At 42.1% G+C, this 44227-nt stretch carries 35 protein-coding genes, 1 pseudogene and 1 riboswitch; of the genes and pseudogenes, 22 read left to right on the top strand and 14 right to left on the bottom strand.

Going from position 1 to position 44227, the window contains the following annotated elements; translation table 11 throughout:
* Positions 1–105: 105 nt before the first annotated feature.
* A pseudogene (locus H6G18_RS20845) lies at positions 106–774 on the top strand (response regulator); the annotation flags it as partial.
* A gap of 64 nt (positions 775–838) precedes the next feature.
* On the opposite strand, the gene H6G18_RS20840 reads toward H6G18_RS20845, so the two are convergent.
* From H6G18_RS20840 to H6G18_RS20825, 4 genes are all read right to left on the bottom strand, one after another.
* Positions 839–2128 (bottom strand): protein kinase domain-containing protein, encoded by a 1290-nt coding sequence (locus H6G18_RS20840; RefSeq protein WP_190409011.1) that lies wholly within the window; start codon positions 2126–2128, stop codon positions 839–841.
* A 203-nt stretch (positions 2129–2331) separates the two neighbouring features.
* Positions 2332–4275 (bottom strand): serine/threonine phosphatase, encoded by a 1944-nt coding sequence (locus H6G18_RS20835; protein ID WP_190409010.1) that lies wholly within the window; start codon positions 4273–4275, stop codon positions 2332–2334.
* Between the two features lie 295 nt (positions 4276–4570).
* A complete protein-coding gene (locus tag H6G18_RS20830; RefSeq protein ID WP_190409009.1) occupies positions 4571–5962 on the bottom strand; it encodes a PAS domain-containing sensor histidine kinase in 1392 nt (463 codons plus the stop codon).
* A gap of 167 nt (positions 5963–6129) precedes the next feature.
* Entirely contained in the window at positions 6130–6744 is a 615-nt protein-coding gene (locus H6G18_RS20825; protein ID WP_190409008.1) for a pseudouridine synthase, read from the bottom strand.
* A gap of 97 nt (positions 6745–6841) precedes the next feature.
* On the opposite strand from H6G18_RS20825, the gene H6G18_RS20820 reads away from it, so the two are divergent.
* The 5 genes from H6G18_RS20820 to H6G18_RS20800 all read left to right on the top strand — a co-directional run bounded on the left by H6G18_RS20820 (position 6842) and on the right by H6G18_RS20800 (position 12005).
* A complete protein-coding gene (locus tag H6G18_RS20820) occupies positions 6842–7588 on the top strand; it encodes a Uma2 family endonuclease (protein ID WP_190409007.1) in 747 nt (248 codons plus the stop codon).
* Positions 7589–7769: 181 nt separating this feature from the next.
* Positions 7770–8477 carry a hypothetical protein gene (locus H6G18_RS20815; protein WP_190409006.1) on the top strand — a complete coding sequence of 236 codons (708 nt, stop codon included), beginning with the start codon at positions 7770–7772 and terminating at the stop codon, positions 8475–8477.
* The gene (locus H6G18_RS20810) at positions 8477–8950 is read left to right on the top strand and encodes a DUF2726 domain-containing protein (RefSeq protein ID WP_190409005.1); all 474 of its coding nucleotides are present in this window, start codon (positions 8477–8479) and stop codon (positions 8948–8950) included. The genes H6G18_RS20815 and H6G18_RS20810 overlap by 1 nt, the downstream gene beginning before the upstream one ends.
* Positions 8951–9147: 197 nt before the next feature.
* Positions 9148–9244: riboswitch (TPP riboswitch) on the top strand.
* Between the two features lie 7 nt (positions 9245–9251).
* Positions 9252–10625, top strand: a complete 1374-nt coding sequence (gene thiC, locus H6G18_RS20805; RefSeq protein WP_190409004.1) for a phosphomethylpyrimidine synthase — start codon at positions 9252–9254, stop codon at positions 10623–10625.
* A 102-nt stretch (positions 10626–10727) separates the two neighbouring features.
* A complete protein-coding gene (locus H6G18_RS20800; protein WP_190409003.1) occupies positions 10728–12005 on the top strand; it encodes an ABC transporter substrate-binding protein in 1278 nt (425 codons plus the stop codon).
* Between the two features lie 336 nt (positions 12006–12341).
* Here the strand turns inward: H6G18_RS20800 and H6G18_RS20795 are convergent, their stop codons facing one another.
* The gene (locus H6G18_RS20795) at positions 12342–12890 is read right to left on the bottom strand and encodes a 1,2-dihydroxy-3-keto-5-methylthiopentene dioxygenase (protein ID WP_190409002.1); all 549 of its coding nucleotides are present in this window, start codon (positions 12888–12890) and stop codon (positions 12342–12344) included.
* A 252-nt stretch (positions 12891–13142) separates the two neighbouring features.
* Between H6G18_RS20795 and H6G18_RS20790 the strand changes: the two genes are divergently transcribed.
* Positions 13143–14582 carry a deoxyribodipyrimidine photo-lyase, 8-HDF type gene (locus H6G18_RS20790; RefSeq protein WP_190409001.1) on the top strand — a complete coding sequence of 480 codons (1440 nt, stop codon included), beginning with the start codon at positions 13143–13145 and terminating at the stop codon, positions 14580–14582.
* A 20-nt stretch (positions 14583–14602) separates the two neighbouring features.
* Here the strand turns inward: H6G18_RS20790 and H6G18_RS20785 are convergent, their stop codons facing one another.
* Both H6G18_RS20785 and H6G18_RS20780 read right to left on the bottom strand, forming a co-directional pair.
* Positions 14603–14812: a hypothetical protein gene (locus tag H6G18_RS20785; protein ID WP_190409000.1), complete on the bottom strand. Its 210-nt coding sequence runs from the start codon at positions 14810–14812 to the stop codon at positions 14603–14605.
* A gap of 24 nt (positions 14813–14836) precedes the next feature.
* Positions 14837–15502, bottom strand: a complete 666-nt coding sequence (locus tag H6G18_RS20780) for a phosphoribosyltransferase (protein ID WP_190408999.1) — start codon at positions 15500–15502, stop codon at positions 14837–14839.
* A gap of 598 nt (positions 15503–16100) precedes the next feature.
* On the opposite strand from H6G18_RS20780, the gene H6G18_RS20775 reads away from it, so the two are divergent.
* The 5 genes from H6G18_RS20775 to H6G18_RS20755 all read left to right on the top strand — a co-directional run bounded on the left by H6G18_RS20775 (position 16101) and on the right by H6G18_RS20755 (position 25594).
* Positions 16101–18266, top strand: a complete 2166-nt coding sequence (locus H6G18_RS20775) for a two-partner secretion domain-containing protein (RefSeq protein WP_190408998.1) — start codon at positions 16101–16103, stop codon at positions 18264–18266.
* Positions 18259–20895 (top strand): CHAT domain-containing protein, encoded by a 2637-nt coding sequence (locus H6G18_RS20770; protein ID WP_190409013.1) that lies wholly within the window; start codon positions 18259–18261, stop codon positions 20893–20895. The genes H6G18_RS20775 and H6G18_RS20770 overlap by 8 nt, the downstream gene beginning before the upstream one ends.
* Positions 20896–21182: 287 nt before the next feature.
* Positions 21183–22151, top strand: a complete 969-nt coding sequence (locus H6G18_RS20765; protein WP_190408997.1) for a DUF1822 family protein — start codon at positions 21183–21185, stop codon at positions 22149–22151.
* Between the two features lie 143 nt (positions 22152–22294).
* Positions 22295–24673: a CHASE2 domain-containing protein gene (locus tag H6G18_RS20760; protein WP_190408996.1), complete on the top strand. Its 2379-nt coding sequence runs from the start codon at positions 22295–22297 to the stop codon at positions 24671–24673.
* A gap of 102 nt (positions 24674–24775) precedes the next feature.
* A complete protein-coding gene (locus tag H6G18_RS20755) occupies positions 24776–25594 on the top strand; it encodes a DUF928 domain-containing protein (RefSeq protein ID WP_190408995.1) in 819 nt (272 codons plus the stop codon).
* 104 nt (positions 25595–25698) lie between these two features.
* Here H6G18_RS20755 and hpsU read toward each other — a convergent pair whose 3' ends face one another.
* From hpsU to H6G18_RS20735, 4 genes are all read right to left on the bottom strand, one after another.
* On the bottom strand, positions 25699–26262 hold the full coding sequence (hpsU, locus tag H6G18_RS20750) for a hormogonium polysaccharide biosynthesis acetyltransferase HpsU (protein WP_190408994.1): 564 nt from the start codon (positions 26260–26262) through the stop codon (positions 25699–25701).
* A 212-nt stretch (positions 26263–26474) separates the two neighbouring features.
* Positions 26475–27416: a glycosyltransferase family 2 protein gene (locus H6G18_RS20745; protein WP_190408993.1), complete on the bottom strand. Its 942-nt coding sequence runs from the start codon at positions 27414–27416 to the stop codon at positions 26475–26477.
* 20 nt (positions 27417–27436) lie between these two features.
* On the bottom strand, positions 27437–28378 hold the full coding sequence (locus H6G18_RS20740) for a glycosyltransferase (RefSeq protein WP_190408992.1): 942 nt from the start codon (positions 28376–28378) through the stop codon (positions 27437–27439).
* 183 nt (positions 28379–28561) lie between these two features.
* Positions 28562–29356 (bottom strand): hypothetical protein, encoded by a 795-nt coding sequence (locus H6G18_RS20735; RefSeq protein WP_190408991.1) that lies wholly within the window; start codon positions 29354–29356, stop codon positions 28562–28564.
* Positions 29357–29536: 180 nt separating this feature from the next.
* Here H6G18_RS20735 and cobU point away from each other — a divergent pair, with 180 nt between their 5' ends.
* The gene (gene cobU, locus H6G18_RS20730) at positions 29537–30091 is read left to right on the top strand and encodes a bifunctional adenosylcobinamide kinase/adenosylcobinamide-phosphate guanylyltransferase (protein ID WP_190408990.1); all 555 of its coding nucleotides are present in this window, start codon (positions 29537–29539) and stop codon (positions 30089–30091) included.
* Positions 30092–30219: 128 nt separating this feature from the next.
* On the top strand, positions 30220–30648 hold the full coding sequence (locus H6G18_RS20725) for a hypothetical protein (protein ID WP_190408989.1): 429 nt from the start codon (positions 30220–30222) through the stop codon (positions 30646–30648).
* Between the two features lie 14 nt (positions 30649–30662).
* Here H6G18_RS20725 and H6G18_RS20720 read toward each other — a convergent pair whose 3' ends face one another.
* Positions 30663–31064 carry a thiol-disulfide oxidoreductase DCC family protein gene (locus H6G18_RS20720; RefSeq protein WP_190408988.1) on the bottom strand — a complete coding sequence of 134 codons (402 nt, stop codon included), beginning with the start codon at positions 31062–31064 and terminating at the stop codon, positions 30663–30665.
* Positions 31065–31264: 200 nt separating this feature from the next.
* Here H6G18_RS20720 and H6G18_RS20715 point away from each other — a divergent pair, with 200 nt between their 5' ends.
* The 8 genes from H6G18_RS20715 (at position 31265) to H6G18_RS20680 (ending at position 40995) form a co-directional block, all read left to right on the top strand.
* Positions 31265–32176: an AraC family transcriptional regulator gene (locus H6G18_RS20715; RefSeq protein ID WP_190408987.1), complete on the top strand. Its 912-nt coding sequence runs from the start codon at positions 31265–31267 to the stop codon at positions 32174–32176.
* Between the two features lie 85 nt (positions 32177–32261).
* On the top strand, positions 32262–33314 hold the full coding sequence (locus H6G18_RS20710; protein WP_190408986.1) for an aldo/keto reductase: 1053 nt from the start codon (positions 32262–32264) through the stop codon (positions 33312–33314).
* A gap of 167 nt (positions 33315–33481) precedes the next feature.
* Positions 33482–34048 carry a DNA starvation/stationary phase protection protein Dps gene (dps, locus tag H6G18_RS20705; RefSeq protein ID WP_190408985.1) on the top strand — a complete coding sequence of 189 codons (567 nt, stop codon included), beginning with the start codon at positions 33482–33484 and terminating at the stop codon, positions 34046–34048.
* Between the two features lie 234 nt (positions 34049–34282).
* Positions 34283–34999 (top strand): pirin family protein, encoded by a 717-nt coding sequence (locus H6G18_RS20700; RefSeq protein WP_190408984.1) that lies wholly within the window; start codon positions 34283–34285, stop codon positions 34997–34999.
* 299 nt (positions 35000–35298) lie between these two features.
* A complete protein-coding gene (locus tag H6G18_RS20695) occupies positions 35299–35853 on the top strand; it encodes a cytochrome C (protein ID WP_190408983.1) in 555 nt (184 codons plus the stop codon).
* 342 nt (positions 35854–36195) lie between these two features.
* A complete protein-coding gene (gene secA, locus H6G18_RS20690; protein WP_190408982.1) occupies positions 36196–38988 on the top strand; it encodes a preprotein translocase subunit SecA in 2793 nt (930 codons plus the stop codon).
* Positions 38989–39115: 127 nt separating this feature from the next.
* Positions 39116–39736, top strand: coding sequence for a Uma2 family endonuclease (locus H6G18_RS20685; RefSeq protein ID WP_190408981.1), 621 nt, complete (start codon positions 39116–39118; stop codon positions 39734–39736).
* Between the two features lie 92 nt (positions 39737–39828).
* Positions 39829–40995, top strand: a complete 1167-nt coding sequence (locus H6G18_RS20680) for a pyridoxal phosphate-dependent aminotransferase (protein ID WP_190408980.1) — start codon at positions 39829–39831, stop codon at positions 40993–40995.
* A 275-nt stretch (positions 40996–41270) separates the two neighbouring features.
* On the opposite strand, the gene H6G18_RS20675 is transcribed toward H6G18_RS20680, so the two are convergent.
* Together H6G18_RS20675 and H6G18_RS20670 are read right to left on the bottom strand one after the other, a co-directional pair.
* The gene (locus H6G18_RS20675; protein WP_242040423.1) at positions 41271–42440 is read right to left on the bottom strand and encodes a tetratricopeptide repeat protein; all 1170 of its coding nucleotides are present in this window, start codon (positions 42438–42440) and stop codon (positions 41271–41273) included.
* Positions 42441–42667: 227 nt separating this feature from the next.
* Positions 42668–44044, bottom strand: a complete 1377-nt coding sequence (locus H6G18_RS20670; RefSeq protein ID WP_190409012.1) for a lipid-A-disaccharide synthase-related protein — start codon at positions 44042–44044, stop codon at positions 42668–42670.
* Positions 44045–44227 lie beyond the last annotated feature (183 nt).

Raw genomic sequence — 44227 nt, 5'->3', positions numbered from 1 at the left:
TCTTAGGTAGACTACTCATATTTTCTACAACTACTCAACCTGATCTAGATTAAAATCTAGTCCAGATTACTCAAAAGCTCTTTAGATTTTCTTTACGAATCACCTCTAAGAGCGGCTTTGCAGGCCAACACTGGATTAAAAGTAATTGGTGAAGCTGCTAATGCCACTCAAGGACTCAAACTCTTAGAAACGGCAAAGCCTGATGTAGCGGTGGTAGATATTGGCTTGCCTGATATGGATGGAATTGAACTCACTCGCAAGTTTAGACGTTATCAAACAGAGAGTGGGCAAACCCACACCAAGATTCTCATTCTGACAATGGATCATACCGAAGATGCCGTACTGGCTGCCTTTGCCGCCGGAGCAGACTCTTACTACATGAAAGAAACCAGTATTAGTAGGCTCACAGAAGCAATTCAAGCAACTTTCGGTGGTAACTCATGGATTGATCCAGCGATCGCCAACGTAGTATTACAGAAGATGCGCCAAGGCATCCCCGGAGAGAATCAAACATCAGATAAGCCAAAAACTGTCAAAATTGAGGCTCTACCTTCAGAATACGAACAAGTTTTAGAAACCTACCCACTCACACAACGGGAATTAGAAATTTTAGAGTTGATTGTGGCTGGTTGTAGTAACGGGCAAATTGCCGAAAAACTCTATATTACTGTTGGTACAGTCAAAACCCACGTTCGTAACATCCTGAATAAACTCTGTGCCGATGACCGTACCCAAGCGGCTGTTAGGGCTTTGCGTTCTGGCTTAGTAGCGTAAGCATAGAGAACAGTGAAGAACCCCGATTTCCTCAAGAAACCGGGGGTTTGGGAGTTTAGTGATTTTAGCAACAAGCAGCCAATGCCATAGCTAATTCCTGAGCAGACTGGAAGCGATCGCGTGGCAAAGGTTCGGTAGTACGCTCAATGACATCTCTTAATTTAGGGGTAACAGTCGGGATTTTACTCACATCAAAGCGGAAAGCACGCCCTTTTTGGCGGTAAAACTTGAAAGGATTTTCACCGGTGAGGAGAAAAATTAGCGTGGGGCCGATTGCATATAAATCAGATTGGGTTAAAGGCTGTCCCCGTTCTTGTTCTGGAGCGCAATAACCCTCTGCACCAATGCGTGTCCCTGGTGTAGTACCAATTTCCTTAACCGCGCCAAAATCTAGCACCGCTACTTGATTATTCGCCGTCCGCACCATCAAATTAGCCGGTTTAATATCACGGTGAATGAGTGGCGGTTCTTGATTGTGGAGATAATCTAGAATATCGCAAGTTTGAATCATCCAGGCGATCGCTTGGCTGGGTATAACTGGGCCTGTGGCATAGATACGTTTCTCCAAATCTTGCCCATGCACTAATTCCATCGCCAAATATTTTTTCCCACCTTCTACAAAAAAATCGTAATACTTAGGAATACCTGGATGGTCAAGGCCTTTGAGAGTATAGGCTTCCCGTTCAAATAATTCTTGGGCCTTAGCAATTCTCGCCATATCAGCATTCATTTGCTTCAACACCAACAACTTTGGATGCCCAGCAATCACCCCACTCGCATCCCAAGCCAGATAGGTAGTCCCCATTCCCCCCTGTCCCAAAGTCCGCAACACTTGGTAATAGCGAATTGTTTGAATCACCGAAAGCGGTTGCCCGCAATGGATGCAAAATAGATTCTGGGGAGAATTACCTTCATGGGTGCAAGTGAAAGTCAAACTACTAGAATTGTGAGAAAATTCTGGATTATTGTTTTCTGCCAAACTGCCAACCCCAGGCAATAGACTATCTCCCCCCGAAACTGACTGCCATTCCGGTGGTATAACATCCTGAACTTGGAATTGCAAAATTGGCCCCCCCTGTGCCAGTTGTAGGAGGGCATTATTTGGCAGCGAATCCTGAATCACCAAAACCCCATTCAGAAAAGTCCCATTTGTCCCCTTACTAATCACCTGCCAAGAACCATTTCCAGCCGAACTGACCTGTCGAATTTCCAGATGATGACGGGAAACCAAACTATCAGTCAAAACAACATGATTATCCGCCGCGCGACCAATCCGAATCACGGAGGAATTTTCAAAGCACCACTGCTTCAGTGGTGTTTTTTGTTGCGGTTCTAGCAGCGTCAGAGTAACCACAATACAACCTGTGTAAGAGTTAGGGACTGGAAAATTTTAGATTTTAGATTTTAGATTTTAGATTCTGAATAGAACAATCTAAAATTTAAAATACTTGCTGCGCTGCGTCTGCTACGCTAACGCAAATCCAAAATTCAAGGGGAGTAGGTAGGGGAGATAAAAAGGACATCTATTTTGTCCATCCTCTTCATCCTCAGTTTTAATTAAGAATTACTATCCCCCATATTCGGGCGCACTTTTGCCCGCACAAGTATAGCAGTAATGTTGTCATGACCATTGTGTTGGTTGCCCAAATCAATTAATTCTGTTACTCCCTGTTCTAAATTAACGCCAGAACTCAATAAAGGCAGTAGGTGAGTTTGCCAATTAGTTTCTAGTAAATCGTTATCTGATAGCCCATCGGAAACGAGAACCAGCAGGCTATCTTCGTTGATATCAAAAAACTCCACATCGGGATTAATTGCTGTTTCATCACGAGGGCCCAAAGCTTGGGTTAATTGATAAGCATCTGGACGGGCATAAGCGATACTTGCTTCCACACCTCTATCTATTTCTCGTTGACCAACTTCATGATCTATTGTCACTTGTTCCAGTCCCCGCTTGCGAGTCACACGGTAGAGGCGGCTATCACCCACATGGGCGACGGCTGCTTCATTACCTTGAATCAATAACATGACCAAGGTAGTACCCATGCGTCCTACTCCAGAACGGGCATCTTGTTGATTTTTCTCGTAAATCGCCTGATTAGCGAGATACACGGCTTCACGAATACTATCTTCCGTTGGCAATTGATTATTAGTCCAGTATTGCTGAAAGTATTGGCGCAAAGTAACAACTGCTAACTCACTAGCCACCTCACCGCCGGCGTGTCCGCCCATACCATCACAAAGAATATACAATCCACGAGCTTGTAGAGTGCGGTTTCTCGGAAATTCTACTTTTTCAGTTTTAGTTTCAATCCCAAAGTAGTCCTCATTGTGATGGCGTTGACGACCAACATCAGTGCGACCAGCATCTTCTAAACTGCTTAACTGCACTGACAACACCACCGTTGGCATATCATCACCCTTGCCAGAGGTATCTTCTAACTCATCTACTTGTAAGACTGTTGGTGTATTCGTTTGTTCTTTTTCCATTGGCTCAATAATTGGGGTTGTAGTTGCTTCTAGTTCCGTGGCGACTTCTTGTAAACACGATCGCAACTGAGCGATCGTTTGAATCTTACCTTGCTCCAAATCTCCTAAAATTTGGATGACTGAACCAAATTGAGTCCGTTGAGATTCTCTAAATAGCGCTTGCCAAACTTCTCCCAAAGCTCGAACATCTGAAGGTTGGACTAAGAGAGGTAATGTTACATCGTCTTCCTGTGCTGTTGTAGCATTAACCTCTAATGGTGAGTAGTCAATCGCCAATTCACTTTTGGGTGGTATTACATACAACCTTTGTAAGCTAATTGTCTGGTCTTCGTCTAAGCATAAATTCCCCAAATCCCACAAACTATAGTGACATTTCAATGGTTCTAGCAATACCCACAGTTGGGTCATTTGATAAAACCAATGTAAAATTTGTAAGGAATCAGTAGTTTCCTTTTGCCACAAATTAAGTAAAGACTGCCAATGAGAACGGTCTTCAATAAGTAATACCTGAATATCACCGTCCTGCCAAGCATCATGAATCTGGGGAATTTCTGGGTGATTTTGGGATTGTAAGACCATGTAAGCCTTAGCTAAACTGGGAATACCTTTGGCTTCCACGGAGGGAGTCGCCAGCCCTTGTTGCTGATTAGCTAATATCGCTTCAATTGGTGATACTTGATATGGTTGACAGTCCAAAACCCTGACTATAACTTGATCATTTCCGGTTGATAGCACTTCCAATACCTGATAGCGCTGTTCCTTGTCTACATAAGAACCAATCAAGACAAATGATGTAGATAGCTCCTTCTTCTCCTCTCCATCCTCACCAATTCCTATAATTGCTAGCCACACTGTGCCGATTTCCGCACCACAGTTATGACAATGTTGAGCATTTACAGGTACTTCAGTACTGCATTGAGGACAAAACTTGTGGGACAAAGAAGCACCACATTTTTGACAAAACTTGTTAGCATGAGGGTTTTCAAATTCACACTGAGGGCAAATCAGCATAGTGGAAGTTCCTTAATTCCCGTTCTGAGGTGCTTCTAGCCACTAATATCCAAAGTGCCACAATTGGCCGCCCATGCCTACAGTAGACATACAAAAAATTGTGGTTTCATCAGTGAATTTTCGTGGCAGTATTAATTGTGACGCATATTAGCTAAAGATTGCAGATATCGGCAAGGTAGTTTTGGGAATATATATATTAATCAAACTTGATTCCTGTATCCTTCACGGGAGGCTTAGTGTTCAATTCAAAATCTAAAATCTAAAATCCAAAATTCCCTACTCCTCACTCCCACCTTCACCCAATTATTTTGGGTTGGTGAAGTACTAGTTGGATACTAAAACAGGTACGATTTGACCCGCTTTCTACTTTTATTGTTCCTCCTAATTGTTGGATTAGTTTTTGTACCAGTGCCAATCCTAAACCTGTACCGCCTTGTTTCCAAGGATCATTGCTGGGAATGCGATAAAATTTATCAAAAATACGCGGTAATTCAGATTTAGGGATTTCTACACCAGAATTAATCACTTGGAATACAATCTTTTGAGATTCTAGTTGGGCTGCAATGGTAATTTCTCCATCTGGAGGGCTAAATTTACAAGCGTTAGTTAGCAGTTCTATTAAAATACGTTCTAAGCTGCTGGGATTGCACACTAATGGTGGAAGAGAAGGAGTGACGCTGATGTGTAATTTTTGCTTACAGATATAGAAATTGCGGCTTTTAAATTGCTCTACTACACGCCACAACCATGACGGTAATTGAATTGTTTCTAACACCCAAGGTTTAGCATTGGTATTGAGGCGCTGTAATTCTAGAAAGTTATTAATAAGATTTATTTCGCGATCGCACTCATTTTCTAAAATATTAAAATAGCAAGCTACTTTTGAAGGTTCGGCTATTGGCTGTGTTGTTTCCCAGAGCAAGTTCTGCTCCCGATGCAAAGCAATTCCCAACATCTGAATTGCCATTTTCATATTAGTTAGCGGTGTTCGCAGTTCGTGGGAAACCGTGCTAAGAAATTCGTCTTTTAAGTGACTGAGGCTTTCTCGTTCTGCTAGCTGGGTTTTTGCTGCTTCCTCGCTGACTTCTAAGTCTGCTAGGTTATTGACTAGGTGATGAAAATCTTCCTCGCTTTTTTCAACTTGGTCTAATGCAGTTATTCCCTCACACATCATAATAATCATCGGTTTTTTGACAGGATACTGTTCCCCATCAGGTATTAGTCGCAGTATAACTTTGACCGATTTCATCCCATTTGCCGGATAATTTAACTGAAAATGGCCATAGTTAACAGCATTTGGCGATGTAGTTTTTAACAAACTCCTCAAAGTATCAGACAGCCTTTCTTGGTCTGATTGAGCAAATAATTGCGAAATGGGTTGTTGTCGCAATTGTTCTGGCGTGTACCCAAGAAATGCGGCTCCGAACCGATTGACAGATAAAATTAACCCCGTGGTATCCAAACTAAAATATATACTTGGTGTATTTTCGTACAACATTCGATACCACCGCAGTTCTTCTTCAGCACGATGGAGAGTTTCTGCTGTACTAAGTTCTAGGTGAGGGGTTGATTCGGGCGTAAGTTCTAAGTACACAGGGGTTTTGAGTACAATATTTTGTGGTGTGTGAGTTTGATGCCAGAGCGATGGCGTTCCGCCCATCGTAGATGATCGCTGATTCAGGCTCATAAGACTTAAACTTACGCTCAAGGGCTGAAGTTAAAAGGGAACAACAAAAAACAGTACTATACTGCTTTTCAATTATTTTTTTGTCAAATACAGGCCAATAAAAAGTGTTGTTCTTTTTGTTCAACTTCAGATTATTTGTAGCTCATTCCCGTAACTGTTTACAAAGTTTAATGAGAGAATTTGCGTATTCCCCGACGCCGAGACGAATCAAGCAACAATATAAGTTCCGAGGAAGTTAGGTCACGCCACTCACCTAAAGACAAACCATCCAACCGTAAAAGACCTATACTCACCCTAACCAACCGCAAAGTCGGAAACCCCACAGCCGCAGTCATCCGGCGGACTTGACGATTTTTCCCCTCAGTCAAAGTCATTTCTAACCAAGCAGTGGGAACATTTTTGCGAAATCTGATAGGCGGATGGCGATCGCTCACAGGCGGATATTCTGGTAATAAGCTGACCTTTGCTGGTCGCGTGCGATAATCTTGAATCTCCACCCCCGTTTGTAGCTTGTTGATAGCCTCTTGATCGGGTATGCGTTCTACCTGTACCCAGTAAGTCCGCTCATGACCAAAACGCGGATCAGAAAGCCGATGCTGCAACCCACCATTGTTGGTTAATAAAAGTAACCCTTCACTATCCCAATCCAACCTCCCCACAGGATAAACATCAGGTACATCAATATAATCTTTGAGAGTTATATGCTTCGGTGATTCCTGAGTAAACTGACTCAGGACACCATAGGGTTTATGAAAAATAATATAGCGATCGTCATTAGTCATTGGTCATTAGTTAACGATTCTGGTTCTTATCCTTATCTTCCCACTCCCCCATTCTCAGCCTAAAATATAGTTGAGTCTTTAACAGCGCCAAAGTTCTATGACCCTAGCCAAACTCTCTGAACTAGGCATTACTCATCTTCCCGACCATACTGAGTTACCAGAGTCAGACGGTACTTTCGTGAAAAATTTTCAAGAACATCCTCAAAGTATCCTTCTGACAGACTCCATTACCAGTGTGTTGCAGCAACTACATCCTGATGGTCAATATTCCATTGGGCAAGATTGCGGTATCTATTGGCGTTTAACTGAACCCCCAGAAAAAGGTGCTGAAGCACCAGATTGGTTTTATGTGCCGAACGTACCACCAATGTTAAATGGGAAATTTCGGCGTTCCTATGTGTTATGGCAAGAGTACGTTGCACCATTAATTGTTTTAGAATTTGTCTCCGGTGATGGCTCAGAAGAACGAGACAAAACGCCTCTGACTGGTAAATTTTGGGTGTATGAGCAAGCGATTCGAGTACCGTTTTATGGGATTTACGAAGCAAATAAAGCCAGTTTAGAAGTGTATCACTTAGTAGACGGTCACTATGAACTATTACCAGCCAATGAACGGAGACATTATTATATTGCCTCGATGGGCGTTGAATTAGGCATTTGGCAAGGACAATATAATAATATGACAGCCCCTTGGTTACGCTGGTGGGATGCACAGGGGAATCTGTTACTGAGTAATGAAGAGCGATCGCAAATGCTAGCACTACAATTAGAACAAGAACAGCAAAAAGCCGATCGCTTGGCAGAACGGTTACGTCAGTTAGGCATTGATCCTGATCAATTGTAGAAAGAAAGAAGGTGATCGCTTTCAGCATGAATATAAATTTGGTTTCCCAAGGCTATAAGTCATTGGGAAATTTCATGTTTCAGTATAAATCTAAAAATCTTAGCCAAGGCTATTGGAAATTTTGGAAATTAGAGTTACACTATTTCCATAAATATTAGCCAAGATTTTTAGGATTTTGCCTATGTCAAAAATAATATACGATGTCATCCAAAGATTTGAAGTAGAAGACGGCGTTCCCCGCTTACTCTCAACTAATATCCAAGTGATTCAAGGCGGCGAAGATTTGATGTCTTTAGCAACCACCACACTTAAGAAACTAGGTTTTTACGACCAATTTGATGAGAATCGAACATCTCAATATATAGGATATAAACTTAAGAATCCTCAAATAGGTACTAAACGCTATCAACTTGTTTTAGCCCAACGTAAGGAAGGTTTATGTATTTCTCTTCCTCAAAATATATTCCTGCCAGATGTTTTGGTGCTTACTTGTATAACCGAAAATGGCTTGACATATACTGAAGATGATTACCATGAAGACTATATAACAAATATTTTAGGTAAATATTGGATTTTACCAAGTAAAGAAGATTTATTTTTACAATCAATGCAATCTATTTATCCAAATGTTTTAGAAGGTGAAGTTAGAGGCAGTTTTGTATTGAATTCATATTATATATATACCGACTCTGAGGATGAAGAAGCTAGAGAAATGGTATCAATGTCACCTGAAGAATTTAAAATTGAGCATTTGGGTGATAGCTGTAGTTATTTAGCTATTCATGAAGATAAACTATTTCCTTACACATGGCAGGTATGTATTAATTCAATAGAAAAACTACAAGAGTTTCTTGATTATTTTGTCAAAAAAATAATGGAGCAATGGTAATGTCTGTAAAAGTTAAAAGACTTGTTAATCATTACGAAGAAAGAATGTTAGAGTTTTTGCAAACTTGCATAGAGGATAATTATAAAATTCATACGCAAGTTAGCTTATCTCAATTCTGCGAGCTGAATGGCTATCTTGATTCAGAACTGAAAAGGTTTTTCTTTAGCTCTAACGTAGATGCACTCATCACCACGAATAGCTATAAACCTTGCTTAGTTGTGGAATTTCAGTCTTCATATCATGATTTTGCCGACGCAAAAGAGCGTGATCATAAAAAAGCAACTTTGTTATCGCTTGCGGGCGTACCATTTCTTTACTCACGAATTCAAGATTTTGGATTATTAAGTCTTTACTCTCCACATGAAGAAGTAGTATTTAATCTATTCACAGGTGAAAAACGCGACAACGCCAAAAACTTAATCAGAAAGTATTGCGAACTATCTACTTTTGCCCAAATTCAGCTTACACATTAGTAAAGCTCAGATTTTTTTGCTTACTCCTTTGCGTCTCTGCGCCTACTCTACGAGTTTCGCTTGCGGTATGCGTGACCTAAAAAAAGATTTATATGCAAAGTGTAATGCCGAAATTGCAACCCACCAATCCTAAACCACTTCACATTCTCAGGAATTGTTAACCCCTCTGCCTCAAACATAAACAAGGTGGTAAACTACATCCATGCTAGGGGTGCTTGCACTAACAGGCTGAGATTACACCCTTAACACCTGAGACTGGGTAATACCAGCGAAGGGAAGCTGTTTATTGAGGGAATTTCATATGCGGACAGAATGGGTTGCTAAACGACGTGGGCAAGGTAATGTAACTCAAATGCACTATGCACGTCAGGGTGTCATTACCGAAGAAATGCAGTATGTCGCCCAACGGGAAAATCTGCCGGCTGACCTCATTCGTGAGGAAGTAGCACGGGGAAGAATGATTATCCCAGCTAATATTAATCACACTAATTTAGAGCCAATGGCTATTGGCATTGCCTCTAAATGTAAAGTAAATGCTAATATCGGTGCTTCACCTAACTCTTCTAATCTTCAGGAAGAAGTTGATAAGCTGAACTTGGCCGTGAAGTACGGTGCGGATACTGTCATGGACTTATCCACAGGTGGCGGGAACTTAGATGAAATTCGTACCGCCATCATCAATGCTTCTCCCGTTCCCATCGGTACAGTACCAGTCTACCAAGCCTTGGAAAGCGTCCACGGCACAATAGAAAACCTGACCCCAGAGGATTTTCTGCACATCATCGAAAAACACGCCCAGCAAGGGGTCGATTATCAAACCATCCACGCCGGGATTTTAATAGAACATTTACCTTTAGTTAGAAGCCGCATCACTGGTATTGTTTCCCGTGGTGGTGGTATTTTAGCGCGGTGGATGCTGCATCACCACAAACAAAACCCACTTTATACCCACTTCCGCGACATCATTGAAATTTTCAAGAGATATGATGTTTCTTTCAGTTTAGGGGATTCCCTCCGTCCTGGCTGTACTCATGATGCTTCTGATGATGCCCAGTTAGCCGAACTCAAAACCCTCGGACAACTCACCCGCAAAGCTTGGGAACATGATGTACAGGTGATGGTAGAAGGCCCTGGACACGTCCCAATGGATCAAATTGAGTTCAATGTCAAAAAACAGATGGAAGAGTGTTCTGAAGCACCCTTCTATGTTTTGGGGCCATTGGTAACAGACATCGCCCCTGGTTATGACCACATCACTTCCGCCATCGGCGCTGCAATGGCTGGTTGGTACGGTACAGCTATGCTGTGCTACGTCACACCAAAAGAACACTTGGGATTACCCAACGCTGAAGATGTCCGCAATGGGTTGATTGCTTATAAGATAGCAGCCCATGCAGCCGATATTGCCAGACATCGTCCAGGCGCAAGAGATAGAGACGATGAACTTTCTAAAGCTCGTTATAACTTCGACTGGAACCGTCAGTTTGAATTATCACTAGACCCAGAAAGAGCTAAGGAATACCACGACGAAACTTTACCAGCCGATATTTACAAAACTGCTGAGTTCTGTTCTATGTGTGGGCCTAAGTTCTGTCCTATGCAAACCAAAGTTGATGCTGATGCACTTACTGAACTAGAGAAATTCTTGGCTAAGGAAAAGGTAACACAAGGTTAATTAATAACGAGTAGTTCTCAGACTGGAAGTCCAGAGCTATACTAACAAAGCCCACAAATGTGGGCTATTTTTTTGATTTATGGAACTATCTAAATAATTAATATGACAGCTTCTTTTTTATCTACTTGGCGGCGTTTATATTTAGTAATTGTTCTGAGTTTATGCCTGATATTTTTATCTGGTTGTCAAGACATAGCCAAGCAAAATGACGGAGTAATTCATCTGAGTTTATGGCAAACAATCAACCCTCCTGCTAATCGGGATGTATTTGAAAAACTAGTAGACAAATTTAATCAAGCTCATCCTGATATCCAAGTGGAATCTATCTTCATCGGTCAACCCCAGTTGCCGAAAATCTTAACAGCAGTTGTGGGCAATGCGTCACCAGATATTCTGTCATTCGACCCACAAACAACAGGTCAGTTCGCAGAATTAGGAGCAATTCGACCTTTAGAAGAATGGTTGGAAAAATTACCGTTGAAGTCAGAAGTCATTCCCAACTTATTTGAAGAATTAAGCTTAAACGGTCATCTTTGGTCAGTTCCTCTATACACTGCAAATCTTGGTATTTTTTACCGACCAAAACTTTTTCAAGCTGCGGGAATTACAGAAACGCCTAAGACTTGGGAAGAGTTAAGACAAGTTGCTCAAAAGTTGACTATTGACCGTAATGGTGATAATCGACCAGAACAGTATGGAATGTTATTACCTTTAGGAAAACAGGAATGGACTGTCTTTAGTTGGTTTCCTTTTTTATTAAGTTCTGGGGGCGAGATAATAACAAATAATAAACCAAATTTAACGAATCAGGGGGCTATTAACGCTTTGCAATTCTGGCAAGACTTGATCAAAGATGGTTCAGTAATCCTGTCTCCACCAGAACGTGGTTATGAAGAGGACGCTTTTATTGCGGGTCGAGTTGCTATGCAAATTACAGGACCTTGGACTTATATCATGAAGTCCAACGTTGATTATCAGGTGTTCCCCATACCTGCAAATGTTGGGCCAGCGACGGTAACAGCTACGGGAGTTCTTTATGTGATGAAGACCACACCCGCCAGAGAGCAAGCCGCACTCAAGTTTTTGGAGTATGTTTTGAGTGAAGAATTCCAAAAAGAATGGAGTATAGGCACGGGTTTTTTGCCAGTTAATCTTAAGGCTGCTCAAAGTGAAGCTTTTCAGGAATTTATCCGCGAAAAACCTGCCTTAAAACTATTTGTAGAGCAGATGTCTGTGGCAGGAACTCGGCCGATTATTGCTGGATATAGTCGTCTATCTGACAGTCTTGGTCGAGCGATTGAAGCCACATTGTTGGGTGAGTCTCCCCAAAAAGCTCTCAAAACCGCACAAGAGCGTTTAGAACTAATTTGGAATAATTAGATTTAGAGACTATTTATTAAGTAAATCTTAAGTAGGGGAGGCAAAAAGCGGTGTAGATGTTCTTCCCGCTTTATTGCCGTTGTGTTAAGGCGTTAGCCTAACGCACCGTATTATTTAGCGGTGCGTTAGGCGCTTAAGTTATTCTTGGAGTGAGACATCATCTCCAAATGTGCGCCTAACACACCCTACTGTAATTTTATTTTTACTTTATAAATAACCTCTTAAGCGTTAATGCGGCTGGTTCAAATAATCTCTCAATCGTTACCAATTAGAAAAATGATGGTGACAGATGGACACGGAAAACCCATAGACACCAAGCGGTTTTCAATCCAAAATCTAAAATCCAAAATCCAAAATGTTACGGGTTCCTGTATAGTTGGGAACCCAGCCATCTGCTGCTGTAAAATATCGTACTGCTTTGAAATTTAACGATGCAGTGAGACTGCACCAATGTTCTACCCCGGCTGGAATATGCAGATAATCTTGGGATTGGACTAAAAGCTGTACTTGGCTACCATCAGGTTTGACAAAACCAAAAATCATTTCACCTGCTAAAACATACAGGGGTTCGGGAGCATTATGAGTATGATACTGGCTGTAGGTAGCAATTAAAGTTTGGATGTTAGGCGAACCTGGATGCACATTCAGCAAATCACACCAAAGATAGCCATTTTCCTGTTGGATAAATTCAAAAACACTGTTGTGCAAATCCACAACGTGGCGCTTTTCACTATCTGTTAAAACATCCTGACCTAAGAGATGAGGAAACAGTAATGATGTACCTGGGTCATAGTGCTTTAAATAAATTCCAAGCGGGGTAATTTCACGGGCTATCTCATCTAAATTGCTTTCAATTGTGCCGTCGTCAAGTAACAAGGTCGCCATGACAGAATAATTAATTAAGTATGAAGAAGAGTATACTTAACTTTAACTCATCTTAATTCAACAAGCCACTATTTCCGATAGATATACTGGAGTTTGTGAAGTTAAAAATTCCAGAATCACTCGTTACTTAGTGAAAACACTACATTTGTCAAAGTTTTTCATCCTTATTTTTCATGAAATTTGTCAGCAGAATGATGTTCAATAGTACTACTAGAGTCTAATCTAGTACAAGAGAACTATGATAAATATCAAATGTCTGACTTAATTTTATTTTGGCATCGCCGCGATTTACGTATTGCTGATAATCTGGGACTGGCTGCGGCCAGACAGCAAAGCCCTAAAGTTGTGGGTGTATTTTGCCTTGATACTAATATTCTGCGACGAGATGATGTTGCCCCTGTTAGAGTCACTTACATGATTGGCAGTTTGCAAGCTTTGCAAGAGCGATATATGCAAGCAGGAAGCCAACTATTAATACTGCATGGAGATCCAGTACAAGCCATACCTAATTTAGCAGAGGCGTTGAATGCTCAAGCTGTGTTTTGGAATTGGGATGTAGAACCATATTCTCAGACACGCGATCGCGCCATTATTGATACCCTTAAAGATAAAGGCATCCAATTTCTAACTCATAACTGGGATCAAATACTCCATTCCCCAGAGGAAATTCGTACAGGTAATAACACCCCTTACACTGTGTACAGCCCTTTTTGGAAAAATTGGAGTAGCAAACCCAAAGCTAAACCAGTAGAAACCTTGCAAAACGTCCAAGGGCTGACAGAATCCGAACAAGAAATTGCTCAAAAAACTGGTGTAAAAGCCTTACCCAGTGCGAAAGATTTAGGATTTGTCTGGGATACAGACTTGATAATTGCACCAGGGGAAGCCTTCGCCCAAGCAAAGCTAGAAGAGTTTACAGCTAAGGCCATCACCGAATACCAAGAGTCCCGTAATTTCCCCGCCATTGATGGTACATCACAACTGAGTGCAGCATTAAAATTTGGCGTTATTGGCATTCGCACTGTTTGGCAAGCCACTTTAGAAGCGTCAGAAAATAGCCGCAGCGAAGAAGCATCCGCAGGTATTCGCACATGGCAACAAGAATTAGCCTGGCGGGAATTTTATCAACACGCTATGTATAATTTCCCCGAATTAGCCGATGGTGCTTACCGCGAAGCTTTTAAGAATTTCCCTTGGGAAACTAACGAAGAACATTTTCAGGCTTGGTGTGCAGGAAAAACTGGTTATCCCATCGTTGACGCCGCCATGCGTCAGATGAATGAAAGCGGCTGGATGCACAACCGTTGTCGGATGATTGTTGCCAGTTTCCTCACCAAAGATTTGTTAATTAATCCTCAATTGGGAGAAAAATACTTTATGCAGAAGCTAATTGATGGGGATTTATCCGCCAACAATGGCGGCTGGCAATGGAGTGCTTCTAGCGGTATGGATCCTAAACCAGTGAGGATTTTTAACCCGGCCAGCCAATCTCAAAAATTTGACCCAGACGCAGAATATATTCGTCAATGGGTACCTGAATTAAGGTCAATAGATACAGAATATTTAGTAACTGGTAAGATTACGCCATTAGAACGCCGTGCTGTTGGTTATCCTGATCCAATTGTGGATCATCAAAAGCAGCAACAGCAATTTAAACAACGCTATCAGCAACAAAAAGCTACAAATAAATAGGTCGGCGTAAATAATTATTGTTAACTTTTTTGCTGTAATTCTGGTTCAGTTTGAGGGTGAGATTTTTCTATGTGCTGGATTAAGCTTTCCGCCATCTCTACAGAGATTAAAATTAGTTGCTGTTCCATGTGTCCATAGCCACCCTCTTGACTAATTTGGGGGTAAATGTGGGGGTTGGATAGCATAGCAGCTAACAGTTGGGATGCAGTTTGTTTTAATTCACTATTCATAGTGGTTTTCCCAAACAAATGTGTCTATTTCCCGAACAATAATGGTTGATGGTGATTATTAGCTTTGTTCAATAACTCGCGGACTTCATCATCCGTAGTTTGTGGAAACTTCTCATACCACAAACCAACGCTATAAAATGGGGTAGGTGTATTTGCACAGATAATTTTTTCAACCTTACTTTGCATCTCTTCGCAGGTTTCAGGTGCAGCAACTGGCACAGCGATGACAACTTCTTTAGGTTGCTGTTGCTTTACAGACATAACGGCAGCCCACATGGTTGCACCAGTTGCTAAACCATCATCAACCAAAATCACAGTCTGTCCTTTTAAATCGGGAAAAGGGCGATCGCCTCGATACATATTTTCCCGTCTTTTCAATTCCCTCTCTTGTTGGACTGCAACTCTGGCAATTACTTCATCAGGGATTTGAAATTGATTGACAATACTTTGATTAAGTATACGTACACCACCAGAAGCGATCGCCCCCATTGCCAATTCTTCATTGTCGGGTACTCCCAGTTTACGCACTACCAATACATCCAAGGGGGCATTTAAGGCTTTAGCCACTTCAAAACCTACAGGAACACCACCTCTAGGTAAGGCTAACACCAAAATATTGGGGCGATTAGCGTAATCTGCTAACTTTTTAGCCAAAACCTGGCCTGCTGCTGTCCGATCTTTGAATAACATGGTTTTACACTCCTGGTAGTTTCCTCAAACTCAATTTTTGGCGTTGCTGAATTATGGGATGATTTTTGTTTCGCGTATACCGCAAGGGGAACCCACAGGGTAAGCGCGAAAAATCAATAGTTTGCTTTGCTTAAAAATCTCAATTCATCCCGCATTTATGCCATGTCCAATTTTTAAGTATTCGCTCCCATCTTTCCTTGGCTGTCTGCATCAAACAACGGATCAAATATCGTGTTGTATATTACCTCCAGTTAGGTTTCTACTACTGTGATTGCCAGCTAGACTGAGCTGATTGTAAAAACTCTAAACTTAAATATCCTCTGACTAACGAAGCGACTCTGGGTTCTCTTTATCTGCCTAATGGGTGAGTTATAACAATTAAAAATTAAAAATTCAGATTTATTGGACAAAGCACGTAAACGAAAAAAGCGAGAGAGCGTAATAAAAAAATGAAGTAGAAAAATTACATTAGCTTTATTTTTTGCTGAATTCAAAATAGATAAAAACATCCAAATATTCCGAAAATAAATCCTGATTTTTTCCCATAAAAAAGGCTATTACTTTTAATATTGTTACTGAACCAAGGAATAATGCTTTGATGAAATCGGCATTTTTACTATGGAATTTTATTATTTTATTTTGGTTGTTTAGTCTGAATCCGATAAAAGCGGAAATTATTCCAGATGATACACTTCCTACTAACTCCACTGTTAGACCTGTTGGAAACATTAGAGTAATTGAGGGAGGTACTCAAAGGGGAGCGAATTTATTTCATAGTTTTCGAGAATTTTCTTTTTCTGTCTTAACTAGCAACTCTACAGGAAACACCGCCGTTTTTAACCATAATTTGGCAGTTCAGAACATTATTACCAGAATAACAGGCGGCTCACCCTCTTATATTGATGGCATGATTGCAGCTATAACGGGAAGCAGAGCTAATCTGTTTTTTATCAATCCCCAAGGCATAATTTTAGGGGCCAACGCTAGTTTAAATATTGGGGGTTCATTTGTAGCAACTACAGCAAATAGTCTCAGATTTGCTGATGGCACAGAATTTAGTGCAACAGCCCATAATAATATTCCCTCATTAACAGTCAGTGTTCCTGTAGGGCTGCAATTTGGCAATACTCCAGGGAATATTGAGCAACCAATTTCTGATTATTTACCTGTTGGGTTACAAGTCGAAAATGGTCAAACATTAGCACTGATTGGCGGCAATTTATTGCTAGAAAGTAGTATTTTAGAAGCACCAGGGGGCAGGATTGAGTTAGGTAGTGTAGCTGGAGATGGTTTTGTCAACCTCAGTGAAATTGACCAAGGGTATAGTTTAGGGTATTCAGGTGTAGAAAATTTTGGAGATATCAAACTTGCTGCTGGTACTTTAGTGAATCCTGGTAGTTTACCCATACAAGATAGTGGTGGTGCTATTCAGATCCAAGGCAGAAATATAATTATTGACGATTCGTTAGTTTTTGCGGTTAATTTCGGTTCAAACACAGGCGATCGCTTGATTATTAATGCTACTGAATCTTTGAAATTAGATGGTTTTTCTAATATCTTAACTGTTGCTCAAGATGAAGGTAATGCTGGAGATATTTGGATCAGAGCCAAAGATTTTATAGAACTAGGAGAAGAATCATTTATTGGCTCACAAGTCTGTTCATTAGGGGGAAATTGTGAAAATGTTACAGGTAATGGTGGGCATATAACCATTGAGACTAGACGACTTTTGCTGAGAGATGGTGGAGGTATCGAAGCTTCTACATTTGGTGCAGGAAATACGGGAAATATCTTAGTGAAAGCTACAGATTCTATAGACTTGATAGGAGAAAGTTCCGATGGCGATATCCCCAGTGGAATTTTCGCTCAAGTTGCTAGGGATGCTACAGAAAATGCAGGTAACACTGGCACAATTACCTTGGAAACCAAACGTTTAAATATTCAAGGTGGCGCACAGATATCTAATACTGCTAGGTATGGAGGTCATGGTGGTAATGTGATTATTAATGCTTCAGAAAGTATTCAGGTGAGTGGTGCTTCTCAATTTGCTACAACCTCACCCTTGGATATTTTTCGTAGTGGCATTTTTGTTTCTACTCAACTAGAAACTACCACCAGCGACAGCACCTTAAACATCAATACCGGACTGCTGACTGTAGAAAATGGGGCGAGAATTACAGGAGATAACTTAAATATTGTAGCCGATCGCCTAATTGTCCAAGATGGTGCAAAGGTTACTCTCAATAGAGCATCGGGGAATTTGTCCATAACCGAGCGATCGCTCACATTAGATAATCAAGAGCAAGCACCACTAGAACAAATTTTAGATCCAACTAACCCCAATCAGCTTGACTCAGAGCGTTTGCCAACCAATGACATCATTACTTTCTCACAAACCAACCCATCTTTTAACACGCCTGAGGTAGACTCTAGTCGGAGATTTGCCCAGCTTCCCACCAATCCACTTGATACATCCAGGCAAATTACCCCAATTTGTAGTTCAGATAGTAAAAAGCAACCTGTTCTGAAGGCAAGTTTAAGAGAAGAACTGCAAACCAAAAACTCTGCTAATCTCAGTCATTTGTTAACAATCAGTAATTTTACCCCCATTAATGTTGTAGAAGATCCTGATTCCCATAAAATTGTGGAAGCACAGGGATGGGTTATCGATACCAATGGCAATATTACCTTAGTTGCTCAAACTCCTACTGTTAATGATCGGCATCCCTGGTTGTCGTCCACCATCTGCCACATTCATGAATAAAATTACTAGGGTCTGTTGTCCTGACTTTGTTATAAACGGAATGCGGAAGATCAAAGGTAAGCTAGTCAAGTTCTTACGTTTGTCTTTGTGCTTCTTGTTGGCTTTGCTTTGCACAGTTAATTCCCCTGTTCTAGCTAGAGTAGCAACCCCAACCAACACCTCACAAGTCACTTCCACAATCTCTTTAGTAGAACAAGGTAAAGCCTTATACGATGCAGGCAGGTTTGCCGAAGCAGTGCAGATATTACAACAGGCAGCGCAAGAATACAGACAAAAGGGTGACAATCTGAAACTCGCGGCCACTTTGAGCAACTTGTCTTTAGCTTATCAACAACTAGGGGAGTGGAATCAAGCACAGCAGGCAATTACAGACAGCTTAAATTTACTTGCAGGAAAAGAGCAGAACCTACAAGTATTAGCTCAATCATTGGATATTCAAGGTCGTCTGCAACTAGCAATGGGTAAACCAGAGGCGGCCTTAAATACTTGGCAGCGCACAGCCGAGATTTATCAACAAACCAAAAATTTTAGTGGCGAAGTGCGATCGCAGATTAATCAAGCCCAAGCATGGCGCACACAAGGCTTTTATCGTCGGGCTGTGAAAATTTTGGCAGAAATTGGGAAAAAATTACAATCACAACCAGACTCCTTAGAAAAAGCGGTAGGATTGCGATCGCTTGGTGATGCTTTGATGGTAGCCGGAAATTTAACCGAGTCCCACACTACCTTAGAGCAAAGTCTCGCCGTCGCCCAGCGCTTACAAATACCGACGGAAATCGCCGCTAGTTTTTTTAGTTTGGGAAATAATGCCCGTGCCAAACTGCAAACATCAGCAGCAATTAATTACTATCAACAAACAGTAGCAACATCCCCATCACCCTTAACAAAAATTCAAGCCCAAATCAACCACCTCAGTTTGCTGCTAGATAACCAACAATTAACCGAAGCTCAAACTCTAATCCCAGCAATTCAAGCCCAAATCAACCAACTCCCCCCTAGTCGTGCGGCTATCTACGCCCAGATTAACTTTGCTCAAAGTCTGATGAAAGTGCTGAGTCACAATTTCCCATCAACACTAAGCACTCAGGACTTAGCAAAGTTACTGGCAAAAACCATTCAACAAGCCCGCAGTCTAGATGACACAAGGGTAGAAGCCTATGCAATATTGAGTTTGGGGAATTTGTATGAACAAAACCACCAATGGACAGAAGCAAAAAATCTCACCCAACAAGCATTAATTTTAGCCCAGGCTAGTAATGCACCAGACATTATCTATCGCTTGGAGTGGCAATTGGGGAGATTGTTATGGGCAGAAAAAGATATTTCTGGTGCGATCGCCGCTTATGATGCAGCAGTAGAAACCTTAAAATCTCTGCGAAGTGACTTAGTAGCCGTCAATCAAGACGTGCAGTTTAACTTCCGCGACACTGTAGAACCCATCTATCGGCAATCAGTAGAGTTGCTGTTAGCATCCCAACCAGAAAAAGTTAGTGAAAAAACTCTCGATAAAGCCCGCCAACGGATTGAAGCATTACAACTGGCAGAATTAGATAATTTCTTTCAGGAAGCTTGTCTGCAAGGTCAAACTGTGTTGCTTGATCAAGTGGTAGACCAAGATAACCCCACGGCGGCGATTCTTTACCCGATTATTTTGCCACAACAAATCCAAGTAATCGTGAAGATTCCCAACAAACCTTTGCAGCGTTATAGCACCAATGTTGAGCAAACAGAAGTCAACAAAGTTCTTAGTGAACTACGAAACAATTTAGTCAGTCCCACAGCTAGTAAAGCCATCAAATCTCAGTCACAACAAATTTATAACTGGCTAATCAAACCTATCGAATCAGAACTGGCAGCCAGTGGAGTAAAAACTTTAGTGTTTGTCCCAGATGGGATGTTAAGGAACTTACCACTAGGTACACTATATGATGGACAGCAATACTTAATAGAAAAATATGCGATCGCCCTCAGCGTCGGTCTGCAACTCCTTGACCCCAAACCACTACAAAGAGGTCAATTAAAAGCATTAACGGCTGGATTAAGTGAACCTCCGCCAAATTACCCCAACTTTTCACCATTGCCTGGTATTAAGTCGGAAGTGAATTTGATTGCTAGCGCTGGAGTTTCCATAACTAGTTTGCTAGACCAGCAATTTACCCGCGAAGCACTAGAAAAAGAAGTGAACAGCGTCTCATTTAACGTAGTGCATTTAGCAACGCATGGTCAGTTTAGTTCTCGTGCCGAAAACACCTTTATTCTGGCCGCCGACGGGCCGATAAACGTTACCCAATTCGATACCTTGCTTCGTGGTCGAGAGCAAATTCGACCGAGTGTAGTAGAACTCCTAGTTTTAAGTGCTTGCCAAACAGCAGCCGGAGACAACCGCGCCGCCCTGGGTCTAGCAGGAGCCGCCATCCGTGCTGGCGCACGCAGTACGATAGCCTCCCTATGGCAAATTGATGATGAATCAACAGCTTTATTGGTCGGTGACTTCTATCGAGAACTCAAAAGCAGCAACATTACCAAAGCAGAAGCCCTCCGCCGCGCCCAACTAAAATTATTACAACATCCCAATTACAACGCACCAAGCTATTGGTCTGCTTATGTGTTGATTGGGAATTGGTTGTGATTTGGTCAACAAGAGGAAAAGAGACAGGGTGCGGGGAGACAAGGGGAGGTTCTTTCCCCCTGCCCCCTGCTCCCTGCTCCCTGCTCCCCTTCCCAGAACTGCTACGCGCAGCGTCTGTCTCCGACACGCTCTGCGAACGTAGAGAACCACTTGGCTATAAGCATATAGATACCAAGCTTGTGATCCCCGGTTCCGAAAATTTTGCTGATTTTTAATAATTTTGTGGCATAAATTTAGTGAATGCGGGCGATAAGTACATAGCAGCATTGATGACTGGGGATTAAACCATGACTAACATTACCAACCAGCTAGACGATTTCGCCATCACACTACCGATTTCTCAAGCAGCTCGTACTACTGCTCAGCAGTTCGCCAACCAACAGCCTAATTCTCAAAAAGCCGAGCAAGTTAAGCTCAATACTTTGGCTGTATCGGTGGTGAATGATTATTTGCAGATGATGGAAGTTCCAACTAATTTGACAGCAAGTGACAGTTGGAATCCGATCATGCAGCTTTGTGCTGATGTCGCTGATCTAGAAGTCTCCTCAGTTGGTCGTTTAGAGTGTCGCCCTCTCAAGTTACATGAGCAAGTATGCTCTGTTCCTCCAGAAACTTGGGAGGAAAGAGTAGGTTATGTAATTGTGGAAGTTGATGAAACTTATACAGAAGCAAAGTTACTGGGTTTTGTAAAAAAAGTTGCTACTGAAACATTACCTTTAAATCAACTACAACCTATAGAAGCATTGATTGATCGCCTAGAACAACTGAAAACTTCACCCGTTGATGCTTTGGCGAATTTGAGTCAGTGGTTTGTTGGTCAATTTGAGACTGGTTGGCAAACTGTAGACGCTTTGTGGAACTCACTGGAAGCTAGACCTGCTTATGCTTTCCGCAGTCCAGTAACTAGTCCAGATACAAGTTTTAATCAACAAGAAACAGTAACTAGACGAGCAAAATTGATTGATTTGGGGATAAAAATAGTCGATCAACCAGTGATGTTGATTGTGGAAATTGCTCCTGAAGCTAATGGACAAACTAGTATCCGCTTGCAATTACACTCTACAGGTAATCAAATATATCTACCAACTGGAGTACAACTTAAGGTACTAGACACTTCCAAAGCAGTATTTCTAGAAGCTCAAGCTAGAAGTGCTGACAACTACCTGCAATTACAGTTTCGTGGGGAACTTCAGGAAGAATTTAGCGTTCAGGTAGCATTCGATGATATGAGTATTACAGAGAACTTTGTTATTTAAAGTATCCAAATTTTACTATGTAGTTGGTAATTAGATGATGAGATGTACAAAATTCCAGCAACTTTGGCTGTAATTGTGCATTTGTAGAGAAGTCTGAGTGATTCAGAACTCCAGTGATTGGGAATCGGAGCAGAGCGACGGTCATGGCAAAATTGGTGGTACTGAAATTTGGAGATGGTGGTTTTAACCAGGGGTTTACCGTGACTCTTCAGATCGGGGAAGAAAGCGATCGCCCTTCAACAGAAATCACAGGTAAACTTCCACCATGTCCAGATATACTGTTGTACTACTCCCGTTGGCAGTCTACCTATCTACAGCTTGGTAATGGTTATCGCCTAGATGCTGACAAAATCCAAGTTACAAATGTTTCAATTACTCAAGATTGTCACGAATTAGCTCTAATTGTCCGCGCCCGCTTTAATACTTGGTTGCAAGCACAAGAATTTCGCCCCTTACGGGAAAAATGGCTGGAGAAATTACAGCCGACAGATGAAATCCGGGTGATTTTACAATCGGAAAATAGCCAATTACAAAGATTACCTTGGCATATCTGGGATTTATTAGAACGCTATCCCAAGGCAGAAATTGCTCTCTCCTCACCAAGCTATGAGCTAATTCATAAAAGACGTACTCCTAACCCAACTGTTAATATTTTGGCAATTGTCGGTAATAGTCAGGGAATTAATACTCAAGCTGACCAAGCAATGCTGCAAAATTGTCCTAATGCCGATGTCAGCTTTTTAGTAGAACCACAACGCAAAGAATTAACCGATTATCTTTGGGGAAAAAGCTGGGATATCTTATTTTTTGCTGGACACAGTTCCAGTCAAGGCCATGATGGCACTGGTAAAATATACCTAAATAAAACTGATAGCCTCAGCATTGGTGAGTTAAAATACGCCCTCAAACAAGCCATAGAAAGGGGTTTACAATTAGCAATTTTCAACTCCTGTGATGGATTGGGACTAGCGAAAGAACTAGCTGATTTAAACATTCCCCAGATAATTGTCATGCGCGAACCTGTTCCCGATCAGGTAGCTCAAGAATTTTTGAAATATTTTCTCCTCAGCTTTGCCAATGGTGAACCTTTATACCAAGCAGTACGACACGCACGAGAAAGATTGCAAGGCTTAGAAGATAGATTTCCCTGTGCAACCTGGCTACCAGTGATTTGTCAAAATCCTGCCCAGATCCCACTTAGTTGGGAGGAACTAACAGAACCTCTCACACAACCGATATTTAATGATGTCCCACCAGTCTACAAAAAACGTGGGTTAAAGAAGGTGGCATTATCAAGTTTGGTAGTGACGGCTGTGGTTTGTGGGTTAAGGTTTTTGGGAGCATTACAAACCGTCGAACTGCAAGCCTTTGATCAGATGATGCGATCGCGTCCCGACGAAGGCCCCGATCCCCGGATATTAATTGTCACAATTGACGATGAGGACTTAGCAAACCAACGCCGTAATGGCGAGTCCTTGAAAGGAACTTCTATATCGGAAATATCTCTCAACCAACTGCTGGCAAAACTAGCAAAGTATCAACCTAAAGCTATTGGTTTAGATATTTATCGTGACTTCCCCGCCGAAAAACCAGATTTAATATCTCGTCTACAACAAACCAATAATTTAATTGGCGTTTGTAAGGGAAGTGATACAAGCTCGAATACCAAAGGTATTGAACCACCACCAGAAATCTCGAAAGAACGCCTGGGATTTAGTGACTTTGTTCACGATGCTGATGGTGTGGTGCGGCGACATCTCCTATTTATGAATCAGGAAACTGCATCGTTATGTTCTACCCCCTATGCCTTCAGTACCCAATTGGCATTCCGTTATCTATCATCCTCAGGCATTCAACCAAAGTTTACCACTGGGCAATCCATCAACAATTTGCAGTTAGGTAATACTGTTCTTCATCGTCTTTCATCTCGTGTGGGAGCCTATCAAGGTATTGATGCCAACGGCGGTCAAATATTACTAAATTATCGTGCTTCCAAGAAAATCGCTGAACAGGTGACACTCACCCAGCTTTTATCCAGTCCCATCAATCCCAACGCCATCAAAGGCCGGATTGTGTTGATTGGTGTGGTATCTAAAGGAGATTTTCCCGACTATTGGGGTACACCCTACGGAGGTCGTTTAGACGAACAAATGCCAGGAGTGATGGTACAAGCCCACATGGTTAGCCAAATTATTAGTGCTGTTTTAGATGGACGCACATTGTTACAAGTTTGGATACCTGGATTGGAAGTTGTCTGGATTGGAGTTTGGTCTGGTTTGGGTGGTTTCCTGGTTTGGAAGTGGCCTTTGTTCCCTAACTTGGCGTTAGCAGTTGGTATCAGTTCTAGTGTGTTGTATTTACTCTGTCTAGGTCTGTTAGTTTGGGGTTTCTGGGTTCCTTTTGTACCATCAGCCTTATCGTTGGTGTCAACTGTTACGGTAATATCAATTCAAAATTCCCAGTCTTTGAGGAAACACAGGGAGCAGGGGATAGGGGACAGGGAAGAGGGAGTGAGGGTGTAAGGATATGGGGGAATGTAAGCAGGGGAGGAGGGGGAAAAGATAACTACTGACTACTGACTACTGACTACTGACTACTGACTATTAAATTCGGTTTTACGGAAAATGCCTAATTTAAAACCTATAAAACTATTACTCGCTTTAACTATTGGCTACACCAGTTTCTTGGCTGGACAGCCTTGGGTACTAGCAAAAACACCTGCTGCAAGTTCGGCTAATCCCAGCAACGTTAATAAGACTCCGGTAAATACTGTGAGCAAGAAAACCAGCTTCGCTCAACCACCTCTACCAAGCTCAGAACGTCGCCCAGGGGGTCGTGTTCGTGGTGGTGCTAGACGGGGTTCGTGTCCATCGGTTGAACCTCAACTCACGGCTTTAGTTCCATTCACTCAGGATGCTCCCACTGTAACCAATGTTTGGGGATTGACGACGCAGGCACATCCTACATTTTTGTTCTATGTGCCATATTCTCAAGATTCTGCCTATCCTGCGGAATTTGTGTTGCAAGATCAGGATGCGAATATTATTTACCAAAAAGCGATCGCTCTACCTGAAAAGCCGGGAATTATTAGTGTCTCTCTGCCTCCTGATACCGCTTCTTTAGTAGTAGATCAACAATATCGTTGGTTTTTTACTGTAGATTGTGATCAACAAAAGCCGTCACCTCCAATTTATGTTGAAGGGGTGGTTCAACGAGTCAAGCTTAAGCCAACAACTACCCAGCAACTAGCAACAGCGTCATCATTACAACAATTTGCCATTTATGCCGAAAATGGTATTTGGTTCGAGGCAGCTAACATAATGTTTCAAATGCTTCAAAAAAATCCTCAAGATACAGAAATTCAAGCACAGTGGCGAGATTTACTCACCAGCATCAGTTTGAATGACATTGTAGCCAAGCCTCTGGTGTCTACTAAACCTTAGTTGATGAGGACTAGGGAGCAATTTCAAAAAACAAAAAATTACCCCCTGCTCCCTGCTCCCTGCTCCCTTGCTCCCTGCTCCCTATCCCCCTGCCTCTTACTCCCTCACTCCTTCAACCTGGGATGTTGAGGACGGCAAGGGCTACCCCAGCAAACTTGCCCAGCAGGCATATTAGTAAAAACGCTGCTGCGAGCGCCAATCACCGCATTAGCTCCTATTTGCACCCCTGGGGCAATAAAACAATCTGTGGCTACCCAAGCACCGTTGCCAATAGTAATACCTGCTACCTTCAATTTAAAAGCAGGGTCTTGGATATCATGGCTACCAGTACACAAATAGCTTTTCTGTGAAATTACGCAATGCTGACCGACATGAATTTCATCTAAACTGTAGAAAACAACATCATCACCAATCCAACTGTAGTCTCCGATGGTGACTTTCCAGGGGAAGGTAAAACGGGCAGTAGGTCGAACAACTACGCCTTTCCCAATCCGCGCACCAAACAGACGTAATATCCAACAACGAATGTTACTCAAAGGATGGGGAGTTAGAGGAAACGCGATCGCCTGAACCAACCACCATAACAAAATATACCAACCTGAACGCCCACGATTAAACCAAGATTGGTCATACTGGCGTAAATCTACAAAGGGTTTGTCATTAGTCATTGGTCATTGGTCAATAATCATTAATCATTAGTAATTAGTTCTCTCCTCCCCCTACCCCTGTCACTGAGCGTAGTCTTTCTTATCCCTTCAGGAAGCAAGATACGCGCAGTGTATGTCTCCGACAGGCTCCGGGTAGTCCTACGGTGAAGCAAGCTACGCGCAGCGTCCCGCAGGGAACGTAGAGAAGTGCTGCTCCCCACTCCCCATATTTTCTATGTTGTGGACTTCTCTATTTCTTGAGTTAGAGATGGGGGGATAGAGTTAGGCGTATTTGCAGTGTTTAATGAACCGCCACAATTGCGTAATTCGTAAAGTTTAACGCCAATTTGATATTCGTATTGACTCAGAAGTCTGCCATAAATATATCCGGCTTGACCATCGAGAAAACCTAGACGAATAACATAGAACAAAATAAATCTTAAAAGTGGCTTAAATGGTAGACGTACCCAGACTTTTTTGAGAAAACGCTTGCGTTGTACGGCTTCACCAAATAAATTGGCTCCAATCGTATCACTCTCATCTTGACCTGTAATCAGATTGTAATAAACACGGGCTTCCCAGTTTGAATAACGATTGTGTCTTTCTAGCCAGTGGTAAATGTCACGAAAATCTTCATGGAGCATATCTTGTTTGAGATATCCGACTTTACCCTGTAAGACAACGTGTTCGTGGACTTCGTTATCGCCTGTGTTAGGCACATCTTCGGTATGCAAATTTTCGTAACGACCTAATTTATGCTTGAATAACCGTAGATTCCAATCGGGATATTTGCCACCGTAGCGAATCCATTTACCTAAGAAGAACACGCGACGATTAAGATAGTAACCGGTATATTCTTCTGTTTGAATTACTTGATCAATTTCATCCCATAATTCATTGGGAATACGTTCATCGCAATCTACAATCAGTACCCATTCGTTGCGAAAGGGAATGTTATCTAAAGACCAGTTTTTCTTTTTCGGCCAGCGTCCATTAAAGTAGAATTGTACTAGATTTACACCGTAATCTTTGGCAATTTCAATGCTTTTATCGGTACTTTGAGAATCTACAATAAATATCTCATCTGCCCTTTGGAGACTATCGAGACAGGCTGGTAGATTTGACTCTTCGTTTTTGGCGGGAATGAGTACAGAAACGGGAACTTTTGATGACATATATAATTTAGTTTAAAGGACTATTGACTACTTTTATTTTTAGCTGTAAACAGCAAACCTTGAACGGCAGCGTTTAAGTAACCTACTTGACCGTAAGCATATACAAGGTTATCAAAACGTTCTGCTGGATTGGAGAAATATCGGAATGCTTTATATAAGCCACGCGCTAACCGTTCGCCACCCCTGGATAATTGACCAACACCAGCTCTACCTGCCAGTTGCTCTCGATAGCATTCACTGATCCCTTGCCACCAACCCCGGTTTAAGAACCAGGAGCGATTGAGGCGTTCTGGAGCTACGTTGTGAGCAACTAAGGCTTCGGGAAGATAAGCTACTTGCCAACCACCTTTGAGCGCCAGTTCTGTCATTTGTAGTTCCTCATTGGATAGGAGGTTTTTCCCTATTCGACCAAGATGAGGGTCAAAACCACCAATTTCTTTCAGAAAAGTGCGGCGTATGGAATAATTTAATCCTCTTGGTGTTAGGCCTGGTTGCTTGATGTAAATCACATCGTCACCTAAGTCATAGGCTCCCAAGTTTCCTGCTAGCCCAAGAGATAACCACTGTGGTGGTTGGATGTCTGGAGGCCATAAAAGAGTAACTTTACCACCAGCGATCGCTAGTTGAGGATAGTTTTGATAAGCAGCATACAATACTTGTAACCATTGAGTACTCGCAACTGCATCATCGTCTAAATAAGCCAGAATTTCGGCACTGGCGAATTTAGCACCAGTATTTCGGGCTACAGATAAACCAATGGTGGGTTCAAAAATATATTTTAAACGAGGATCGCTAGACCTTTGCTCGACAACTTCACGGGTGCGATCGCTAGATCCGTTATCTACCACCACAACTTCAAACTCACCCGCGAAATCTTGTACTAAGAGACTATCAATCGCCGCACCTAGATAGGTATCTCGATTGTGAGTACAGATAATGGCAGAGATTTGAGTATCTGGCATGGATATTTATTGTGGATTTTACGTTTAGTGCGTAAGTCGTAATTAATCTAACCCGAAGTGAGTATGTTTATTATTCTTTACAAACTGATTAACCTGGAATTTGGCATTTAACTGCTGAGAGTTAATCTATACTTAGCCTTTCCTGCTTACCAACCGCGTTTTTGCGGAAATAATGTTAAAGTTTCACGTTTGCTGAATATGACTGTGTAAAACTACGAGGGTTTCGGCTAGTTGGCTGAGGCGAGTTTCTAGATATTGCTTGCGTCCCAACAATTGACGTAATTTTTGGTAACGCGCGATCGCCATACTCACACTAGCTAACTGATCTGGTGGACATGGGCGTGACCAAACCTTACCGGAGTTGTCTAACCCACAGAGGTGATAACCTGTACGGTGGGATTGATGAAATACTTTTCCATCAGTAGAACAAATTTCTTCTACGTAATTCATCAAGCGGTCAACTTCTGCATGGCGTAATGTGGCAGTACCTCCGGCTTCTGGTTCGCTGGGATTTGATTCTAACCAACCATTAACAATTGGCCCTTCTAAATAAATATCTTGAATTTGTTGTAATATTTTTTGCAGTTCTTGTTGCCAACCAGCCACTTGTTCTTGAATTTCTTGCAGTATATTCATTGCCAATGCTGGATTTGCACCGTGGCGATGACTACTGAAGGTAGGTGTTTTCAGTTTTGGCAGGCTTGGTGTTTTACCTATTCCCTCCTGTGCGGGAAAAGTTTGCACAGAACTATGGTGAGGAAATAAATTCTGTTCGACAAAATGCTCATCTTTAGTGTCTATACCCAGTTCTTGTGTTTGTTCTGGGTCTTTGCTCTCGCTTTCTGCTGTGTCTTTAGCTGCAACACTAATCCTGAAAGACAATGGACGTTTTGTAGAATCACCTACTTCTGTGGGAGTAGCGTCTTTTGACCCCAAATCATGTAAAGTTGCTTCAATGCGTTTTATGCCTGCTTTCATATATTTATCCTGAAATCTAATGTTCCCTAAAGCTATTTAATAATTCAAAATAGGGTGTTAAGATTTTTTAGCTTGTGCCAATTTTGGCATAAATAATGCTGGTGATAATTTTATCTCTTAAAAGTTATTTATTTTCACTAAATTTCTTACTTTAGTTAGAAATTAATTGAGGAAAGGGCTTTGGGAAAAGTGATCTTAATTACTGGGCCTGCCAGGTCTGGTAAAAGTGAATGGGCAGAAACTTTGGCAAGACAGTCAGGGAAAACAGTTATTTATGTGGCTACAGCAACTAATAACCCAGATGATGCCGAATGGCAACAACGCATTCAACAACATCAAACCCGTCGTCCTCAAGATTGGGTAACGCTGGAAGTACCGACTACTTTATCTACAACGTTGGCAGATACCAAGGCAAACAGTTGTGTTTTGGTAGATTCTTTGGGAACTTGGGTAGCTAATCTTTTAGAACAGGATGAAGTGAGTTGGGCAAATAGCGTCGCAGAATTTTTAGTAACAGTACAGTTAGTTGCTGCTGATATGCTGTTTGTTGCGGAAGAAACTGGTTGGGGTGTAGTGCCAGCATACCCTTTAGGTAGGACATTCCGCGATCGCCTGGGTTCTTTAGTCCGTCAATTAGGTACGATTTGCGAAACTGTTTATTTAGTCACTGGTGGTCATGCTTTAAATCTCACCACTCTGGGGACACGATTACCAGATGCAATAGATTACGAATGATTAAGCATTAATTGAGAAATATTAAGAGAGCTTGATTATTATTTTGATGTGCAAAGTTAGACCCTTTCTTAATAGAAAATTAAGTAGTTAGTATGTAAACTTCCTAATACCGATTGTAAGATCGTGGTATGGCAACCAAAGAAGAAGTTAAAAGATATCTGACCCACTGGTTTCAGTTGGGTAAAAAAGTAGTGATCGGTAATGAGGGAACACACTTGTTGCCTCAGCCTATATTCCAAGGCGATCGCTACAGTCAAGAATTTGAAGACTGTTGGCAAAAAATTTTATTGTCATCATCAGGTGATTGTTATCTAGAAGGGACTGAAGAAACTATTGCCGAACTGTTAACACCAGCCTGGGAAATGATATCTTGTGGTCGTTGCTCCATGCCAGTACCAATGAGGAATCTTGGTATGCCTCCCCTATCGTGTCCTTGTAGTAATTTAGGGGGTTGGCCTAACACTGAATTACCGACACCACGATCGCCAATTAGCAACCAAGAGCAATTAATGGCGATTCGTAATCGGCTAGTGGAAAAGGTGGCTACCAATCAGTAATTGGTGGATTGGCATTATTGGGCATTTCCATAAGGTGATTGATAAGTACAAGAACGCTTACCAAACAGAGTGTAGCGGTGATCTCGGACTTGGGCATAAACGCGATCGCCTGCCCATTTTACCCCCGGTAAAGCTCGATAAGCGTCTACAAAAATATTACCAAGCGGCAACAGGCGACCGATCTCTTCAGCTGCATCACTGCCTTGCCAACGTCTTTGCGGTGCATTAGCATCAATTAAAATCACCCCTAGCTCACAACCTTGGGGTGTAATTTCCCATTGAGCTATTGCCTGCTCATCCTGCATGGGGATGTAATGAAAAATCTTGCCTTGGTCTAGAGTTTCCAGCAATCTGACTAGAGTAACGCAGAGATTACAATTACCGTCATAGATAAGGTAGTAGCTTCTTGAACTCATAAATATTTCCGTATTTATTTAAGTATTAAGTACACAAAGTATTTTAATATAGTATTTATTCGGAAAAATTCAGTTAAATTATAAATTGCTTTTATTAACTCGGTTTTTCTGGCATTTAGTTGGTCAAAAGATGAGCTAGGTTGTTGGTAATACTGAGGTATTTTGTCACACAGAAGCCCAAGATATTTGGGGTGAAAAGAATGTCGGAAGAGAAAATCTTAGCCGTTGATTTTACTCAAGAAGAGGCCTGTTTAGAAATTCTACCGCGATCGCCCCTAGTGTCTAGTTACCATGCCCAATGGCAAGGTCTGCGGTTGGATGTTCACCAACAGCCTGCTCATGAAACACCCGAACACAGCCCACAGCAACACGTTATCACCGTTAGCTTAGAACAGAAAGTAGTTCGCTCAGAGCGAATAATTGATGGACGTTTTCAGCATGAGAATATAGCTAAGGGAGACGTGGCAATTATTCCTGCCCATACTCATCACATATCACGCTGGCAATCGGAAGCAAAGTTTCTAGTCCTGAGTATGGAACCGGCTTTTTTTACACGCATGGCAATAGAAGCCGGAGATTTACAGAAAATAGAAGTAAAGCCGCGCTTTGCCGCACCAGATCCCTTGATTCAACAGATTGGGCTAGCATTGCAAACCGAACTAGAATCTGATGATAGGCGCAGTGGTATTTACATCGAATCGCTGACGACAACGCTTTGCATTCACCTACTCAAACACTATTGCGTGGCAGGTGAAACAATCCTCAAAGACCATAATAATAAAGGGTTGTCACACTGGAAACTCAGACAAGCAATTTCCTACATTCATGAAAATCTCGACCAAGATTTGACTTTGGCAGATATTTCTAGAGTAGTTGGCATAAGTATGTATTATTTTTCACGCCAATTTAAACACTCAACTGGTTTCGCACCGCATCAGTATGTCATGAATTGTCGAATTGAGCGAGCGAAAAAGTTATTGAGCAGCACCAACAAAACCATAGAGCAAATATGCGCTCAAGTTGGCTTCCAAAGCCAGAGTCATTTTACGAGTGTATTTCGTAAACTAATAGGTATTACACCCAGAGCATACAGAGAACAAGTCAAGATTTGATTGGTCATTAGTCCAGAGCAGAGTCAATAGTCAATAGTTATTAGTCCAGACTTTTAGTAATTAACCAAATAGAGGCTCAATATTTATGAGATATAAACTTTTGGGGAAAAGTGGATTACGGGTTTCGGAAATTTGCTTGGGAACCATGACTTTTGGTGAAGACTGGGGTTGGGGTGCTTCCAAGGACGAAAGCCAGAAAATATTTGATACTTTTGTCGAAGCTGGCGGCAATTTTATTGATACTGCCAATGGTTACACTGATGGTAGTAGTGAAAAAATTGTCGGAGAATTAATTGCACCTGACAGGGAACGCTTTGTAGTCGCTACAAAATATTCATTTCCTTTGAGGATGAATGACCATAAAAGCGACCCTAACGCTAGTGGAAATCATCGCAAGAATTTGATCCAATCTTTAGAAGGTAGTCTCAAAAGATTAAATACCGACTATATTGACCTATTTTGGGTACACGCTTGGGATTTTACTACACCTGTAGAAGAAGTCATGCGATCGCTTGATGATGTAGTACGTCAAGGTAAAGTATTGTACATCGGTATTTCTGATACCCCAGCTTGGATTATTGCCCAGGCTAATACTATCGCCCAATATCAAGGATGGACGCAGTTTGTAGCTTTGCAAGTTGAGTATAGTTTAATTCAGCGCACACCAGAGCGAGAGTTGTTACCTCTAGCTAAAGCCTTCGACTTGGCGGTAACACCTTGGTCGCCTTTGGGTGGTGGTGTGTTGACAGGGAAATATAACAAGCCACTGCAACCAGGTGAAGAACCAGGAAGACTGGCAAATTCAGGATTAGGAAGTATCTCTGAAAGAAATTTAGCGATCGCAGAGGTTGTTAGTCAAGTAGCCGCAGAAATTGACTGTACACCTTCCCAAGTAGCCTTAGCCTGGTTACACGCTCAAAGTGGCGTAATTATCCCCATTATCGGTGCGCGAAAGCTCAGTCAGTTTCAAGATAACTTAGCAGCTATTGATGTCACTTTATCGCCAGAATATCTGCAACGGCTGAATGAAGTGAGTCAAATTGAACTGGGTTTCCCCCATGACTTTTTGCAAAATGATACAATCCGCGATCGCCTATTTGGTGGTACATTTAGTGTCATAGATAACCACCACAGCTAATATAAAGCGAAAAACAGCTTTAATATAGCGTATTCAACCGTTTTCGGCATCCATCGCTGGCATTCATCTGTCAAAGGGATGCTATCTACCGTTAGGAAGTTTCAGACAAGAGTAACTTAATACTACTATCTAGAGAGTTAAGTCGCACAAGCCATTAAGTAGAATTTATGAGTGATAATACTCTGTCATCACGTCTCTATCCCACTCGCATTGATATTCCTGCGGAAAGACGGGTACAAATCGTTGGTATCCTCAATCAAACTTTAGCAGCCACATTGGACTTAAAAACCCAAACAAAACAAGCCCATTGGAATGTTAAAGGCACTGATTTTTATCAGTTGCACGAATTATTTGATGAACTGGCTGGCGAATTAGAAGAGTTTGTTGACATGGTTGCTGAAAGAGTAACCGCTTTAGGTGGATACGCTGTAGGAACAGCTCGCGCCGCCGCGAAAAATTCCATTTTGCCAGAATTTCCCTTCGATATTTTGGATGGCAAAGAATATGTAGCAGCTCTTGCAGACCGCTTTGCACCTTATGCCAAGCATATCCGAGAAGCGATCGCTAAAACTGATGACTTAGGTGATGCTGACACAGCAGACCTTTATACCGAAATCTCCCGCACAATTGACAAGCGCCTCTGGTTCCTAGATGCACATCTACAAGCAGCAGCCATCAAAGGAGAAAATGGCACATTTAGTAATAAAGTTCAACAGCCAGCTGCTGTTAGATAAGCTTTTTTGGGGAATCTCTATTATAAAAAATCCATAGTATCTTTTTAGTAAGTACGCCACTTTTTAGTGCGTACTTTTCATTTTATATTGCTATACTTTACTATTTAAATAAGTAAAACGGTGCAACGAAAAATTCAAAAATCAAGATTAAAAATCAAATTTTCAGATTTATTTTTTGTTCAAATATTCAAATAAAAAAATCTGAAATTTATAAATTAACAAAGAGGTAGAGCTATGTCTCAAAATACAATCAACCATCTAATTCATGATAGAAACGCACGCGGTCGTAGTCAAACTGGCTGGCTTGACAGTTACCACACATTTTCCTTCAGCAGTTTTTACGATCCCAACCGCATGGGATTTCGCTCCCTCAGAGTAATTAACGACGACCGCATCGCTCCCGGCGCGGGATTCCCTACCCACGGTCATCGTGACATGGAAATTCTCACTTATGTACTCTCAGGAGCAGTAGAACATAAAGACAGTTTGGGTACAGGTTCAGTCATTCGTCCTGGTGATGTACAGATTATGAGTGCTGGTACAGGGATTCAACATAGTGAATTTAACCACTCACAAAAGGAAGCACTGCATTTACTACAAATCTGGATTTTACCTGACGAAAAAGGATTAGCACCAAGGTATGAACAGAAAGCCTTCACTCAAGAAGAAAAACGTGGTCAACTTCGTTTAGTTGCGGCTAAAGATGGACGTGATGGTGCGGTCACTATTCACCAAAATGTTGATATATACGCCTCAGTTTTAGAACCAGGTGATGTAGTCAATTATCATCTGAAACGCGATCGCTATGCTTGGTTGCAAATCGCTCAAGGTGTCGCAAATTTGAATGGTGAAGAACTCAGAGCAGGTGATGGTGTACAAATCAACAGTGAAGAGCAACTAGAAATTAGCACGGAAATCGGTGCAGAATTTTTACTCTTCGACTTAACGTAACGTGAGTTTCCCAGGAAGGCACAAGTCAATTTAACAGTAAAAAGTGGACAGTTATAGTGATAACTGTTCACCTTTTTGCATTTTGAATTCCTATAAGGGACTTCCAGAAAATAAAATATTCAATGGGTAAGAGCAAATATTATCGTTGGATTTTTCCTCCCCTGCTTCCCCTGCTTCCCCTGCCTCCCCTGCCTCCCCTGCTCACCAAAGCAGTGGTATATTTTTTTAGTTGGAAGTCCCTAAGTACGTCTTATGATAGAGCTACAAGTGCCACATCTAAGTATTTGGGAATGTGAGGAATGTCAAATCTGGTTAAACGCAAATCCCGTACTCGCCCACTCAAACGCCGACCCCTGGGTTTAATTTTCATCATTCTGACATGGAGTCTGGCTATGGGTTGGTTGTTAGCCTTGGCAACTAACGCCCACAGTGCTACACCTAAAGTAGAAATTGGCACTGTTGACGTCATCCCCCCACAACACCAGCTAGGACAAGAATTATATCTAGAAAATTGCGCTACTTGTCACATTGGTTTGCCACCGGCTGTTTTACCCAGCCAAACTTGGAGAAACCTACTGCAAGACTCACAGCATTATGGCGTACAAATCAAGACTTTAATCGATCCACCACGTACCCTAGTCTGGAGGTATCTTTCCACCTTTTCCCGTTCCCAGCTACCAGATGAAGCAACACCATATCGCGTCAACAATTCTCGTTATTTTAAAGCCTTACATCCTAAAGTTGATTTACCTCGTCCTGTGAAAATAAATAGTTGTGTCAGTTGTCATCCTAGTGCGAGTGAGTATAATTTCCGTCGCCTGAGTGGAGAGTGGGAGAAATCAATTAAAAATTAAAAAACTTTGGGGACTTGGGGCTGGGGAGCAGGGGAGAAAAATAACTAACCACTTACTCAAGACTCAGCACTCCCCACTACCCATCGGATATTGCTACTTAGCAAGGATCGGCGTTCTCTGCCTCATCGGGGGGTGAAATGATACTATTAAAAGAGTCTCAATTTTAAACTGCGATATAAAAGCGCTCGTTTAGTAAACTGACTAGACCAACATTTTTGTTGTTGAGTTAATTTTCATTTCATACCCATCCATGACCAAAATGGTTAGATAGGGTTAAATTCTTATAATCAATAGCCAAATTCCTCTAATTCCCATCCCCTCGATTTAGTTCTATAACTTGCCATGCTAAAACTCTTGTTGGGCGACCCCAACGCTCGTAAGCTCAAAAAATATCAACCCTCTATTACGGAAATTAATCTCTTAGAAGAGGAGATTAAAGTCCTTTCGGATGAAGATTTAAAAGGTAAAACAGTAGAGTTTAAACAGCGACTTGCCAAAGGCGAAACCCTGGATGATATTCTGCCAGAAGCCTTTGCTGTGGTAAGAGAGGCAGGACGGCGAGTCTTAGGATTGCGGCATTTTGATGTCCAGATGCTAGGTGGTATCATTCTACACACTGGGCAAATTGCAGAAATGAAAACCGGTGAAGGTAAAACCTTAGTGGCTACCTTACCGAGTTATTTAAATGCACTGACTGGCAAGGGTGTACACGTAATCACCGTCAACGATTATCTAGCTCGTCGGGACGCAGAATGGATGGGACAGGTGCATCGCTTTCTGGGTTTGAGTGTGGGGCTAATTCAATCCAGCATGACTCCCAGCGAACGCCAGAAAAACTACGAGTGTGATATTACTTACGTTACCAATAGTGAAGTGGGTTTTGACTACCTACGGGATAACATGGCTACATCAATGGCTGATGTGGTACAGCGTCCCTTTAACTATTGCGTAATTGACGAAGTAGATTCGATTTTAGTTGATGAGGCGCGGACACCTCTAATTATCTCAGGTCAGGTAGAAAGACCTACAGAAAAATATATCCAAGCGGCGGAAATTGCACTGACGCTGCAAAAAGATGAACATTACGACGTAGATGAAAAAGCTCGTAACGTACTGCTGACAGATGAAGGTTTTGCACAAGCAGAAGAACTTTTAGGAGTAACAGATTTATTTGACCCAGAAGACCCCTGGGCGCACTTTGTTTTCAATGCGATTAAAGCCAAAGAACTGTTCCTCAAGGACGTAAACTATATCGTCCGTAACGGGGAAGTGGTAATTGTAGATGAATTTACCGGACGGGTGTTACCAGGAAGACGTTGGAGTGATGGTTTACACCAAGCCATTGAAGCTAAAGAAAGAGTAGATATTCAACCAGAAACCCAAACTCTAGCGACAATTACTTACCAAAACTTATTCTTGTTGTATCCCAAATTAGGTGGGATGACAGGAACAGCAAAGACCGAAGAAGCCGAGTTTGAAAAAATTTACAAATTAGAAGTAGCGATCATTCCCACCAATAGAGTCAGAAAGCGGGAAGACTTGTCTGACTTGGTATTTAAGAAAGAGGTAGGTAAGTGGCAAGCGATCGCGCGAGAATGTGCAGAGATGCACGAACTTGGTAGACCTGTGTTAGTAGGGACTACCAGCGTAGAAAAATCAGAATATCTCAGCCAATTACTCAGAGAACAAGGTATTCCCCACGAATTACTCAACGCCCGCCCAGAGAACGTGGAACGGGAAGCAGAAATTGTTGCCCAAGCCGGACGTAGAGGCGCTGTCACCATCGCCACCAACATGGCGGGACGGGGTACAGATATCATCCTTGGTGGTAACTCCGAATACATGGCGCGGTTGAAATTGCGGGAATACTTTATGCCCCGCATTGTCAGACCAGACGATGAAGATGTGTTTGGTGTGCAGAGGGCAGCGGGATTACCCGCAGGACACGGTGCTGGTCAAGGCTTTGTTCCTGGAAAAAAAGTCAAAACTTGGAAAGCTTCACCAGAAATATTCCCCACTCAACTTTCTAAAGAAGCAGAACAACAGTTAAAAGAAGCAGTCGATTTTGCTGTACGGGAATATGGCGATCGCTCTTTACCAGAACTGGAAGCAGAAGATAAAGTAGCAGTAGCAGCCGAAAAAGCACCCACAGAAGACCCAGTAATTCAAAAATTGCGCGATGCTTACAACAGAATTAAGCAAGAGTATGAAGAATTTACCAGCAGCGAACACGATGAGGTAGTAGGACGGGGTGGTTTACACGTAATTGGTACAGAACGCCACGAATCACGGCGGATTGATAACCAGTTGCGGGGACGCGCCGGACGACAAGGCGACCCCGGTTCCACAAGATTCTTCCTCAGTTTAGAAGATAACTTACTGCGGATTTTTGGCGGCGATCGCGTTGCTGGCTTAATGGAAGCCTTCAATGTCGAAGATGATATGCCCATCGAATCTGGTATGCTTACCCGCAGTTTAGAAGGCGCACAAAAGAAAGTCGAAACCTATTACTACGACATCCGTAAGCAAGTATTTGAGTACGACGAGGTAATGAATAACCAACGTCGCGCCATCTACGCGGAACGTCGTCGGGTTCTGGAAGGTCAAGACTTGAAAGAACAGGTGATCAAGTACGCCGAAAAAACAATGGATGAAATCGTTGACTATTACATCAACGTTGATTTGCCCTCGGAAGAGTGGGAATTAGATAAGTTGGTGGATAAGGTCAAAGAGTTTGTTTATCTTTTGTCTGATATGCAGGCGAATCAATTGGAAGATATGGGCGTGAGTGAGATTAAGGCGTTCCTCCATGAACAGGTACGCATTGCTTACGACCTCAAGGAAGCCCAAATCGACCAAATTCAACCAGGTTTGATGCGTCAAGCTGAACGTTTCTTCATCTTGCAGCGTATTGATACTCTGTGGCGGGAACACTTACAACAAATGGATGCTTTGCGCGAGTCTGTCGGTTTGCGTGGTTATGGGCAGAAAGACCCGCTAATTGAGTATAAGAGCGAGGGTTATGAGTTGTTCTTGGATATGATGGTGAATATCCGCCGGGATGTGGTTTATTCGTTGTTCATGTTCCAGCCTCAGCCTCAGCCGGTTGTGCAAACGTCTTCGGAGATGGTTTAAGGAAGTGAGTTTACACAGAGGTATGTGATTACCTCTGTGTTTTTAAACGCTGAGGGGCGCTGAGGTTCACGCAGAGGGACGCGGAGAGTTAAAAATAGTTTTGTGTGGTTAGCAGAAGGGTAAATTTATGACTCAAGCCTTAACCAAACAAGTAACCTTTGATGAATTTATTGATTGGTTGCCAGAAAATTCAGAGGTACGCTACGAACTGCATGATGGTGTGATTGTCGAGATGCCAAAGCCAACGGGGAAGCATTCCAAGGTTACGGGTTTTCTGATAGAAGAATTAGTTCTGAACATCATCCAAATTGGAAAACGTGGGATTTGGACTATTCCCAGAGAGTCGATTGTTAAGCCTAAGGGTGAGTCTGGTTATGAACCCGACATTATTGTTTTGAATCAAGAGGCGTTAAGCAAGGAACCCCGGTGGGAGCGTGAGTCCATCATTGAAAATTCAGCCAGCGTCAAGTTAATTGTTGAAGTTGTCAGCACTAATTGGCGTGATGATTATTACAAAAAGCGTGCTGATTATGAGGAAATGGGTATTCCTGAATACTGGATTGTAGATTATGCAGGGTTGGGTGGACGAGCTTTTATTGGTAACCCTAAGCAACCAACTATCTCAGTCAATTACCTAATTGAAGGTGAGTACCAAGTAAGTCAGTTTCGCCAAGGGGAACGCATTCAATCGCCAACATTCCCTAATTTAGATTTAACTGCTGACCAAATTTTTCAGGTGGGACAATAAGTTGATTTGGGGAAAGTCCAAGGTGAGGGGACAGGGAGTAGGGAATCTGGGCTATTCTTAAATAGGTACGAGATTTGCCGAAGTAAGTAAGAATGAAACTGGCAGCAAGAGTAAGTCAGGTAACGCCTTCGATAACCTTAGCGATCGCAGCGAAAGCTAAGGCCATGAAGGCAGAGGGTATAGACGTTTGTAGTTTTAGCGCTGGTGAACCGGATTTTGATACCCCAGCGCATATCAAAGCAGCAGCAGCTAAAGCTTTGGATGAAGGCAAAACCAAGTATGGCCCCGCCGCCGGAGAACCAAAGTTAAGGGAAGCGATCGCCCGCAAGTTGCAAAAGGATAATCATCTGGATTACAAGTCAGATAATGTCATTGTCACTAACGGCGGTAAACATTCGCTGTATAACTTGATGGTGGCGCTGATTGATCCAGGCGATGAGGTGATTATCCCTTCTCCCTACTGGCTGAGTTATCCCGAAATGGTGACTCTGGTAGGTGGGAAATCGGTGATTGTCCCCACAGATGCTTCCACGGGTTATAAAATCACCCCCGAACAACTGCGGAAAGCCATTACCCCTAAAACCAAGCTATTTATCCTCAACTCCCCATCTAATCCTACAGGGATGGTGTACACACCAGAGGAAATCAAAGCTTTAGCACAGGTAATAGTTGATGCAGATATCTATGTTGTGTCTGATGAGATTTACGAAAAAATTCTCTACGATGGCGCACAGCATATCAGTATCGGTTCTCTAGGGAAGGAAATTTTTGACCGCACCTTGATTAGTAATGGCTTTGCGAAAGCTTATTCTATGACAGGGTGGCGACTGGGGTATTTAGCCGGGCCTGTGGACATTATCAAAGCCGCTAGTTCCATTCAAGGGCATAGTACATCGAATGTCTGTACCTTTGCTCAATATGGAGCGATCGCTGCTTTGGAAGAATCCCAGGATTGTGTCGAAGAAATGCGTCAAGCTTTCGCTAAACGTCGTCAGGTAATGTTAGATCGACTCAACGCCATTCCCGGCTTGAGTACTGCAAAACCAGACGGTGCATTTTATCTGTTTCCAGATATCAGCAAAACTGGCTTGAAATCCCTTGAATTTTGCGATGCTTTGATTGAAGAACACAAGGTTGCAGTGATTCCAGGGATAGCCTTTGGTGCTGATAAGAACATCCGCCTTTCCTACGCCACTGATTTGGCAACAATTGAGAAAGGTTTAGATAGGTTGGAGAAATTTGTGCGTTCTCGCATTTAATGAATCATCGGGTGTCAGCTACTGCCAAGTAAAAAATATCATACATTTGCTTATAGGGTGGGCATCTTGCCTACCCTAAATTGTGGTCTGGAACAGAATAAATATAGGTCTGTAATCTAGTCAGCGAATAAAAACGAAAAATATTCCGATGACAGCACTTACATTAAATCTCAATTCTGTCATTAAACTAACAAGAGAACAGTTTTATTTTGCAACGAATTTGGGAATAAATTTAGCTTTGGACAACGTTAAAATTCCTATAATAACCCTACGTTCTAAACTAACCCCATTTCTCGTAAGCCTTGACGTAGCCGCATGGCTTCTTCGGGGTTGCCTTGTTCATGGAGAAGAATGGCATTTTTAAAAGCTGTAATACTGGCTTGGACGTTGCCTACTTTTAACTGTACTACCCCTAAATTTTGATAAGCTTCTGCATAGTTAGGTTTTAGTTTAATAGCTTTTTGATAACAGGCGATCGCTTCTGTAAATAAATTTAGTGTTTTGCATATCATCCCCAAATTATAATGTCCTGTGGCAAATTTTGGGTCGATTTTTAAAGCGGTTTCATAGGCTTTTTTAGCCCCGTTTAAATCTCCAGATGCTTTTAGTAAGCTACCTAAATTATTGTACGCTCCTAACTTGAGTATGGGATAAATTGGTAATTTGATAGCAGTTTCATAGTGAGTAATCGCCTGTTGATAATTTTTTAATCGGCTGTAAGCAATGCCTAAATGATAGTGGAGTTCGTATAAAATTTCGTACTCTTCTTCACAAGCAGAAATACCGCGCTTTAATAACTCCATTCCTTGATCGATTTTTCCTGTCTCCACATACAACGCCCCCAATTTACTGCAAACATAAGGATCATGAGGATGGGTAGCGAGGAACCCTTCCATTGTCGCTTGGGCTTTGGCGTATTTGTTATTTTGAGCGATCGCACTTTTTTGATAACCTGCATGGAGAATCGCCACCCCTTGTAAATAGCCAATTTGCCACTGGGGTTCTTTCTGGAGAATGGCCGAGACACTATCATCAACTAAAGCATGATAGGGACGCTCAAAACGAATATCTGGATGATGACGAAATAGGCGAGAAACCAGAGAGTAGGGAGATTGTTCTGCACCGACTTCTTGACGAACTAAATTAACAAGTAAGTATTCTTCACTAGCGGCCGCATTTTTTAGGTGCGGGACAATTCCTGGTGTGAGAGTTTCATCAGCATCTAGAACTAAAACCCAATCACCAGTAACATATTTTAAAGCTGTATTGCGGGCTATACTGAAATCGTTACACCAAACAAAATCATAAACCTTAGCACCAAACTCTCTGGCAATGTGGGGAGTGCGATCGCTAGAGCCTGTATCTAATACTACCATTTCATCTACTACATTCACAACACTGCTCAAGCATTTCGGCAATGTTGCAGCTTCATTTTTCACAATCATGCACAGACTGAGATTCATATTAGTTAATGAGTAATGAGTAATGAGTAATGAGTAATGAGTAAGAAATATTTACTTATTATTCATTTTGAATTTTAAATTAGGAACCTCCAGAAAATAAATTATCTAATCTCCGAGAGAAGACATCGTTATTTTTCCCCCTGCTCCCTGCCCCCTGCACCTCTGCCTACACAGTGATAGTATATTTTTTAAGTTGGAAGTCCCTTGATTCATTTTCTGGAAGTGCCAAATTTGCCCATCAAACACTCAGCAATACGCCTTGCTGCACCTGGTTTACCCATGCGACGTACTCCATTTTCCCTGATGATATGTAAACTGTCAGGATTTGTGAAAAGCGATCGCACGACTTGAGCAACTTGTGCAGGTTCTTCAACTAAAATCAGCGATAAGCCTAAAAGTCGGCTTTGGGCTTCCGCAAAACCAGGGTTATATTGTGGCCCTTCCCCAGGAATAGCGATCGCTGGTTTACCTAAACCAATAAACTGTTCTGTAGCTGTACCAGCCATAGCGATCGCCACGTCGCCCCAATGCAAACATTCATTATATGATTGTTGAGTTAAGACTAGATAAGCATTGCGTTGTTTAAATATCAAAGCGTTGGCATCTTGTAGAGGTAAGGGTGAATCTGCGTGAGGTCGCCAACCTTGAGATTGTACAGTTTGGGCAAGTATACTCAAGTCTAAACCAGGAGCGATCGCCCCCACAAATGCCACACTGCCAGAATGGGGCAAAAATGTATCTCGCTCTTGAAAACTCCCCATCAATGCAGAGACAGCAATCATAATGACTTCCCAATTTTTATACGCTTCTGGTGGACGGGAACCAGGAAGGAGAGTAATTACCAATGCTCTGTCCATTTCTTGATATCGCGCATTGGCCATGTAAAATAGTTGTGGTGAAACTCTTGGTTCTAGACCATCCATCATCGGATTGCCTACATCAAAAGCGGGAATCGGCCAATTTTGTAACATTTGCGTAGTCAACCCATCTCTAGGAAACACCGCGCGACAACGGCGACGACTCATTAACCACCGTTCCCACGGATGATAAATTGAACCAGAAAAGTTTTCCCAACGAGCTGCTTTTGATTTCCTTGCTAGTAACCCCACTTCATCCCGCACGTAGTATTCTGACTTCGCCGTTCCCACAAAAGCGTAGTTAGCCCCACTGATATAAGCAAACAACAAAGGGACAATATCGCCTACCGCTAAAACGGCGTTTTTGTTACCTAATTTCTTTTGTGAACTCACCCAACGACGCATCGCTTGAATTTGACTCCAGGTAAGCTGCACTAAACCCCCACGTACATCTCTTACCAATTGTCTCCCATCCATATATACAAATCCCCCAGAAGGCATGGTACGCACTGCACCAATCAGAGGGATATTTAAACTTTGGTAAGCACGTCCTTCACCCACCAGAGGTAAAGCATAAATGTCTGGTGGATTTGCTTGTTGACATAATTCCTGCAAAACACGGACAGCAATTACATCTTCCCCATGACCATTACTTAATACCAGTAACTGCAAACGAGACGTTGCAGTTGGTGAGTTAGAAATTGGAGATAACCGGGATACATCACTCATAAGAAACAAAATATCAATATTAACGGTCAAGCTTAGTAATTCGTAATTCCGTTAGACGGAAGTAAGTTATATATCCCAATACCTTTGCCAAATTACGAGGGTTCAACGCCCGTAGAAACGGGATGAATACGTCCTAAAGAAGTAAGCTTGGCAAAAATCTGGTTTAATAAAATAGGCTCAGGA

Source organism: Anabaena subtropica FACHB-260, assembly GCF_014697105.1.
GTDB lineage: Bacteria > Cyanobacteriota > Cyanobacteriia > Cyanobacteriales > Nostocaceae > Trichormus > Trichormus subtropicus.
Note: the sequence above shows the minus strand (reverse complement) of the source record. Positions and strands in the feature narration are given on the sequence as shown.

What these genes read in the sequence shown, in the direction of transcription:
- H6G18_RS20835 (WP_190409010.1), bottom strand. Translation starts at nt 4,275, where the DNA reads ATGCTGATTTGCCCTCAGTGTGAATTTGAAAACCCTCATGCTAACAAG.
- H6G18_RS20830 (WP_190409009.1), bottom strand. Translation starts at nt 5,962, where the DNA reads ATGAGCCTGAATCAGCGATCATCTACGATGGGCGGAACGCCATCGCTC.
- H6G18_RS20825 (WP_190409008.1), bottom strand. Translation starts at nt 6,744, where the DNA reads ATGACTAATGACGATCGCTATATTATTTTTCATAAACCCTATGGTGTC.
- H6G18_RS20820 (WP_190409007.1), top strand. Translation starts at nt 6,842, where the DNA reads ATGACCCTAGCCAAACTCTCTGAACTAGGCATTACTCATCTTCCCGAC.
- H6G18_RS20815 (WP_190409006.1), top strand. Translation starts at nt 7,770, where the DNA reads ATGTCAAAAATAATATACGATGTCATCCAAAGATTTGAAGTAGAAGAC.
- H6G18_RS20810 (WP_190409005.1), top strand. Translation starts at nt 8,477, where the DNA reads ATGTCTGTAAAAGTTAAAAGACTTGTTAATCATTACGAAGAAAGAATG.
- thiC (WP_190409004.1), top strand. Translation starts at nt 9,252, where the DNA reads ATGCGGACAGAATGGGTTGCTAAACGACGTGGGCAAGGTAATGTAACT.
- H6G18_RS20800 (WP_190409003.1), top strand. Translation starts at nt 10,728, where the DNA reads ATGACAGCTTCTTTTTTATCTACTTGGCGGCGTTTATATTTAGTAATT.
- H6G18_RS20795 (WP_190409002.1), bottom strand. Translation starts at nt 12,890, where the DNA reads ATGGCGACCTTGTTACTTGACGACGGCACAATTGAAAGCAATTTAGAT.
- H6G18_RS20790 (WP_190409001.1), top strand. Translation starts at nt 13,143, where the DNA reads ATGTCTGACTTAATTTTATTTTGGCATCGCCGCGATTTACGTATTGCT.
- H6G18_RS20785 (WP_190409000.1), bottom strand. Translation starts at nt 14,812, where the DNA reads ATGAATAGTGAATTAAAACAAACTGCATCCCAACTGTTAGCTGCTATG.
- H6G18_RS20780 (WP_190408999.1), bottom strand. Translation starts at nt 15,502, where the DNA reads ATGTTATTCAAAGATCGGACAGCAGCAGGCCAGGTTTTGGCTAAAAAG.
- H6G18_RS20775 (WP_190408998.1), top strand. Translation starts at nt 16,101, where the DNA reads ATGAAATCGGCATTTTTACTATGGAATTTTATTATTTTATTTTGGTTG.
- H6G18_RS20770 (WP_190409013.1), top strand. Translation starts at nt 18,259, where the DNA reads ATGAATAAAATTACTAGGGTCTGTTGTCCTGACTTTGTTATAAACGGA.
- H6G18_RS20765 (WP_190408997.1), top strand. Translation starts at nt 21,183, where the DNA reads ATGACTAACATTACCAACCAGCTAGACGATTTCGCCATCACACTACCG.
- H6G18_RS20760 (WP_190408996.1), top strand. Translation starts at nt 22,295, where the DNA reads ATGGCAAAATTGGTGGTACTGAAATTTGGAGATGGTGGTTTTAACCAG.
- H6G18_RS20755 (WP_190408995.1), top strand. Translation starts at nt 24,776, where the DNA reads ATGCCTAATTTAAAACCTATAAAACTATTACTCGCTTTAACTATTGGC.
- hpsU (WP_190408994.1), bottom strand. Translation starts at nt 26,262, where the DNA reads ATGACTAATGACAAACCCTTTGTAGATTTACGCCAGTATGACCAATCT.
- H6G18_RS20745 (WP_190408993.1), bottom strand. Translation starts at nt 27,416, where the DNA reads ATGTCATCAAAAGTTCCCGTTTCTGTACTCATTCCCGCCAAAAACGAA.
- H6G18_RS20740 (WP_190408992.1), bottom strand. Translation starts at nt 28,378, where the DNA reads ATGCCAGATACTCAAATCTCTGCCATTATCTGTACTCACAATCGAGAT.
- H6G18_RS20735 (WP_190408991.1), bottom strand. Translation starts at nt 29,356, where the DNA reads ATGAAAGCAGGCATAAAACGCATTGAAGCAACTTTACATGATTTGGGG.
- H6G18_RS20725 (WP_190408989.1), top strand. Translation starts at nt 30,220, where the DNA reads ATGGCAACCAAAGAAGAAGTTAAAAGATATCTGACCCACTGGTTTCAG.
- H6G18_RS20720 (WP_190408988.1), bottom strand. Translation starts at nt 31,064, where the DNA reads ATGAGTTCAAGAAGCTACTACCTTATCTATGACGGTAATTGTAATCTC.
- H6G18_RS20715 (WP_190408987.1), top strand. Translation starts at nt 31,265, where the DNA reads ATGTCGGAAGAGAAAATCTTAGCCGTTGATTTTACTCAAGAAGAGGCC.
- H6G18_RS20710 (WP_190408986.1), top strand. Translation starts at nt 32,262, where the DNA reads ATGAGATATAAACTTTTGGGGAAAAGTGGATTACGGGTTTCGGAAATT.
- dps (WP_190408985.1), top strand. Translation starts at nt 33,482, where the DNA reads ATGAGTGATAATACTCTGTCATCACGTCTCTATCCCACTCGCATTGAT.
- H6G18_RS20700 (WP_190408984.1), top strand. Translation starts at nt 34,283, where the DNA reads ATGTCTCAAAATACAATCAACCATCTAATTCATGATAGAAACGCACGC.
- H6G18_RS20695 (WP_190408983.1), top strand. Translation starts at nt 35,299, where the DNA reads ATGTCAAATCTGGTTAAACGCAAATCCCGTACTCGCCCACTCAAACGC.
- secA (WP_190408982.1), top strand. Translation starts at nt 36,196, where the DNA reads ATGCTAAAACTCTTGTTGGGCGACCCCAACGCTCGTAAGCTCAAAAAA.
- H6G18_RS20685 (WP_190408981.1), top strand. Translation starts at nt 39,116, where the DNA reads ATGACTCAAGCCTTAACCAAACAAGTAACCTTTGATGAATTTATTGAT.
- H6G18_RS20680 (WP_190408980.1), top strand. Translation starts at nt 39,829, where the DNA reads ATGAAACTGGCAGCAAGAGTAAGTCAGGTAACGCCTTCGATAACCTTA.
- H6G18_RS20675 (WP_242040423.1), bottom strand. Translation starts at nt 42,440, where the DNA reads ATGATTGTGAAAAATGAAGCTGCAACATTGCCGAAATGCTTGAGCAGT.
- H6G18_RS20670 (WP_190409012.1), bottom strand. Translation starts at nt 44,044, where the DNA reads ATGAGTGATGTATCCCGGTTATCTCCAATTTCTAACTCACCAACTGCA.